Below are 56220 nucleotides of genomic sequence, written 5' to 3'. Positions count from 1 at the left end.
ACCAGTCCAGTGCCATGGTCACGACTGCACTGCTGGGCCTGTTCGCCTTTTTCGCGCTGATCGATGACCTCGACAAGGTCAGCGATACCTTCGGCCTGGGCGCGCTGCTGTACCTTGAGGTACTGGCTATTCCCACCCGACTCTACGATCTGCTGCCCATCGGCCTGCTGATCGGCTCCATCCTGGCATTGGCCAGCCTGGCCCAGCGCAATGAACTGACCATCCTGCGCGTCTCGGGCGTCAGCGGCATGCGGTTGCTGGCTACGCTGTGGCTGATCGTGGTGCCCATCATGGCGGGTGCCCTGGTGCTGTCCGAATGGCTGACGCCACTCTCCGAGATCAAGTCGGGCGAGGCCAACCTGACCCTGCGCGGCAAGAGCGGCGGTGCCCGCATGAGCAGCGGCTACTGGTTCAAGGAACCCACGCCCAACGGGGGCACCCGCATTCTCAACATCAACAGCCTGCAGAGCGGCGGCAGCGTGAGCGACGTGACGCTGTACGAATTCGACGACGGTCAGGAACTGATCGCCATGTCCACGGCACCGGAAGGGCACTTCCGGGACGAAACACTGGTGCTCGACAATGTCACGACCAACCGGCTCAAGCCGCAGGCGCTGGGCATGCTGGCCGATCCCGAGGCGCGCCATCCGGCCGAACCACTCATGCAGGTCGAGCGTCAGCCCGAACGTACACTCGACACGACGCTCACGCCGGCCCGTCTGCTGGCTCGCGTGCTGACCCCCGAACGCATGTCACTGACCACACTGCTGGACTATATCGACTATCTCAATGACAACCAGATTCAGGCGGATCGCCAGATCGTGGCCATGTGGCGCAAGCTGGCCTATCCCTTTACGCTTCTTGTCATGATGACCATTGCCGCGCCGATCGGCTTCATGCAAACTCGTCGTGGCGGGGTGGCCGCCAAGGTGTTCATCGGCATTCTGCTGGGTGTGGGCTTTTTCATGCTCAACCAGCTTGCCCTGAACGTCGGCATGCTGGGGCGCTGGCCGGCCTGGGTCACGGCCCTGATGCCCAGCCTGGGTGCTCTGGTACTGGCACTCGGCACCCTGCTCTACATGGAATACCGCCATGCGGTGTCCCGCATCATGCAACACCGTTGGCCCTGGAGGAAAAGTCCCGCATGATCGACAACCCCATCTGGATGATTGGAGATATCCAGGGATGCGGCACACCGCTGGATGCCCTGCTCAAGCACCCCGAGGTCGACCAGCCCGGTAGCCGTTTCTGGTTTGCCGGCGATCTGGTCAATCGCGGCCCCCAGTCACTGGCATCGCTGCGTCGTATCAAGGCCCTGGGTGACCGGGCCATTTCGATTCTGGGCAATCACGATCTGCACCTGCTGGCCGTTTCGGCTGGTATTCGCGCACCCTCGAAAAACGACACAATCCAGGAAATCCTCGACGCCCCCGATGCCCAGGAACTGATCGACTGGCTGCGCAACCGCCCGCTGGCACACTTCGAAGCGGGTCACCTGATGATCCATGCAGGAGTACTCCACAAATGGACGGCACAGAAAACCCTGGCCCTGGCCGCCGAGGTCGAAAGCGTGCTACGCGGCAAGAACTGGCAGAAAGGCCTGCAGAAAATGTATGGCAATGAGCCCGTGCAATGGCGCGACGACCTGACCGGCAGCAAACGCATCCGCATCATCATCAACGCCCTGACCCGGATGCGCATGTGCACCATCAAGGGCGAGATCGACCTGAACTCAAAGGCATCGCCGCGTGGTCAGCGCAACGGCACACTGGTGCCCTGGTTCGACGTACCCGGACGCGCCACGCGCGACGTGACCGTGGTCTTCGGCCACTGGTCCACGCTGGGTTTGATGGTACGACCGGATGCCATCTGCCTGGACACCGGCTGCGTCTGGGGCGGCCAATTGACCGCCATGCGATTGCAGGATCGCCGGATTATCCAGATACCGTGCCTGCAGTGCCAGAATCCGGCTGACTTTCCGGGCTGACAGCAGGCGGTACACACACCGCCTGCTGCAACGCCAGGCGAATATCCTGTCCAAGTTCCTGACGGGTCGCGGAGCGCCCGCTGCGCGTCAGGTGCCCCATCGGCTTGAGATAGTGCACATCCACGGCCAGCCCGGTCGTACCCATGATGCGCCAGAGATTGCCTACCAGAGACTCTTCGCCTACGAAAGCCGCATAGCTGCTGCGCACGCCACGGTGCTTGAAACAGAAGGCCACCGGCTGCACGATCACGCCATACTGGCGGGCCGGTTCGAGCAGGCTGGCATGCAGCGGCAACACATCCCAGCCCAGGGTCGTGGTGCCCTCGGGAAATAGCCCCACGGCCTCGCCACGCGCAAAACGGACCGCAATATCCTGCCCCACCTTCTGCACGGCCTGGCGCTGCTGCCGGTCGATGAACAGCGTACCGGCACCGGCGACCAGCCAGCCAATCACCGGCCAGCGACGAATCTCGCTCTTGGCAACGAAGGCCGCAGGACGCAGTTGGTTGAGCACGAAGATATCGATCCACGACACATGGTTGGCCACCCACATGACGGCCCCGCTGCGACAGGGCGTGCCATGCACATGCACCCGCATACCACAGATGCGAACCAGCCCCGCCGACCAGAAACGGATCATGCGCTGACGCACCGACAGCCTGATGCAGGGCAACACGAAGGTCACGGCCAGCAAGCCCCAGGCCAGCCAGGGTAGCAACATGCAGGTACGGGCCAGGAAACGCAGGGTATGAAGAACAGGGGAAGTGGTGGCCGAAGATTCGGGCGCGGAAGAAACAGGGACGGACATGGAATTTCAGGCAGACAGATTCAGTAAAAAGCCAGACGACGCAGCATCGAAATGACGCTGCAGGATCACGGCAGCCGCCAGCGCATCATCCGGCGCATGGTGCCCTTGCAGCGACTGCGCCTCTAGGCTGCTGTTGCGCTCATCGACCAGCACGACGCGCATGCCGTAGCGGCCATGCAATTGATTGGCGAAACGGCGGCTGTGGACCGACGCCAGTTGTTCTTCGCCATCGAGCGTGAGCGGCAGCCCCACGACGCACAGGTCGGGCTGCCATTCGGTCAGCAAAGCCTCGATCCTGGCAAACCGGCCGGCCCGTGTGGTTTCCTCGATGATGCAGAGCGGGCGGGCGGCCGCCGTCAGGCTGTTGCCAATGGCCACGCCGATCCGCCGCGTGCCGAAATCGAAGGCCAGCACGGTCTCGGGCTGCGATACCGCGCCAGTCAGGGTATCAGGCATGGCCAGCCGCCCCGGTGAGTGCGCCGGGATCAATGCCCAGCAACGCCAGCGCCGCCCCGTAGCGATCTTCGGGTGGCACGTCGAAAATGATGCGGATATCTGCCTCTACATTGAGCCAGGCATTCTGCGCCATTTCCGTTTCGAGCTGGCCTGCCCCCCAGCCGGCATAACCGAGCGTGACGAGCATGCGTTCAGGACCATGTCCCGATGCCGTGGCCTGCAGGATATCGCGGGACGTGGTCAGCATCAGTTCGCCCAGATGCAGGCTGGAGGAAAAATCCCCCGTCGGCATGTGCAGCACGAAACCCCGGTCGGTCTGTACCGGGCCACCGAAAAAAACCGGCGCATCCTGCTGCGGCACATGGATTTCGAGTGCCATGTCGATCCGCTCCAGCAGCGTACCCAGCGTCAGGTCGGTCGGCCGGTTGATCACCAGACCCAGCGCACCGCGCTCGCTGTGTTCGCAGACATAGATGACACTGCCCGCCAGGCTGCCCCCGACCTGCTCGGGCATGGCCAGAAGGAACTGGTTGGCGAAGCCGGCAAATGCAGGGGCGGACGCCTCCGGCACGCTCTCGGCACGGGTATCACGGCTATCGTCGGTCATGGCACGCTCCTATGAAATGGCTGGCACATGGCCTGCCTGGGGCAGGCACGGCCGACAGAAACGGTCAGATCTCCATCAATTCGAAATCTTCCTTGCGGGCGCCACATTCGGGACAGACCCAGTTCGGCGGGACATCTTCCCAACGCGTACCGGGTGCGATGCCCTCTTCGGGCAGGCCGGCCTCTTCATCGTAGATCCAGCCGCAGATCAGACACATCCAGGTTTTCATTGATCGGTTCGCCTCTATGCTGTTCGGATTAGAATGGGGTATTTTACCGGCATCGGTGAGCGCTCCGTGACTCTTGCAGCATCTCCTTCCATCGTACTCGCTTTCGGCCCCTTTGATCCCAGCGGGGCTGACGGCCTGCCCGCCGACGCAGTCACCTGCGGCGCACTGGGTTGCCACGGCCTGTCCGTGCTCAGCGGCATCCTGGTACAGGACTCCACCGGCCCCGAATCCGCCCAGGCGCTGTCACCCGAACTGATCGACGACCAGGCACGCAGCCTCCTCGAAGACATGCCCGTGCAGGCCTTCAAAGCCGGGGCCGTGTACACGCCCGAGGCCGCCAGCGTGATCGCCCAGATCGCCGCCGACTACAGTGAAACCCCACTTGTGCTGCACCTGGGGGCCGGCCTGTTGCCCACCGAGGATGCGGCCGAGGCCGATGCCGACGAGGCGCTGCACGAGGCCATCCTCGAACTGTTGCTGCCACAGGCGCACATCACCGTGGTCGAGCATCATCTGCTGACCCGTTGGCTCGACGAAGGCCTGCTGCCTCGCGGCGACAGCGATGCCGATGATCCAGCCCAGATCCTGATCGACAATGGTGCGCAATGGGTACTGACACTCGGCCAGCCCGCCCCCCAGGGTGGCCTGATCAATCTGCTGCTCGGTCCTTCGCGCCAGACGGCCAGTTGGCCCTGCATGCCCGCCCAGCCACGCACGCACGACACAGCCGGCCTGACTGCCACGGCCCTGGCCGCCTATGTGGCACGCGGCAACGACATGCGTGATGCCACCGAGCAGGCGCTGCGCTATGCGCGCCAGGCGCTGGAGCACAGCTTCCAGCCGGGCATGGGCTTGCGCATGCCGCGTCGCTTTGCCGCCGAGGTCTGACTCCGTCGCGGCAGCACCTCTGCCAAGGTGCAGCCCCCACCCCAAATCCTGACTCCTGCGCCATGCCTGACCGACTCGCTTCTTCTCCTTCTGCCTTGCGCTTTCCGCGTGGTCTCTATGGTGTCACGCCCGAATGGGACGATACGGCCCGCCTGTACGAAGCCGTCGCCGCTGCGATCAAAGGCGGCATGACTGCCCTGCAATTGCGCCGGAAGACCGCGTCCGATGCCCTGCGTCACGAACAGGCCCTGGCCCTGGCCCCGCTGTGCCGGGCGCATGGCGTGGCCTTCCTGATCAACGACGACTGGCGACTGGCGCTGGACATCGGTGCCGATGGTGCCCACCTGGGCCGCGACGATGCCGATCCTTTCGAGGTGCGTCGCGCAGCAGGCCGGCTGCTGCTGGGCGTCTCCTGCTACAACGAACCCGAGCGCGCCCGCATGCTGCTGGAGGCCGACGTGGATTACATCGCCTTCGGAGCCATGTACCCGTCCTCTACCAAACCTCAGGCCGTGGCCGCCGGCCCTGAGTGCCTGGACGCGGCACGCACGCTGATCACCGTACTGCCGGCACCGCGTCCGGCCATCGTCGCCATCGGCGGCATCACCCCGGCCAATGCCGCCCCCGTGGTGCAGGCCGGAGCCGACAGCCTGGCCCTGATCAGCGGCCTGTTCGATGCCCCGGATATCGAACAGGCGGCACGTACCTGCAGTCGCCTGTTCTGATGTGATACTTTTAACCCTTTCAGCAGGCGGGTTTTAGCGGCCATATCGGCTCCCTGTCTGCCACACATTTGCAGAGATCTACACCATGCCCAGCAATCAGGAGCTTTTCGAACGCGCCGCCCGCAGCATTCCCGGCGGCGTCAACTCGCCAGTGCGCGCCTTCGGTTCGGTAGGCGGCACGCCCCGCTTCATCGCCCGTGCCCAGGGGCCGTACATCCATGATGCCGAAGGCACGCGCTACATCGACTATATCGGCTCGTGGGGCCCGGCCATCCTGGGTCATGCGCACCCCGAAGTGATTCGCGCCGTCCAGGAAGCGGCCGTCAACGGCCTGTCGTTCGGCGCGCCGACCGAGGCCGAGATCGATATCGCCGAGGCGCTGATCCGCCGCATCCCGTCGATCGAGCAGGTGCGCCTGGTCAGTTCAGGCACCGAGGCCACCATGAGCGCCATTCGCCTGGCGCGTGGCTTTACCGGTCGCTCCAAAATCGTCAAGTTCGAAGGCTGCTACCACGGCCATGCCGACAGCCTGCTGGTCAAGGCCGGCTCCGGGCTGCTGACCTTCGGCAACCCCACCTCGGCCGGCGTGCCACCCGAGTTCGTGGCCCATACTCTGGTCCTTGAATACAACAACCTCGATGCCGTCGCCCAGGCCTTCGAACAGCACGGCAACGAAATCGCCTGCATCATCGTCGAACCTTTTGCCGGCAACATGAACCTGGTCAAGGCTGCGCCGGGCTTCCTGGAGGGGCTGCGCGAGCTGTGCACCCGCCATGGTGCCGTCCTGGTCTTCGACGAAGTGATGACCGGCCTGCGCGTCGGCCCGCAAGGCGTACAGGGCCTGACCGGCGTCACGCCCGACCTGACCACGCTGGCCAAAATCATCGGCGGCGGCATGCCGGTCGGTGCCTTCGGCGGCCGTGCCGACATCATGGCCCGCATCGCCCCTGTAGGCGACGTCTACCAGGCCGGCACGCTGTCAGGCAATCCGGTCGCCGTGGCTGCTGGCCTGACCACGCTGCGCCTGCTGGAAGCCCCCGGTTTCTACGAACAGCTCGCAATCCAGACCCGCAAGCTGACCGACGGCCTGCAGGCGCGTGCCCAGGCCGCCGGCGTGCCCTTCTGCGCCGACGCCGTGGGCGGCATGTTCGGCCTGTACTTCCGAGACAGCATCCCGACTCGCTACGCCGAAGTATCCCAGTGCGATACCCAGGCGTTCAACCGGTTCTTCCACGGCATGCTGGATCACGGCGTGCACTTCGCGCCCTCGGCATTCGAGGCCGGCTTCGTGTCGGCAACACACGACGATGGCGTCATCCAGCACACGCTGGATGCAGCCGAAGACGTGTTCGAGACGGTCCGGGCCGGTTAAGGCCCGCCAGGGCAGCCCATGACGCAGGTCTCGCCCCGCCATGGCCTTCGAGCTGTCCTGCGCAGGCGGCTGCCCGCCCTGTTCTGCACCCTTTTGCTGCTGGTCGCGGCAGGGGGTGCCTATATCGGCATGTCACGACATGCCGAGGCGCAACTGGCCCGTGATGCCCAGTTGCGGCTCTCGCTGGTGGCCGATACCCTCAATGCTGCCATCAAGCGGATCGCCGGCATCCCGCCCCTGGTCGGTGCCACCGGGATGGTTCAGTCCCTGCTGCAGCACCCTGACGACGAAAACATCCGCAACGCCACCAATGATCTCCTGGCCCGGACAGCACGGGCCAACGATCTGGACGATCTCTTCATTCTCGATGCCCAGGGCGTCACCCAGGCATCCAGCAATTTCGGCGAGACCGGCAGCTTTGTCGGCAAGGATTACAGTTTCAGACCTTATTTCCAGATCGCCCGCAAGAACGAACAACCCGTTGTCTCGTATTACGGCGTGGGCGTCACCACCGGCCGGCCCGGCTATTTCCTGGCCTCGCGCATTGCGTTCGGCCCCGGCCCCGAGGATTTCGGTGTGGCCGTGGCCAAGACCGAGTTTTCACGTCTGGAATCGAGCTGGGCCGAAGGCGGCGAGCATGTCCTGGTCAGCGATGCCGACGATGTGGTGTTCCTGAGTGCGGACCCGCAGTTCCGCTACCGCCCCCTCAAACACCTTTCACACGCCACGCTGGACACCCTGAATGTCGAACAGCGCTATGCCAGGCATGCCCCCGGCGTCGTGATCGACCTGCTGCGCGACCTGCCCGAAGGTGCCATCGCCACGCGCGAAGTGCCGGGCACCGCCTGGCAGATCACGGCCGTACTGCCACGTGGCGACCGACAATGGCAACCCCTGGCGGCCGCGCTGGCCGTGCTGCTGGCCGGCCTGCTTGCCACCCTGGTGGCCTTGACGATCAGCCAGCAGCGCGCCCGGCGCACTGCCGACCAGCGTATCAAGCAGGATCTCGAACGTCGTGTCGAAGAACGCGCCGCCGAACTGGTCGAGGCCATGTCGCGCCTGGAGGCCGAGATGGTCGAGCGCCGCCAGTCCGAAGCCGAACTCTCCAAGGCCCGTGACGAGCTGATCCAGGCAGGCAAGCTGGCATCGATGGGACAGGCATTTGCAGGCCTGGCCCACGAGATCAACCAGCCGCTGGCCGCCCTGAAAACCTACCTGTCCAGCACCAAGCTGCTGATCGCACGCGGCGACACCGACAGCGCCGCCGCCAACCTCGGCATCATGGACGAAACCGTCGAGCGCCTGGTCCAGCTTTCGGGCGACCTCAAACACCTGTCACGACGCAGCGACAACCGCCTGGTCGAAGTCGATCTCGCCGCGACGGCACAGCGGGTCATCGGCCTGATGCGGTTTCGTATCCGCGACGCAGGTGCCAGTGTGCGCGAAACCCTCGACGACGACGTACAAGTCGTCGCCGACCAGGCTCACATCGAACAGATCATCCTCAACCTCCTGAAAAACGCAGTAGACGTTGCCGCCGACGCGACATGCAAGGACATCATGGTGCAAGCCAGCCTGCAGAACGGCATGGCATGCCTGAGCGTCGGCGATTGCGGCCCCGGCGTTCCCGAGTCCGCACGCGGGCGGCTGTTCGAACCGTTTTTCACGACCAAGGGCGTCGGCAAGGGACTGGGACTCGGCCTGGCGATCAGCTATGCCATTGCCCGCGATCATGGAGGTGTACTGCGCTACGAACGCACGCCTGCCGGCCAGACCTGGTTTCACCTGGTCCTGCCCGCCAGGCCCGCCACCGGACAGCAGGAGCAGCACGCATGAACGAACCCATCGGCACCGTCCTTATCGTCGACGACGATCAGACCCTGTTGCGCGCCCTGTCGCAATGGTTGGGCCTGTCGGGCTTTCGCACCCTGACGGCATCGAACGCGGAGGCCGTACCGGACCTGCTGCACACACAGGCCATCGATGCTGTGCTGACCGACGTGCGCATGCCCGGCCAGTCAGGTATCGACTTGCTGCGGACGTTGCGCGATACCCTGCCCGACCTGCCGGTCGTCCTGCTGACCGGACATGGCGACGTGCCGCTGGCCGTCGAGGCGCTCAAACTCGGGGCCTTTGACTTTCTGACCAAGCCGCACGACCCCGAGCGCCTGAGCGCCACGCTGCGCAACGCCTGCACGCAACATGCCCTGACACGGCGACTGCACACGGCCGAGGCCCGTCTCGCCGGGCTCGACTGCGTTGCCACCCGCATTCCCGGCCGTTCTCCGCCCATGCTCAAGCTGCACGACGAAATACGTGCCGTGCTGGATGCGCCACTCGATATCCTGATACGCGGCGAGACAGGCACCGGCAAGGAGGTCGTCGCCCGCACCCTGCACGAATGCAGTGCGCGCCGCGACAAGCCTTTCGTGGCGATCAACTGTGCCGCCATCCCCCATGAGATATTCGAAAGCGAACTGTTCGGTCATGAGGCGGGTGCCTTCACCGGCGCACGCATGAAGCGCATCGGCAAGTTCGAGTTCGCCGACGGCGGCACGGTATTCCTGGATGAGGTCGAAAGCATGCCGCTCGACGCGCAGGCCAAGGTACTGCGCGTCCTGCAGGAACGTGCTGTCGAGCGTATCGGCTCCAATCGCGTGGTCGCCGTCGACATGCGCATCATCAGCGCCACCAAGCTCAGCCTGAAAACCGCTGTGGAACAGGGTCGCTTTCGGGAAGATCTCTACTATCGCCTGGCAGGCTATGAGATCTGCATCCCACCGCTGCGCCAGCGCAGCGACGATATCGTGCTGCTGTTCACGCAGTTCGCCTCGGCCTGCGCGGAACGGGTCGGCCGCCGCCCGCCGGAACTCACGCCTGCGCTCGTGGCAGCGTTGCTGGACCATACCTGGCTGGGCAACGTGCGCGAACTCAAGAGCGTGGCCGAACGCTTCGGTCTGGGGCTGGGCCTGCAGATCCAGCCGGAAGATGCCACCGGCCTGCCCGAACGGCGCAGCCTGGACGCCATGCTGGAAGACTACGAGCGCAACCTCATCATGGCCGCCTTGCGCCAGAGCGACGGTTCGGTAGCCCAGGCACTCGACATCCTCGACGTGCCGCGCCGCACCCTGAACGAGAAAATGCGCCGTCTCGGCATCGAGCGCGATCCAGGCTGAAAACCCGTTCCTCCATTGGGCTCTACCCCATTTAACGCGAGGGCATGTACACGCCGTTTGCCGCTTGGTCCTGCCCGACTCAGCCAGGCGGCAACTTCTTGCCGATGAAAAAAACCGCCTAGGCAAGAACCCGCCCACCCCCTGCGATTTGATCCAGATCAAATCCATAACCCATTGAATTTCCTTTTGTTTTTTTCGATCCCAACAATCTTTCTGGCACGCTATTTGCTGGATACAGGGTGGGATCCAAAAGGAGATTCACATGCAATTCTTATCCCCAGCCGAGCCGGCATCCAACAAGAAGTTCGCAATGCTGCTCTTTTCTTTCCTCATCTTCGGCATCATCATGATGCTCCCCACGCCTGCGGGCCTCTCGGGCTCCGGCCAGACGGCGCTGGCCGTACTGGCCCTGGTTGTCGTCATCTGGGTCAGCGAGTGTGTCTCACCCGCTGCCAGCGCCGTCATTCTCACGGGCACGGCGGTGTTCGGGCTGATCGGCACCACCATGCCTGGTGCTGACACACCCCTGTCCTCAGCCAAGGCGCTCAACCTGATGCTGTCGGGCTTCTCGTCATCGGCCGTCATCCTGGTAGCGATGGCGCTGTTCCTGGCCGTGGCGCTCAAGCATACCGGCCTGGACCGACGCATCGCCCTGGTCATCATGAATGCAGTCGGCGTCTCGCCCGCCCGTCTGCTGCTGGGAGCCATCCTGGTCGGGTTCGTGCTGGCCCTGTTCATCCCGTCGGCGACCGCCCGCGTCGGTGCCGTCATTCCGATCATGATCGGCATCGTCACCGCACTCGGCATGCCGATCAACAGCCGGCTGGGGGCTGCGCTGCTGATCGTCACGGCGCAGATCTGCTCAGTCTTCAACATGGGGATCAAGACAGCAGCAGCGCAAAACCTGATCAGCCTGGATTTCATGCAGCAGGCGTTCGGCCATTCGCTGTCATGGGGCGAATGGTTCATCTTTGCACTGCCATTCACGCTGATCATGAGCGCGGTGCTGTTCGTGCTGACGCTGGTCATCCTGCGCCCCGAAGTCCCCGACCCCGAAGCCGCCCGCATCCGCATCCGCGAGCAACTGGCTGAACTGGGACCGCTGTCGGCCGCAGAGACCCGCCTCATCATGACCGCCGTCGGCCTGCTCATCCTGTGGTCGACCGAAGGCTGGCTGCATCCGCTGGACACGGCGACCGCCACGCAGTTCGGTATCGCGCTGTTGCTGATGCCCAAGATCGGGGTCATGAACTGGGCCCAGGCCGAAAAACTCGTCCCCTGGGGCACGGTCGTGCTGTTCGCTGCCGGTATTTCACTGGGCCTGCTGCTCTCGCGCAGCGGTGCTGCCGACTGGCTTGCCAGCGTCAGCCTCGGCCAACTGGGGCTGGCCGATAAGCCGATCTGGAGCATCATCCTGCTGCTGTCGATCTTCAGCGCCGTACTGCATCTGGGCTTTGCCTCGGCCACCGGTCTGGCCAGCACCCTGATCCCGATCGTCATCGCCTTTGCGCAGACCCTGCCCTATGAAACGCCCATCCTGTTCGGGATTGTCTTCATCCAGAGCATGGTAGTCTCCTTCGGGTTCATCCTGCCGCCCAATGCACCGCAGAACATGCTCTGCATCGCCACCGGCGCATTCAGCACGGCACAATTCGCAAAAATCGGCCTGGCCATCACCACCATCGGCCTGCTGCTCGTTACGCTTCTGTCTCTTACCTATTGGCCACTCATCGGGATACTTTGATCATGAACCACTCCATCGGCATTATCGGTTCCGGGCTGGTCGGCTCGGCTGCAGCCTACCTGTTGACACTGCTGCCGGGCGGCGGCGATGTGATCCTGGTCGACATCGACCAGGAGCGTGCCCAGGCCGAAGCCCAGGATATCGCCCATGCTGCCGCCTTCGGCATCGGCTGGCATATCCGGGCCGGCACCTTCGAGGATCTTGCCGGGGCAGATCTCGTCGTCATCACGGCGGGCGTCAGCCTCAAGCCGGGCCAGACACGCCTGGATCTGGCACGGTCCAATACACACATCGTCACATCGATCACTGAACAGATACTGCGCTACGCACCGGACACGCTGCTCCTGCTGGCGACCAACCCTGTGGATGTCATGCCCGCAGTGCTGGTCGAGCGATTCGGCCTGCCCGTCGGGCGCGTCATCGGCACCGGCTGCGCACTCGACAGCGCACGCTTTCGTGAACGGCTGGCGCGCTACCTCAACGTGGCCGCGCCATCTGTCAGCGCCTATGTGCTGGGTGAACATGGCGACTCCGAAGTGCTGCACTGGAGTGCCGTACACGTCGCCGACATCCCGCTACTGCATTTCGCGCGGTCGATCGGTCGCCCGGTCGATGCCGAGATACGCGACACAATCACCCGCGAAGTCCGCACCGCCGCCTATCGCATCAAGGAAGGCAAGGGCGTATCGAACTTCGGCATCGGGGGCTGCATCGCCCGGCTGGCGCGAGCAATCATGGCCGACGAGCAGGTCGTATTCAGTGTGTCAACCTATCTCGATAATGTGCTGGACGTGGAACGGACCTGCATTTCCCTGCCACACGTCCTCGGTCGAAATGGTGCTTCGCGCCCCATCCTGCCCGAACTTGATGCGGACGAGCGTGCAGCCCTGCAGGGCAGTGCCCGCATCATGCAGCAGGCCATTGCCGCCAGCCTGGCTTCCTGAGCCAATGTGCTCGGCCAGGCGAATACCTGGCCGAGGCGCACCATCTCGGAATACTGGCATACTAGGGTATATCGACAGCATGACATCGCCCCCATGAGCCAGGAAAAATACGCCGTCTGGTATGCAACCACGACCCGCCACCAGGACCTCGCCGAACATTTCATTATGCGCGACGGCACCTGCCGGTTCGAAACGGATTTTCACCTGGGAAACAGGTTCGTCGATTACGACCATGCCATCGCCATCTGGTATGGCGACCCGTCTGGCGAACCAGGTGCCCTGCACCGGGATCAAAACAGCCATCTGGAAGCCGGTTTTGATTTTCTGACCACCCGCGTCGCCCGCTTGCTGGAGGACGAAGGCATCGACAGGATCAGCTACCTGTTTGCCCTGCCGGATTTCGACTACTCAGGCAAGGTCGTGAGCAACGGTATGCTTCACTTCGCGGGCCATGTCAGTTGTGATCGTCCCAACAGCGATTGGCTGGATGACATCCTCAACGACATGTAGTTGCCATCTGCCCCCAGGATCGGCCAGCGGCCCTGACGAGGCCAAGCAGAGTGCGTGCAACGGCTCGCCAGTTCACTTCTTTTTGGGTGCCCAGAAAGAATAGTCCTCGACATAAATTTCATTCAGTCGCGTATCCAGAGGGATATCTTTCAGCTCATCCGCGATTTCATCATACGGAAAGGGCAAGGTAAAAGACAGGCCATAATCCTCGTTCACGATCAGCGTGCAATTCAGGATACGCTGACTGCTGGTCAGCTTCACCAGCTCACCCATACTGATGCCGGGGTACAAAACACCCCGATAGCGCCCCCTGTAGCGCTCGTTGCATCCTATCGCACAGATGACGCCATCTTCCTCTGTCGTGACATACAAACTGTCTCCCAGGGAATAATAGTGGAGCACCCTGCCCGTCATTTGCGGATCGGAGACGGAGTGGGAGCGCACCCATTGCGGATCTCTGAAAACAGGATAGTCAGCGATATTCCTGCCCATGTACAGATTCCCCATGGATTGCCCGCTCAGTATTTCTGCACTGGTATCAATCATCTAAAAAAAACCCCACGCTTGTCGCTGCGCTCCGGCACTGCCCCTGAGGGGTCCATCGAATAAATCAGGTTGTACAGCATGATCTTCTCGCGCTCCGGCACGATCAGTCGATCTGCAAGCCCCATACGATCGAAGAAGCCCTTGTCCACCCCGACGCCCCTGTAGGCCAGCGCAGACAGGATGGACGAGAAAAGCGCATCATCTGCCAGATACCGTTCAAGCGCCAAAATGCTTCTGCCATTACGGCTCAAGATGTAGTGAGCATAATTCATCAGAATCATGTTTGAAACCAGCAGGTTGGCCCCCGACTGATGACCGTCGAAACAACCCGCCAGGGCATCGAACACCGAGTTTCGCGATTGTCGGTATGCCCGCACGAAAACAACTGGCGACATCAGGTGGCAATAGGTGTCATCCACCTCGAAGCCATCGAATGCATCGCCATTCTCGAACAGGAAATCCATCACGGCCAACTGGAACAGACACGCATCATGCCGGGCCCGACACTCGCGCCCGGTCTGTGCCGCTTCATGAAACTCCTGGACGAAGTCACGAAAGTCAATGTAGCCCCGCCCTTCGGTCAGGAACATCAACCGATTGCCGGACACTTGGAATTTTTCATATGCCTCGTCATCCATGCCCAGTTCAAAGCACAGCATCCTGAAAAAATGGTTGATATGAAGCTCGCTGCGATCGATCCCCCCGTTTTTGAGGAACATCAACTGGAACACATAGAAAAAGATATGGATATCCTTGTCCAGCCGTTGCCGGTTATCGATCTGGAACAGATGGCCAAAACGGGACAGCATCAATCTGGCCGCATAGCTGTCCGACTCGCTCAGGCCAAGCCTGCGGATCGTCCGATCCGCCATACCTTGCGGGAACAGCTCGAACCATCTCGCCAGGGGCTGAAAACCACCTCGATCCTTCGCCACCGAGAGCTGAAAAAGATCCTTTTCATCTTCCCGGTAGACATAGGGAAAAAAGGACGCTTGCCGGCACCTTGGGTTGGTGAAATGTCTGACCTTGTAGAAAAAAGCATCCGCCACCATCATGTGTTCCCGTATGTCTCGCGCACCAGCTCCAGCCAGGCCTGCGCTGCCCCCGACAGGTAGCCACCACGCCGCCAGGCCATCCCCATGCACCACTCGGTACCGGCATCGGCCAGCAGCGGCTGGCGAATGGCCGCGCTGCGACGACGCAGCGCCATGCCTCGCGGCAGGAATGCCACGCCCAGGCCTGCCCCCACCAATTCGAGCATGAAATCGATCTGGCTGCTGCGCGCCACCACGTCCGGCTCGAAACCGGCCTGCCGGCAGCCATCCAGGATCATGCGGTGCAAGGTAAAACCACTTTCGAACAGGATGAAAGGAGTATCTTGCAGATCGGCCAGCCGTACGCTACGCCGGCCGGCCAGCGGATGCGCCGGGGCCAGCAGGGCCGCCAGCGGCTCACGACGTACCGGCGTCCACTCGAATTCCGAACCGGCAGCCTGCAGCAGACCGGCAAAATCGATTTCTCCGGCGCGCAGGCTGGTCTCCAGTTCATCACTGCCATGCTCGACCAGGCGTACATCGATGCCCGGATAGCGTTGCCGGTACACGCCAAAGAGCGGCGCGAACAGGGTACTGCTGCCTACCGGCGGCAGGCCCAGCCGCAGCACGCCGCGTCGCAGCTGCCGCACTTCGTCCAGTTCCGCCTGCAGGTCATCGCAATCGGCCAGCAACCTGACGCCGCGCCGGTACACCACCTCGCCGGCCGCCGTCAGTGACTGGCGTCGGCTGGTGCGCTCCAGCAGCGGCAGGCCGATCTCGTCCTCCAGCTGCCGTACCGCCTTGCTGACCGTGGACTGGGTGGCAAATACGACCTGGGCCGCCTGCGAAAAGCCGCCCTGCCGGACCACTTCAACAAACGCACGCAAGGTTCTCAATTCCATGAACGATTCAGTCCAATAAAGAATAGCAACTAGTCAATCAATTCACTTTGATCATACTTCAAAGCGACCTATCATGATCGCCTGTTTCCCGCCTGTCGCCACACACCATGCTTCGCCATTCGTTCCGCCTCATCCATCGCAGCGCCCCGCTACAGCTTGGCATCGTGCTGCTGTTCTGGCTGGCGAGCGAAGGCCTGGTGCGACTGGCCGGACTGCCCCTGCCCGGCGGCATCATCGGACTGGCACTGCTGCTCCTGTTGCTGGTCACGCGCCGGCTGAGTGTCATCAGCATGCGGCGTGGTGCCGAATGGCTGCTGGCCGACATGCTGCTGTTTTTCGTCCCTGCCGTTCTGGCGGTCCTCGACCACCGCGAGCTGTTCGGTCTCATCGGCCTCAAGATCCTGTTCGTGATCCTCTGCAGCACGATCATCGTCATGACCGTCACTGCCCTGGCTGTCGATGCCTGCTACCGCTGGAGCCTGCGCCATGTCCGCGCCGAGCACGATCCTGCTTGAACCCGCCCTGCACGCGCTGCTCTGGTCGGTCGTCACCATCGGTTTCTACTGGATCGCCAAGCGCATCTACCAGCGCTGGCCGCGCTGGTGGCTGATGCCGCTGGCGATTACGCCGATCCTGATCGCCTCGGTGGTCCTGCTGGTGCACGCCGACTATCGCGAATACATTCGGGGCACGAAATGGCTGGTTCTGCTGTTGGGCCCTGCCACCGTCGCCTTTGCCATTCCGATCTACGAGCAACGCGCGCTGATCCGACGCCACTGGCCCATCCTGCTGGTCGGGATGGTGGCCGGCAGCATCGCCTCCATCGCTTCCAGCTGGGCGCTGGCGGCCTGGGTCGGACTCGACGACACCCTGCAACTGAGCCTGCTACCGCGCTCAATCAGCACGCCCTTTGCCATGGAAGTATCCGGCGATATCGGCGGCATTCCTGACCTGACAGCCGTGTTCGTGGTCATGACCGGCATCGCTGGCGCAGTACTGGGGGACCTGATCCTGGCACGCGTCCCCATCATTTCTTCGCTGGCGCGCGGCGCGCTGTTTGGTGTTGGCGCGCATGGCGCGGGCACGGCCCGCGCCCACCAGATCGGCTCAACCGAAGGTGCGGTTGCAGGCCTGGTCATGGTGCTAGTGGGTGTGCTGAATGTGCTGGCCGCACCACTGGTGGCGCATCTGTTGCGCTGACGGCGACAGAGAGCGCTGCAGCAACAAGCAGCAGCGCGCGAGCGACAGCCAAGGCAGCGTACCATCACCTGACTCTCTGTCACGCCTCAATGCGCTCGGCGCGTCTCCAGTCGGTCGAGCAAGCTATACCAGGCTACGCCAGCGGCGATGTAAAAGCGTTGTAAACCGTGCAGCGGAATTGATCGCATCTCAGACAATGGATATGGAAACGCAGACGGATTTCCACCACTGAGCAAATCTGCCAAGTGCTTGCCCATACTTGTTGCCAGGGCAATACCTCGACCATTGCAACCCAGTGCCATGGTCAAGCCGGGGGCGGGCTGATGGACATGCGGCAAAAAATCCCGTGTCACCGCAATGCGGCCAGCCCAGCGATAAGGGAACGAGACCGACTCAAGCTGCGGATACAACAGTTTCAACGAACGCTCCAGATGTGCAAAATCAAGCGGACCCGACGGATCCTGAAAATGCCCGCGCCCCCCCATCAACAATCGGCCCGCATGGTCTTTTCGAAAATACAGCAACAACCGTTGGGCAGTGGACACTGTCTCGCCCCCGTCCAAAATGCCCATGCCACGCTCGCCCAAAGGAGGCGTAGCGACAATGAAGCTGTTGGCGGCCAGCACCGTACGCGCCAACCCGGGCCACAACGGGTCTGTATAGCCATTGGTAGCGAGGACAACCTGCGGTGCATCAACCGACGCGCCCGTCGCCGTGCGTACACGCCAGCCCTCTCCATGGCGTTCCAAACCTGCAACCGGGCTATCACCATAGATCTGCACGCCATGCTGGCACGCCGCCCTGGCCAGGCCATACGCATAAGCCAGTGGCTGCAGACCACCAGCACGCCCATCCAGCCAGCCACCCGCAAACTCCGTGGTACCAGTGCGCTGGCACACTGCATCGCGATCCAGACACGCTACCGGCACACCTAGCTTGCGCCACTGCTCAGCACGGCGATGCAGCCCCGCCACGGCCTTATCGCTGTAGCCAACCTGCAACCAGCCCGCGCGCACGGGGTGACAATCCATGCCATACCGCTCGATCAGCCCAAATACCATGTCAGCCGAACCAGACACCGCCTCGATCAGTGCCTCGGCACGCGCACCGAACATGCGATACAAATCCTCAGGATCGAATTTCAACGTGGGGTTCACCTGGCCGCCATTGCGCCCGGATGCCCCCCAACCGGGCGCGTGCGCATCCAGCACGCAGACACGTGCACCCAATTGAGCCAGATGCAGCGCTACAGACAGGCCGGTATAACCTGCCCCCACAATCACCACGTCTGTCTTGCTGGCCCCCTCCAGGTGCGGCACAGGCATTGCTGCAGGCGCAGTATGAGCCCACAGGGAATCGGCAGCAGGATGCAACAGGATAGATCGCACAGTCGTCATACCGGCTCCTGCACCCGTTGCACTGGCTGATGCAGCACCCGGCGTAAAAAATCCTGTGTCCGGGCGTGGCAGGGATGCCCCAATACCTGATCGGCTGCGCCTTCCTCGACGATACTGCCGCCATGCAGAAAGCAGACGCGATCAGCCACCTCCCTAGCAAAGCCCATTTCATGGGTAACCACGATCATGGTCATGCCCTCGTTGGCCAAGTCGCGCATGACATCCAGCACATCGCCAACCAATTCCGGATCCAGCGCCGAGGTTGGTTCGTCGAAGAGCATTGCCTCTGGTTGCATGGCCAGCGCCCGGGCGATGGCGACACGCTGTTGCTGACCTCCGGACAGTTGGGCCGGATAAGCCTGCGCACGTGTGGCCAAGCCTACTTTTTCCAGCAGGCTCATGGCGACCTGCCGTGCCTGCGCCCGCGGTGTACGGTTAACGTATACAGGACCTTCCATCACGTTTTCCAGTACCGTACGATGCCCGAACAGGTTAAAGCGTTGAAAGACCATGCCCATGCGACTGCGCAAATGATGGATGCCATCACTCTCGGCATCCACACGCTCACCAAAGGCCAGAATATCTCCCCCTTGATAATTTTCCAGGCCATTAATGCAACGCAGTACCGTGGATTTTCCCGATCCGGATGGCCCGATCAAGCAGACCACCTGGCCTCGTTCCACAGTCAGCGACACGCCTTGCAACACTTCATGATCACCGAACGATTTTCTGAGATTACGGATTTCAATCATGCTTTTCTACCCGCTCCGAAATGATGCTCCAGCCTGCGCAAACTCCAGACCAGCGGCAGACTCATCAACAGATACAGCAATGCAACCAGTGTATAGACCGTCATATTCTGGAATGTAGACGCGGCAATCAATTGTCCTGCCCGCGTCATCTCGGCCACAGTAATGGTGGACACCAGAGACGAGTCCTTCAGCATCATGACCAGCGTATTGCCGTAGGGCGGTAGTGCAATGCGAAAAGCTTGTGGCAGGATGACGCGACGCATCAGCAAAGGGCTGCGCATGCCCAATGCCATGGCCGCCTCGCGCTGACCTGAATCCACCGCCTCGATCCCCGCGCGGAAGTTCTCGGCCTGATACGCCGAATAGGCAATCCCGAGACCGATGACCCCCGCCTGGAATGCACTGAGATGCACGCCAAACTCAGGTAGGACAAAGTAGATGTAAAACAATTGGACAATAATCGGCAGTCCACGAATCACATCGATGATGCCGGAAGCCATCAGGCGCAGCATCCGCACGCGCGACAGCTTCATCAAGGCCAGTCCGAGCCCGAGCACACTGCTGAGCAAAAACGACAGTACCGTCACCTGAACCGTGACGACTGCCCCTTCCAGCAGGATGGGTAGAAAGTCACGGACGTTTTGCAGAAGATTTTCCATCTCGTGATTCCGATGACTCAGATGCCCCACTTGAGCACAATGGCATCCAGCGTGCCATCCGCCTTGATCTGGGCAATAGCCTGGTTCAGGCGTTCCAGCAATGCGGTATCCTCCTTGCGTACGACGAGGCACACATCGCCGACATTGGCCGGTTCGAAATCAGGTGCCAGTTTCACCCCTGTGAACGTATTTTGCGCAATCTGATACGCAATAATGGGCTGATCCCCGACGCCGGCCTTGATGCGGCCAAGTGCGATATCGCGCGTCATATCGGCCACCGAGTCATAGCTGCGTACTTCCTTGAAAATACCCATCTGCTTGAGACGATCCAGGAATACCGTACCTACCTGCGCGCCCACCACCTCACCGGCCAGCGCATCCAAGGTCGTATAAGCAGCATCATCATTGGCTGCCACGATCAAACCCTCGCCATATGAGTACACGGGTTCGGAAAAAGCCACCACTTCCTCGCGCGCCGGCGTCTTGAGCATGGCTGCCGAGACAAAATCGATCTTGTTCGATGTCAGAGAGGGAATCAACGCTGCGAACCCTGTCTGCTGAATGGTGGTATCAAAACCTGCTGCCTTGCCTACGGCCTGTGCAGTATCAACCATCATGCCCTGGATCGTATTGCTCTTCACATCCAGGAACGTGAACGGGATACCTGTTGCCGTTGCGCCCACGCGCAATGTTTCTGCCTGTGCTGGCGCAGTGATTGCCAGGCATGCTGCAAGCCCCAGGCAGGCCAGTATGCGTTGGAACGGTTGGGAAGCGAGACGCATGATAGTTAACTCCTTCACTGTTTTGGTGATCGGATGATGCCAACACACCCCGCATGAACACCACGGGCCGCGTGAATTCATTATCGATTTCAAACAATTGAAAAAGAATAGGTAAAAACCATTAATCGAATTATAAGAATCGATATTCGATTTGTTAGAATCTACCAAAGTCCCATAACATGACGCATCAAAGCGTATCTATAATTCCGACAACCTATTACCTTGCGGGCACCCCATGCCGATCGACACCAACCCGCTGTTCAATCAATCGCTGGAAAAAGGCCTTGCCGTACTGTGTGCGTTCAGTGCCGAGCGACGCACCATGACCATTGCCGAAATCGCAGCCCACGTCGGCATCAACAAGAGTTCGACGCAGCGCATGGTATTTACCCTGGAACAATTGGGCTACCTGCGCAAACATCCCCGCACACGGCGCTATATGTTGACGGTACGTGCCATGCGTGTAGGCTTTAATTACCTGGGCGCAAACACATTGGTCGATATGGCCAATCCGTTCCTGTCCGAACTGACCAACCTGACAGCAGAGACAACCTGCCTGACCGAGCCCGATGGGCTGGAAATGGTCTATGTAGCACGCTTCGTCAGCTCGCAATTCGTACCGGTCCATATGCCCATAGGCAGTCGGATCCCTCTGTACTGCACAGCTTCGGGACGCGCGTATCTGAGTGGATTACCTGAGCCTCAGGCAATTGAACTGCTGCAGGCTAGCGACCGGACTGCGCACACCATGCATACCCGCACTGCACTGCCTGATCTGCTGGAGCTACTCCAACAGGCACGCCAACATGGCTACGCAATCAATCAGGAAGAACTGTTCCTGGGAGACATGACACTGGGAGCACCGGTGTACGGTAATCGCAGGCAGCCTATCGCAGCCGTACACATTGTGGCTCCGACCAGTCGCTGGACTCTGGAACAAGCAGAATCCAAACTGGCCCCCGCGTTGGTAGCCTGTGCCCGATCCCTGAGCAACTCCATGCGCGCCATCGATCTGTAGCGGCAACGTGCAGGCAACCATCAGCAGAACACCGGGTGCGCTCAGGCATATCCCGCAGCATTACCCACTGCGTCCGGCCCGGCCACCGTTGCCCGCTCACCGACAGTCGATGTCACCTTGTGCACCAGCAGACGCTCCAGCACCTGCCCTTCCAGGCCGGCACAGGCCGGATCGCCGCGACCACGCGGACGCGCCAGGCCGACGGCCAGGTCAAGCGCAAGCGCACCCTGCTCGATGAGCACGATCCGGTCGGCCAGCGCCACGGCCTCAGCAACATCGTGGGTCACAAGCACCGCCGTAAAGCGGTGTTCGTGCCACAGATTCTCGATCAGTTGCTGCATCTCGATACGCGTCAGCGCATCCAGCGCCCCCAGGGGCTCATCCAACAGCAGCAAGCGTGGCCGATGCGCCAGCGCCCGTGCCAGGGCCACGCGCTGACGCTGACCGCCTGACAGCACGCGCGGCCATTCGTCGGCCCGATCTGCCAGCCCCACCTGCGCCAGCGCCTCGCGCGCCTGCTCGCGTCGCTGTGTCCGAGAGCCGGGCAACCCAAGCGCCACATTGTCGATGACTTTCTGCCAGGGCAGCAGGCGCGCATCCTGATACATGATGCGCACATCAGGTGCTGCCAGTGCCGGAGCATGATCATCCAGCGCAATTCGACCGCCGCTGGCCTGATCCAAGCCGGACAGAAGCCGCAGCAGCGTACTCTTGCCGCAACCACTGCGCCCTACGATCGCCACGAACTGCCCCGGCGCAATGTCCAGGTCGATGCCATGCAGCACCAGGCGCTCGCCAAAACGCCGCGACACACCCCGCACACTCACTGCCAGGCCGTCAGAAATCGATGCCGTATCGCCATGCAACGGCACGGCGGCGGTCTGCCGCTGGGCCACGTGCTCATTGGATCGTGCCATGATGTTCATCCCTATCAGGTCAGGCAGGCAGGAATCCGGTATTCCAGCGCAACAGGCGGCGCTCCAGCCAGCGGGCGGCGGTGTCGGCCAACTTGCCCAGCACGGCATAGAGCAGAATCGCCAGCACCACGATGTCGGTCTGCATGAACTCGCGCGCCGTCATCGCCATGTAGCCAATGCCGCTGGTCGCCGAAATGGTCTCTGCCACAATGAGCGTCAACCACATGAAACCCAGTGCATAGCGCACCCCCACCAGGATGCTCGGCATGGCCCCGGGCAGGATCACCTGCCGGAACAATTGCCAGTTCGACAGCCCGTAGGAACGCCCCATCTCGACCAGGCCCGCATCCACCGAGCGAATGCCGTGAAAAGTATTCAGGTAGATCGGGAACAGCGTGCCCAGCGCCACCAGGAACAGCTTGCCGCCCTCGTCGATGCCGAACCAGAGGATCACCAGGGGAATCATCGCCAGGTGTGGCACATTGCGGATCATCTGGATCGAGGTATCGAAAAGCCGTTCAAAAATACCAAAGCCGCCGTTGAGCAGGCCAAAAGCCAGTCCGATAATGCCGCCGATCAGGAACCCGGTCAGCGCACGGACGAAACTGGCCCACAGGTGCTGGAACAGTTCGCCGGTCTGCACCAGCGTCCAGCCGGCTTCCAGCACGGCCGCCGGGGAGGGTGCCACACGGGTGGACAGCCAGCCCGCCGAGGCTGCGATCTGCCACAGCAGCAACAGGATGATGGGCACCAGCCAGGGCAGCAGCGTCCCTGCCGCCCGTCGCAGGACGGCCGCAGCACGCTGCCACGCGGCAGGGCCGCGACCGGCACCGGCGATAACTGAATCACCGTGCCCCGGCACGGCAGTCAGGCTTTGCTCATTGGACATGACGGCTTCCTGACACTCAGGGCCGCCAAACCACGCTGGCGACATCCAGCGGACGGGGGATCAGCTTCTGCCCGGAGAAGGCATCGGCAATGGCCTGCTGGTTCCGGATCACGGCATCATCCAGGTACTGCACGCCGTAGCCATAGTTCTGCAGGGCCGTGCGCGTGATGTCCTTGCTGAGACCAATCTGCGGTGCCAGGATCTCGGCCGCCTCATCGAAATGCGCCAGCGTCCAGTCATCGGATGCCTTGACCTCCTCGATGGCCCACTTGAGCACTTCGGGATGGGCATTGGCATATTTGCCGGTCGACAGATAGAAGTTGTAGTTGTGCACCAGCCCCTCGCCACTTTCCAGCACGCGGGCATCGACCTGTCCGATGGCGGCCTGGGCAAACGGATCCCAGATGATCCAGGCATCGATCGAACCATTCTCGAAGGCTGCCCGCGCATCGGCGGGCGGCAGGTAGACCACATTCACATCGCTGTACTGCAGGCCTTCTCGCTCCAGCAGGCGCAGCAGCAGATAATGCACGTTCGAGCCCCGGTTGAGCGCAATGCGCCTGCCCTTGAGCTCGGAGAAAGCGCGAATGGGAGAATCCTTCTGCACCAGGACTTTCTCCGCCCTGGGTGCGGGTGGCTCGTTGGCCACATACACCAGGTCGGCACCCGCAGCCTGGGCAAACACGGGCGGCGTCTCACCCACGCAGGCAAAATCGATGCTGCCTACATTCAGCCCCTCCAGCATCTGAGGCCCGGCGGTGAACTCGATCCAGCGCACGGTCACACCTTCCCTGGCGAGCCGTTCGTCCAGATTGCCACGTGCCTTGAGGATGGCCAGGTTGGAGCCTTTCTGCCAGCCGACGCGAAACTCCCTGGCCTGAGTCTGCTGCGCCCAGGCCAGGGAGGCGGTGGCCGCCGTACCGCCCCAGGCGGCCAGCGCGCTGATCAGTTTTATGGATTTCCTGCGACCGGGATGAAATGTGCGGGACATGCGGAGGCTCTTTCGTCATGGATGAAGAGAACCATCCTAGCAACCGGCCCCGCACACATGCCAATACCCATTTCTGCATTGCTTATGGATTCTGGCGTTAAGGAGTCCAGTTCATGAGGCCCGCACGCGGCGTCATATAGACGCCGGTACGGACACGAACATGCTGCCGATCAGAACTGGATCGTTGCCGACAACCAGAAACGGCGACCTTCCTGGTTGTTGATATAGCGGTTGCTGTAGCCGGTGCCGCCAGAGGCCGTGCGATAAGGCTGGTAGTCGATGAAATCCTTGTCGAACAGGTTGTAGATGCCGGCATTGAGCGTCACGTCCTTGTTGACACGATAGGCCCCACCCACATGGAACAGGGCATAGCTCTTGTAATTGCCCAGTTGATCACGAACGGTATCGTCGGAGCGATAACGCGAACTGCGGATCTCGGTACGCATCCAGGCGCTCCAGGTGTCGTTCGGCACCCAGTCCAGCTTGGCATTGAACATGTGGCGCGGCGTGTTGGTCAGCGGCGCGCCTTCGTTGGCACCGCTTTTCTGCTTGCTGCTGGTATACGTGTAATTGCCTGACACGGCCCAGGCATCATTCATTTGCCAGCGCGTGCTGAACTCGACACCGCGGGTCACGGCCTTGTCCACATTGATACTCTGTCCGTAGGTGTCCTGCGACGGGAAATAGCCGAAGTCCACGCAGCCAGGACGATTCGGATCCCCGGCGAAAGAGCAATTGGGCACCCCGGGACCGGAAGCGATCTTGTCCTTGAAATCATTGTTGAACAGCGTCAGCGTGGAGGTGAAGCCATCCAGACTGTCATAGAGCACGCCGACCTCGGTACTGAGGCTCTTCTCGGGCTTGAGCGTGGGCGTACCGATCAGCGGGAAACGCCCCTGGCCGCCAAAGCCGATGATGCCGTCGGCCAGTTGATCAAGACGCGGCGTCTTGTAGCCAGCGCTGACCCCGCCCTTGAACGTCCAGTTCGGCGTACTGGTCCAGACGATATAGCCACGCGGGCTGGTATGGCCGCCAAAGGCATCGTGGTGGTCGTAGCGCACCCCGGCAGTCAGGGCCAGGTCATGGATCGGCCGGTATTCGTTTTCCACGAACAGCGCCCACTGCTCGTACTTGAAATCATTGGTCGCCACGGCGTCGGTCATCTTGCCGTCCTGCCACTGTCCACCCACGGTCAGCAGATGCTCGCCCCACGAGGTATCGATCGGCAGGATCAGCTTGCTGTCGAGAATGGTGGTCTTGATCTCCAGTGTGCGGTCGGAACCGGGCTCCTTGCCCGGCACGCCTCGGGGAATGGTCCGTCCCAGCGTTTCCGTTTCGTTGCGGCTCAGGACCGACTCGATCGTGCCGAAACCCAGCCGGCCGGTATGAGACAGGCTGTACTGGTGCCGGTTGAAGCGCTGTGTATCGGCATAGCCGCCATAGGTGCCCAGCGCTGGATTGTCGACGGTGCCGACATAACGCGCGCTGTCGCTGTTATCGTATTTCTGGCGCTGGGAGTCGATATCCAGCACGATGTCGTGATCCGCATTGGGCGTCAGCGAAAACTTGGCCCCCACGCTGGTATTGGTATATTTGACCGGGTTGGCCCCCATGACCGGAACCGCATCGGCACCCGTCGCCACCGGATAGCTGATGTTCGAAGCGCCACGATGAAAAATGCTGCCGCGCAGCGCCACGCCCAGCACGTCCTGTTTGATGGGACCACTGACGTAGACATTGGCATCCTGGTTGTGACCAAAGCGGTTGTCGGTCTGCAGGGTGCTGCCCAGTGTCAGGGAGCCGCCCCACTCGGGCGACACTTTCTTGGTGATAATGTTGACCACGCCACCCATGGCGTCCGAGCCGTACAGCGTAGACATCGGCCCGCGGATCACTTCGATCCGCTCGATGGCAGAAAGCGGCGGGATGAAGCTGGTCGAGGTTTCGCCAAAGCCGTTCGGCGTGACATTGCCCGCTACATTCTGGCGACGCCCATCGATCATGATCAGCGTGTAGTCGGAAGGCATGCCGCGAATACTGATATTGAGACCGCCCGTCTTGCCAGCCGAATCGCCGATATCCACGCCTTCGATATCACCGATGGCCTCGGCAATGCTGGAGAAATCCTTGCTGGCCAGTTCCTCGTGCGTAATCACGGAAATGCTGGCCGGAGCCTGCTTGATGTCCTGTTCGAAGCCTGCGGCCGAAACCACGATGGTGTCGAGGCTGTCTACAGCGGTTCGTGTCTGCGTCTGTGCCTGCGCAGGCAGGCTGCCAATCGCAAAGGCACCGGACAATGCCAGCGCCAGTCGGGTAGGTTGATGCATATGCACTCCAGAATAAGCGCGCCGCATCAGTCCTGCGGCGCTAGGTCCAGAGGCATCCTATCCAGCAAATGAAAATTGTTAGTATTGCTATTGACAAACAATAGGAAAATACAGTTTTATTAAGGTTTCTTAAGATTTGCCGATTGCATCCATGCAACGTCATTCCGCATTCCATTTCGTACCGGCCTGCTGCAAGGCAACCTGAAGCATCATGAAATCGATCGAAGTTCTCGCTGTTGCCCATAAGGATCTGCTGGGCGAAGTCACGCCCGCGATTGCCGCGGCCGGCATCACCACCCTTCACCTGGCCACCGGCATCGACTCCGCACTGAACAAGAGCACGACAATCCAGCCAGGACTGGCCCTTATCGATACATCTTTTTCCGCTGATGCCGTCGGGCAATTGCTGCGCGTGCTGTCACAGGCCTCGCCACGCTGTCCAATCATGTTGCTGGGCACGCCGCATGCCTCGGCCGATGCGGCACGGCACTATGGGCGCTATCTGCGCACTGCACAGTTGCGCGCAGTACCTGCGCCGATCGATGCCCATTATCTCGGGCTGCAGATCATCCAGATTCTCGAACCCGACCTGCATGGCAGACGCCAGATTGCTGGCATGCTGGAATGTGGCGACCTGCGGCTGGACATGGACGCCTCGGTGGCCACCCTGGAAAATCGCACTGCCTACCTGACTGCCGCCGAAATGAATCTGCTGGGCATGCTGATGCGCCAGTCCGGCAATCTGGTCAGTCGTGAGCAATTACGGGCCGGATCACTGGCAGGCGATGCCGCGCCCAAGGATCGCAGCCTGGACACGCACATGAGCAATCTGCGGCGCAAGCTTGGCCTGCCGAACGGACGCCATGCCGGCAAACCACAGATTCGTAGTTTCAGAGGGCGGGGCTATGCCCTGGTCGGATATTGCATGGCCATGCTGGGCATGCTGCCGGCACTGGCGGGTGCTATCGAATAGTACCCGCCACACCGGCTGCGTCGGTCAGCGCATCAGCGCCCACAGCAGCACGGCCAGCCCCAGCGCCAGCACACCCGCCAGGGTGGCGGTCCAGCGGTTGCCCTGCTCCTGGGCCTGCCGCAACCGGCGCAGTTCATCCATCAGCTCGGGACCATAGTCAGGCCGCTTGAGGCGCTCATGCGCCAGACGAGGCAGTTCGGGCAGGAACTGGGCCCATTGCGAAGCCTCCTGCTTGAGCTTGCTGCGCAGGCCCGCCAGTCCCATGCGCTGATGCATCCACTTTTCCAGGAACGGCTTGGCCGTGCGCCACAGGTCCAGATCGGGGTCGAGCTCACGCCCCATGCCTTCGACATTGAGCAGCGTTTTCTGCAGCAACACCAATTGCGGCTGGATCTCGACATTGAAGCGCCGCGAAGTCTGGAACAACCGCAGCAGCACCTGACCCAGCGAAATCTCGGACAGAGGCCGGTCGAAATACGGTTCGCACACTGCACGCACCGCACCTTCGAGCTCTTCTTCGCGGGTATCGGCAGGCACCCAGCCCGACTCGATGTGCAACTGGGCCACCCGCCGGTAATCGCGCTGGAAGAACGCCAAGAAGTTCTGCGCCAGATAGTTCTTGTCGAACTCGGACAGCGAACCGACGATGCCGAAGTCCAGGGCGATATAGCGCCCCAGCGTCGCCGGTTCGTCCGACACATAGATATTGCCCGGATGCATGTCGGCATGGAAAAAGCCGTCGCTGAACACCTGGGTAAAGAAAATCTCGACGCCGGTCTGCGCCAGGCGGGGGATATCCACACCGGCGGCACGCAGCCTGTCGATCTGACTGACCTGGATGCCGCGCATGCGCTGCATCGTGAATACATTGCGCGAGGTGAACTCCCACACGACTTCCGGCACCATGAGCAGTTCGCCGCGCGCCGAGCCCGGCTCGAAATTGCGCCGTAACTGACTGCAGTTGGCAGCCTCTTTCTGCAGATCCAGCTCGTCATGCAGGTATTTGTCGAACTCATCGACCACCTCACGCGGACGCAGGCGCTTGCCATCGGGAATCCGCTCGACCAACCGGGCCATGATCTCCATCAGCCGCAGGTCGTTTTCGATCACGTCCAGCATGCGCGGACGCAATATTTTGACGGCCACCTCGCGGCCATCATGCAGCACGGCAAAGTGCACCTGGGCCACGGAGGCCGATGCCACAGGCTCGCGCTCGAAATGGGCAAACAACACCTCGGGAGGCTGCCCGAAAGAAGCCTCGATGAAAGCCGCCGCCTGTTCGGAAGGAAACGGCGGCACGCGATCCTGCAGCAAGGCCAGTTCATGGGCAATGTCATGCGGCACGATATCCGGCCGGGTCGAGAGCACCTGGCCGAACTTGACGAACACCGGCCCCAGCTCCTCCAGCGCCTTGCGCAGACGCACACCGCGCGACAACTTGGGCTGGCGGCCGAACCGCACCAGCCGCAGCAACCGGGTCGCCAGCGGACTGCGGATACCGGAGAGAACCAACTCATCAAGCTGATAGCGGAATACGACCAGGACAATCTTGAACAGGCGACCCAGGCTGCTGAATATCCTCATGCCTGCCGCTCCAGCCGGGCGACCCGCGCCTGCATGCGGCGCAGATCCTCACCCAGCAGCCGGATATCCTGTTCGAAGCGTGCCTGTATGGCTCGTCCCGTCACCATGGGTTGCTCCTCGCTGACATACTCGACCACGTTACCGGCCAGGCGTCCGAACAAGGTGCGCAGGCCCTGCGCCGCACCGCGCGCAGTGCGATAGATCTGCGCACCCGCAGCATCACCAAAGCGGCGGGCCAGTTCTTCCTCGACATCCCAGCGCAGATGACGCGCCAGTTCGGCCACGACCTGCGCCAGCGCAGCTTCGCCCTCGATGCGCATGGCCTCCATCAGAGCCGCCTCCGGCTCGCCGGCCTTGCGGACATCGATCTTGGCAGGGGTGATCTGCAGCCGGACATCGGCGCTGTCCTGTGTCTCGGCGCGAACCAGCGTTCCGCCCGCCTCGATGGACAGGGCCAGTACGATACGGCCGACCTCGACCTGCACCGTCTTGCCGTGGTGCGGAGCCAGCCGCTGCGCCGCCCAGGCCTCGCGAGCCAGCAGGGCATTGAGCGTCCTGACGATCAGGGCGGAAGGAGGAGGAGGAACAAGGTGGGAAAGCATGACGGCACCAGCCTATGTGTCTGATTGTCTAGTCAATCGGGGGATCAGACCGCAAGTTTACCGGACTACGGGATACCAGGGCGCTCACCATCAAGTAAAAGGGCGAACCATGCGGCCCGCCCTTGCGATACGACAAATTTTTTTCCGGAGCCACCCCAGGGGCGGCATCCGGCAACAGCACGATCAGTTGGACTGTTCGCCGTCCAGTTGCTGGATACCTGCCAGCAGCCAGCCCGTATCGTCACCCTTGTAAAGGTTCCAGACTTCCTCGAATCGGAAAGCCTCGGCACCCGGTGCATCACGCAGCATGCCGGAATAGCGCACGCTGGCCAGGTAGCCGTCGGGCACATTCTCGATACCCAGCAGCTCGGCATTGAGCAGCACCACTTCGGTATGGTTGCCACCTTCGCGCTGTTCAAGCTGGTGGCGCATTTCGGCCAGCAGATCCTCGGTCATGTAATCGCCAAGCTGTTCGATATCGCCACGATCCCACAGTGCCTGGATCTGCACGAAATGCGACTTGGCATGCTGCAGGAACTGCGGCACATCGAAGTCGGCAGGGATATACCAGTCATCCTGCCCCTGACCGACGGCAGGTTCGGCCGCCGTGCTCATGAAAGCTGGAGATGAGGATGTCGAGGCAGCCGGTGCTGACGGCTGCGCTGCCGGCATGGCAGGCTGTGCATCACGCCACATGCCCTGCTGCTGGAACTGCCCCTGGCCGAACGCGCCACCGGATGCACCGGCACCGGCTGCCGCTCCCTGCGCCGCAGGGCGCTGAGCCGACGCGCCACGCAGGCGACGCCAGATGAACAGGCCGGCAAAGGCGATCAATGCGATCAGCAAGGCACTGGACAGAAACTCGGCCAGCGCGCCCCCCAGCCCCAGGCTGGAGAACAGCGCTGCCAACCCCAGGCCAGCGGCAATGCCGGCCAGCGGCCCCAGCCAGCGCGATGCGCCGCTGCGCGCCGCCTGCTGGCTGGCTGCACCTGCAGCGCTATTGGCAGCAGCAGGCTGCTGGCCAGCCTGGCGCTGGGTGTTGGCTGCCGGCGGGGTGGTCGCCTGGCGTTGCTGCATGACGTTGGAAGACTGGCGTCCGGCGCTGCCGCCGCGCCCCATGCGCTGTGCTTCGGCATCGAAGGACACCGACAGCATGGCGGTGCCGCTGAACGCGAGCACGGCCACGGCCAGCATGCGGGAAAAACGGTAGGAAATCTTCAAGGCACACTCCTGCAAGACAATTCTGACATTAAGCTGAACACAAGCTTAACGGAATTATCATGCCTGCGGCAAGCCCGACAGGAATACAACAGTAAAAAAAGCTGCCCCCCTGCAACCGCACAGGATTGCAGGGGGGCAGCTTTTTCGACATCAGTCCAGACGCACGCCTTCGTGCAGGGCCACCAGCCCGGCCGTGAGATTGAAATACTGCACCCGCTCCAGGCCGGCGGTACGCAGCATCTCGGCCAGGGTATCCTGATCGGGATGCATGCGGATGGACTCGGCCAGATAGCGATAGCTTTCCGCATCGCCCGCGACCTTCTGACCCAGCCACGGCAGGATATTGAAGGAATACCAGTCGTAGGCAGGCGCCAATGGCTTGGCGATGCGCGAGAACTCCAGCACCAGCAGCTTGCCGCCCGGCTTGAGCACACGCCGCATCTCGGCCAGTGCCGCATCCTTGTGGGTCATGTTGCGCAGGCCGAAAGCCACGCTCACCCGGTCGAAATACTGATCGGGAAACGGCAGGTGCTCGGCATCGCACACGGCCACCGGCAGCACCTGACCCTTGTCGAGCAGACGGTCACGCCCGACGCCCAGCATGGAGGAGTTGATGTCGGTCAGCCAGACCTCGCCCTGCGGCCCCGCCCGCTTGGCGAAGGCGCTGGCCAGGTCGCCCGTACCCCCGGCGATATCCAGCACCTTCATGCCGGGCCGGATGGCGGCACGCGTGATGGTGAAGGCTTTCCAGATACGGTGCAGCCCCCCCGACATCAGGTCGTTCATGATGTCGTAGCGGGAAGCCACGGAGTGGAACACACCCGCCACCTTGCCGGCCTTCTCCGACTCGGAGACAGTCTGGAAACCGAAGTGGGTGGTCGGGGTTTCTGTGGCAGCCCGATCCTGCCGGGAAAATTGTTCGTTCATAGGGCTATATCGTACCGTATCCACGTCTTCCCGGCGTGGTCTGGCAGGGTCTAATTTGCGCGCTGTCACATACTCGCAATATTCCGGCCATACTATGCATGCCATTGGTCAATTTCCGGATCCTTTGCCATGTCCAGTACCATTCTTGTCGTCGAAGACGAACCCGCCATCCAGGAGCTGATTGCCGTCAATCTGTCCTTTGCGGGCCACAAAGTGCTGCGGGCCTATGATGCCGACCAGGCCGCCACGCTCATCAATGCCGAACTGCCCGACCTGATCCTGCTCGACTGGATGTTGCCGGGAGCCTCGGGCCTGACCCTGGCACGTCGCCTGCGCAGCGACGAACGGACACGCGACGTGCCCGTCATCATGCTGACGGCCAAGGGCGCGGAACAGGACAAAGTCGACGGCCTGGAAGCCGGAGCCGACGACTACATCACCAAGCCGTTCTCGCCCAAGGAACTGATCGCCCGCATCAAGGCCGTGCTGCGCCGGCGCGCACCACAACTGACCGATGACGTGATCGACGTCGGCGGTCTGCGCCTGGACCCGGTGACGCACCGTCTGAATGGTCACGATCAGCCTCTCAGCATCGGGCCGACCGAATTCAAGCTGCTGCATTTCTTCATGACCCACCCCGAGCGTGTCTTCTCGCGGGCACAGTTGCTGGATCAGGTCTGGGGCGATCACGTATTCGTGGAGGAACGCACCGTCGACGTGCACATTCGTCGCCTGCGCAGGGCGCTCGAACCCAGCGGCCATGATGTGCTGATTGAAACCGTGCGCGGCAGCGGGTATCGTTTCACCGCTCGCCCCAGCGCCCGCTGACTCCCGTTTCGCACGCCCCTCATGACCCTCGCCCGTACGCTGTCCTGGATATTGTTCACCGCCATCCTTGCGACGGCTCTGGGCTGGCTGCTGACTCCCTGGGTCGCCGCTGCCACGGCGCTGCTGATCCCCGCCCTGCTGCTGATCCGACAGGCACGCATACTGGCGCAATTGCAGCAATGGACATTCACACCCGAAGCCACACCACCGGCGCTGGGTGACTGGGATGCCCTGACCGCCCCGCTCTACCGCTATCTCAAAGCACGCCGGCTGGAAAACGAAACCGCCCAGGACACCATGCAAAGCATGCTGGCAGCGGCACAGGCCCTGCCCGATGGCGTCGTCACCCTGGATCGGGGTTTTCATATCGACTGGTGCAACCGCACGGCGCAGCGCCACCTGGGTCTGCGCATGCCCATGGATCAAAGCGCAGACCTGCGCAATCTGCTGCGCTCACCCGGTTTCATCGAATACGCAGCCCAGGATCGCTGGCCCGAACCTGTGGTGGTGCGTGTCCATCTACGCGACCGGGAACGTCGACTGCTGATGCAACTGGCGACGTTCGGACGTGACCAGCGCCTGCTGATCACCCGCGACGTAACCCAACTCGAACGGCTCGAAACCACCCGCCGCGACTTCGTTGCCAATGTCTCGCACGAGCTGCGCACCCCGCTCACCGTTCTGGTCGGTTTTCTGGAAACCCTGCGCGACATGCCGGCCGATGCATTGAGTGCGGAACAGCGAACGCACTACATGACGCTCATGTACGACCAGGGGCAGGTCATGCAGGCACTGGTCGCCGACCTGCTGACGCTGTCCACACTCGAATCGGCACCCAGCCAGGAAGGTCAAGCGATCCGCTGCGACAGCCTGCTGGCCACGCCACGCCAACAGGTTGAAAGCCTGTCGGCCGGCAAGCATGTCTTTTCCTGGCATATTGATCCTGATCTGCAGATTCGCGGCAGTGAAACCGAGCTGGCTTCGGCGGTCTCGAACCTGCTCACCAATGCCGTCCGCTACACCCCCGAAGGCGGCACCATCAGTGTCACCTTCGAGGCCACGCCAGACGGTGGCGCACGCTACGTCGTCACTGACACCGGCATCGGCATCGCCGCACACCACATCGATCGCCTGACAGAGCGCTTCTACCGCGTCGACCGCAGCCGTTCACGTGCGGCCGGCGGTACCGGCCTGGGACTGGCCATCACCAAGCACATTGCCATGCGCCATGATGCAGAACTGGAAATCACCAGCGTGCTAGGCCAGGGCAGCACCTTTGCCCTGGTATTTCCGCCAGAACGCGTCGGCGAGAAAAATCCTCACCCCGCCAAGTCGTAGATATCCGCAGCCACCACATCCATTTCCAGGATACCCAGCGCACCGAGATCCTGGCTGTAGATCACGTCACTCCCGCGTTCCGTATGGATGAAATAGCCCAGGTCACCATCCTGGCCTATCATCAGAAAGCCGGGACTCGCGCTCTGGACGTCATAGGTCTGGTTCCTTTCGCCCAGGACATGCGCGCCATAAAAACTGGCGAACTCATCTGCGCCTATCCGGACATCGCAAGCGTCCGCTTCTCCGACGTCCTCGACCAGGAACCTTCTATAATTTTCAGGCAGTTTGGCGTGAATTTCAGTTTCAAGATCAGCCACATGCTGCAGAACACTCAGCGTCATCTCCGCTCCCCAAAAGAATCACCAAAACAATGTCCACCGATCCGAAGCTGATCGCACAAACAGCCACAGAATCCATACACCAACTTTTCAAAGACCATGATTTCAGGCTGAAAGCCCCCTATCACTTCGAATCAAACGATCTTCACGGTCATACTTTTCAATACGAAATCTCAATCTCACGGCAGAAAGGGCATTTTTCCTTCAGTCTGCGTCTGAACCTATTGAGCAAAACGCTCATGACAGCCGTAAACCGCGTACTGGAACTGACGCTACGGGATGAGCGCTACATTTACCCGCCTAACTGGCGCGAAAAGGATATCAAAAGCGCCATCAAGACCCGGCTCAGCAACCACACTATTCAAGGTCTGACCGACTGGCGGATTTTCAAGGAAGAACATGAATCACTGGCAAGCTTCAGGAACAGATTCTCGATCTGGCTGTGTGCATTCGACCATATCGACGACATCAGCAATTGGCGGGAACAACTTGCCCAAAGCGTCACATATGCATTGGGCTGGTTCCCAGGGGCAGCCAGCGAATCATCCATCATTGCAAACACCCAGTATCCCGCACTGGTTGTTTTGAAAAAAAATAGTGCGAGCATGCACCAGCTTCTGGAAAAACAAGCGGAAATCCTGAACGTCACTCGGCACAAAAAAGAAGCTGAAATTTTCTTCGAGTATCTGATCGCACAGGATTAGGCACCGCAGAAAACCCATTCATCCGGAAGCACGAAAAGCACGTCATGGCCTGGCTGCACCATCACCTGTACAGATAGCTTCCGTCTTCTCCTACAGTGATCACATGATCAGGGTAGCCGCTGTCTGCGGGTGCCACAAGAAAATCCCTCAGGTCACCCCCTTCCATAGAGCCTTGCAAAAACTCGACAAGATCCGCGCTGGCGACCTCCACCATTTCGCCCATGAAAACAGCCGTCTTGCCCTTGTGCATCACCATATTGTGGGCAATGTAATAGCGTTCATGGCGCAAGGCCGCAGTCAACTCCTGAAGGGTTGAAATCGGGGTCACGCTTGCGCTATTTTTGATCCGTGCCTGCAGCCCGAAGAAAACATCGCTCTTGCCCGGTTCCGTGAAGAACGTCTTGTTCGCAAGCGCATCAAAGCGGAAGCCATTTTTCATCGCTGCATACGTCCGGATCAAACCCCGTTGGGCCAGACCCACAGCAGAACGGCCGTCATGATCACATAGCGGGCAAATTTGCCAATGGCCATATACATGACGCAGGGCCAGAACGACAACCGCAGCCAGCCGGCCACCGCGCACAGCGGATCGCCCACGCCCGGCAGCCATGACAACAACAGTGCCGGCGGCCCCATGCGCCGCAGCCACTGGCGGGCCCGCTGTTCCCACTTGCCACGCAAGCGCCGCGTGGGACGGGCATCAACCGTGAGATCACCGGCATCGCCGGCCCGTTCGGCCAGCATCTGCTGCTGCCGTCGACGTTTCCAGCGCAGCACGGCCAGGCGTGCCCAGAGTCCCATCGCATAGCTGATGGCACCGCCGATCGTATTTCCCGCCGTGGCAACCACCACGGCCGGCCAGAACATATCCGGTGCCAGTTTCAGGTAGCCGAACACGGCGGGCTCCGATCCCAGCGGCAACAGGGTCGCCGACACCAGGCTGACGGTAAAGATCGCGCTCAGCCCGATTTCCGGCAACGACAGGAACGCCAGTACGTCATTGATGAGATTCGAGAGATAGGCTTCCACGTCGACAGTCCGGCTCAGGTTTGCAATTCAGGATCGAGTGCCGGCATCGGCAACACAGGTGCTGCCGCCAACAGGCTACGGGTATATTCATGCCGGGGCTGGCCGAATACTGCGGCCGTACGTCCCTGCTCGACCACCCGGCCACGCCGCAGCACCAGGACGCGATCGCAAAGCTGGGCCGCCACACGCAGATCATGCGTGATGAACACGATCCCCAGATCGAGCCGCGATTGTAAGTCACGCAGCAGGGCCACGATATGCGCCTGTGTCGTGACATCCAGTGCCGATACGGCCTCGTCGGCAATCAGCACCCTGGGCCGGCAGGCCAGGGCCCGTGCAATCGCGAGGCGTTGCCGCTGCCCGCCCGAAAACTGATGCGGGTAGCGATTCAGGGCATCGGGCGGCAACTGCACCTGCTCCAGCAGCCCCCTTGCCAGACGTTGCGCCTCGGCCGCAGGCATGCCACGGTTGAGCGCGCCCTCGGCCAGGGTATCGCCAATCCGGCGGCGCGGATTGAGGCTGCGGCCGGGATCCTGGGAAATGATCTGTACCAGATGCCGGGCATCCCGCAATTGTTGCTCCGGCAAGCCTTCGACGGGCCAGCCCTGCCATTCGATCTTGCCGGCATTCGGCATCTCCAAACGCACCAGGCAACGAGCCAGGGTGGATTTGCCGGAACCGGACTCGCCGACCACGCCTACGATCTCGCCTGCACGCACGGACAGATCGACGCTGCGCAGCACCTCCTGCTCGGTCTGTCGCCAGAGACTGCCATGCCGATAGCGCTTGCGCACGCCGCGTCCTGCCAGCATCACCGGCGTCTCGGGTTCGGGCCGGCTGTCCGGTGGCACCATGGAGGGTACGGCAGCCAGCAGCCGCCGGGTATAGGGATGCTCGGGTCGCACCAACACATCGGCCACCGCGCCCTGTTCGATAACCTGCCCTTCATGCATGACCAGCAGGTCGCCCCCCATCCTGGCGGCTACGCCCAGGTCATGGGTAATGAGCAGTACGGTCGTCCCCTGCTCCTGCTGCAGCCGGGTAATCAGCGCCAGGATCTCGGCCTGTGTCGTCACGTCCAGTGCCGTCGTCGGCTCGTCACAAATCAACAGGGCCGGCCGCAGGATCATGGCCATGGACAGCACCACGCGCTGGCGCTGCCCGCCCGACAACTGATGGGGATAGCTACGGAAAATCCGCTCGGGCGCATCAAGCTGCACGGCAGCGAACATCTCCAGGATACGGGCCCGACGGACCGCGCGCGACAATCGGCCATGCAGCCGCAGTGCTTCATCGACCTGACGCCCGCAGGTCATCAGGGGATTGAGGGCCGTCATCGGCTCCTGGAATACCATGGTCATGCGTGCGCCACGCCACTGGCGCAATTGTCGCTCGGCGATATAGCGTCCATCGGCCAGCACGGTATGGCCCGCGACGTCGATCGTTCCCTGTTCGGGACGGATACCCGGCGGCAGCAACCCCATGATAGCCAGGGCGAGGGCCGACTTGCCCGATCCGGACTCGCCTGCCACGCACAATGTGCCGCCAACCGGGATCGACAGACTCAGCCCCTCGATGGCATAAGGCCTGTCACCCTGCAGCGGCAGGCGCAGGCTCAGGTGATCGATTTTCAGGGCCAGACTCATGACCGTTCCAGACTGCGGACACCTGCCTGTGGATCCAGCGCATCGCGCAGGCCATCCCCCAGCAGATTGATGCCCAGCACCGCAGGTACCAGGAACAAGGCGGGAAAGAGCACGTTGCCGGGATGCTGCATGAAGACCACCCGGCCATCGGCCATGATGCTGCCCCATGTCGGGATGTCGGCAGGCAGACCCAGCCCCAGGAAGCCCAGGATCGCCTCGGTCATCACAGCAGAAGCCGCAACGAAAGTGCCCTGCACCAGCAGGGTGGCCCACGCATTGGGCAGAATATGCCGGCTCAGGATCAGATGTGCCGGCGTGCCCAGCACCTGCGCCGCCTCGACGTAGGGTTCGCCCCGCAGGCGCAGCGTCAGCGCCCGCGTCAGTCGCGCCACGCGTGGAATCTCGGGCACGGCAATGGCCACGACCACGGTACTCAGGCTGGCTCCCAGGGCAGCCACCAAGGCAATCGCGAACAGCACAGGCGGAATCGCCATCAGGCCATCCATGAGCCGCATCAGCAGGCCATCCAGCCGCCGCACGTAGCCCGCGACCATGCCCAGCACGCCGCCCAGCACCAGGGCCAGCACGGCCACCCCGGCTCCAACCAGCAGCGACACGCGGGTCCCGTACACAGTCCGGCTCCAGATATCCCGTCCCCAGGTATCACTGCCCATCAGGAAGGTATGCATCACCTCGCGGCCATCCGGCAGCTGCACCCGTCCCGTTGTACCGGCAGCCACCGAAATGTAGTTGGCGTCCATGGTTGCAGGATCGATGGTGCCCAGCCACGGCGCAGCCAGCGCAATCAGCAGCAACATCAACAGCAGCACCAGCCCGACGCGGGCAGAGCCCTCACGCCAGATGGTGCGCAGCAGCGGCATGCCAGACATGTATTCTCCAGCCATGGTTTCAATAGCGAATGCGCGGATCCAGCAACATGTAGCCGATATCCACCAACAGGTTGAGCAGGACGTAACCGGCCGCAAAGCACAACACCAGCCCCTGCAAGACCGGAAAATCGCGGTTGAGCACGGCATCGACCGTCAACAGCCCCAGACCGGGAATGGCGAAGATCGTCTCGGTCACCACCACGCCCCCCAGCAACATCGCCGCGCTTACGCCGATGACGGTCAGGATGGGCACGGCGGCATTGCGCAAGGCATGTACACAGAGCACCCGCATGGCCGATGCCCCCTTGGCGCGCGCCGTGCGCACGAAATCCTCGGCCAATGCCTCGCAGACCGCCACCCGCGTCACCCGTGCCAGCAGCGCCACATACGCCACGGATAGTGTCAGGCACGGCAGGACCAGGTGACGTAGCCAGGCACCGCCGCCCCCTTCCAGACGCCGGTAGCCCAGCGCAGGCAGCCAGTGCAGTTGCAAAGCCAGCAGATAAATCAGGACATAGCCCAGCACGAATACGGGTATTGAGAATCCAGTCACCGAAAACGCCATCAGGCCTCGATCCAGCCAGCCCCCACGCCAGGCGGCCAATGCCCCCAGCGGCACTGCCACCAGCACGCTCAGCAGCAGCGTGCCGACCGTCAGCGCCAGGGTCGGTTCCAGCCGCTGCAGGATCAATGCCGACACAGGCCTGTTCATGAAAAACGAATGGCCCAGGTCGCCCCCCAGTACGGCACCGCCCCATTGCAGAAACTGAACCAGGATCGGCAGATCCAGGCCCAGCCTTTCACGGATGCGCGCCAGATCCTCTGCCGTGGCCCCATTGCCGCCGATGACAGCCGCCGGATCGCCCGGTGCCAGACGCACGATCATGAACACGGCCACGGCCACCACCAGCAGCACCGGCAGCATGGCCAGCACACGCTTGGCCAGGAATACGAGCGCACCCGCCCATCCATCCTGCCTCATCGGAACCACTCCACCGGCATGCTCATTCGCCCTGTGGGTCCTTGCGGATATTCCAGTACACCTGGGCTCCCGCAGGCACGATGCCCGTCACCCCCTTGCGCACGGCAGGCGGCACGATGTACTGGCCCAGCGGCACATGGCTGGCTGTCTCGAACGCCCGCAACTGGGCACGCTCGGCCCATTGCTTCTTGTCTGCGTCAGTCGTGGCGCGGGCAAACTCCCGTTTGATACGCTCAAGCTCAGGATCATCCTGCCAGCCGAACCAGCCCTGGTCGCCCCGGGCATTCATCATCGCCATGGTCAGGGGATTGAGAATATCCTCGGCCACCCAGGCCGTCAGGAACAGGTTCCAGCCTCCCTGGGCAGGCGCGTCCTGGCGAGCCCGGCGCGACACCAGGGTCTGCCAGTCCATCGACTGCAGATCGACCTTGAAACCGGCCCGCTCCAGTTGCTGGCGCGCAACCAGCGGCAATTTGTTGATATGCGAAAGATCCGTCGGTTGCAGCAGGACGACCGGTTCCCCCTGATAGCCAGCCTTCTCCAGCAGAGCCCGCGCTGCAGCCGGATCGGCACGTCCCGTGTAGCCACCGGTCTGCTCACTGGCAAATGGCGTACCGCAGGGGAACATGCTGGTGCAGAATCGGTAGTAATCGGCAATCCCGACCTGGGTCTTGAGAAACTGCTCCTGGCCCAACGACAGCATGGCGGCTCGCCGGATCTCCGGATTGTCGAAAGGCGGATGCTTGAAATTGAACCGCATCGAATACTGCAGTCCGGCCGGTTGCGCATTGACGATCTCGATATCGGGATCTGCCGCCAGGACGGGGTACTGCTCGAAAGCCGGCTGTTCGAGGATATCCGCCTCGCCATTGAGCAAGGCATTGAGCTGTGTCTGCGGATCGCGGATGATCAGCCACTTGACCTGATCCACATAGACCTGCTTGCCGCCGGCCGTGCCCGAAGGCGGCTCATCGCGCGGCACATAATCTTCGTTGCGGACGAACAGCACGCTTTCGCCTGGGCGGAACTCGCTTTCGACAAATCGATAGGGGCCGGAGCCGATGGCCTCCCGGATCTGCTGATCCCCCGGCGTGCGCGCCACGCGCTCGGGCATGATGAACGGCACGTTGGAGGAAGGCTTGCCCAGCGCCTCCAGCACCATGCCGAAAGGCTGCGCCAGTACCAGCTGGAAGGTGCGATCATCAAGAAGGTCGTAATGATCCAGCGACTGCTCCAGCAGCCCGCCCAGCGTATCGCGGCTGGCCCAGCGACGCAGCGACATGATCACATCGGCACTGGTGACGGGTTCGCCATCATGAAACTTCAGCCCTTCGCGCAGAGTGAACGTCCAGGTCAGCCCGTCATCGGACACGGTCCAGTCCTGCACCATCTGCGGCTGGATGCGCCCTTCGGCATCGGTGCCGAACAGCGTGTCGTAGACCATGTAGCCGAAATTGCGGGTCAGGTAGGCGGTAGTCCAGATCGGATCCAGCATGGTGATGTTCGAGTGGGCGATCACGCGCAGCTCATTGGGCGCATCGGCGGCCCGGACCGGCTCCGCTGCATCCAGCCCCAGCGCCAGTATGCCGGCAGCCACCAGGCCAGCCAGTCGACGCCCGGACTGCCAGACAGGACGCCGACGACCGTGTGCTGTTGCCACGACCGTCAGCGGTGCTGCAATGCGCCCCTCGAACAGGGTATTCCTCTCCATGCCTGCGCCCTCCTGCTCGGCCCCAGTGCGGGCCGTGTAACTGTCTCGATGGCCGGATTGTAGTGCAAGGGACGCGCCTCCCCGCCGGTCAGGCCTGCATAGCTGATATAGTATTTGGAACATGCGACGTCCAGCCGGGTGGCGGACGCGCAATTTTTTTATTCTGTCGATCATGCCCACCGATTATCTGAAACGCATACTGACCGCCAAGGTCTACGATGTCGCCGTCGAAACGCCCCTGCAACCCGCCCCGCAGCTCTCTCAGCGAATCGGCAACGACATTCTGTTCAAGCGTGAGGATACCCAGCCGGTTTTCAGCTTCAAGCTGCGCGGTGCCTACAACAAGATGGCGCAGCTCACACCTGCCGAGCGCAAGCGCGGCGTGCTGGCAGCCTCGGCCGGCAACCATGCCCAGGGCGTGGCGCTGTCGGCACAGAAGCTGGGCTGTCGCGCCGTCATCGTGATGCCGACCACCACACCCAAGGTCAAGATCGACGCCGTGCGGCGGCTGGGCGGCGAGGTCGAGCTGGCCGGCGAAAGCTACTCCGATGCCTACCAGCATGCACTGGAACTGCAGAAAAAACACAAGCTGACCTTTGTCCATCCATTTGACGATCCAGAGGTGATTGCCGGCCAGGGCACCATCGCCATGGAGATCCTGCGCCAGCATACCGGCCCCATCGACGCCATATTCGTCCCCATTGGCGGTGGCGGCCTGATCTCCGGCATTGCCGCCTACGTCAAGGCACTGCGCCCCGAAATCAAGGTCATCGGCGTTCACACCCAGGATTCCGACGCCATGCTGCGCAGCGTCAAGGCTGGCCGTCGCATTACGCTCAACGATGTCGGACTGTTTTCAGATGGTACGGCCGTCAAGCAGGTCGGCAGTGAAACCTTCCGACTGGTACGCCAGTACGTCGATGATTTCGTGACGGTCGATACCGATGCCCTGTGCGCCGCCATCAAGGATGTGTTTCAGGACACGCGCCACGTGGTCGAGCCGGCCGGTGCCCTGGCCGTCGCCGGGGCCAAGCGCTATGCCGCCGAGCACAAGCTCAAGGGCAAGACGCTGGTAGCGATCACCAGCGGTGCCAACATGAACTTCGACCGCCTGCGCGTGGTGGCCGATCGCGCCGAGGTGGGCGAGGCACGCGAAGCACTGTTTGCCGTCAGTCTGCCCGAGCAGCGCGGCAGCTTCCTGCGCTTCTGCAAGCTGGTCGGCACCCGCAACGTCACCGAATTCAACTATCGTATTTCCGATGCGCAACGTGCCCACGTCTTCGTGGGTGTGCAGATCAGCTCGCACGCCGAAGCCGAAAAGATCGCCAATAATTTCCGCAAGCACGGCTTCGAGACGCTGGACCTGACGCAGGACGAGATGGCCAAGACCCACCTGCGCTACATGGTAGGCGGGCACTCGCCGCTGGCGCAGGACGAACTGCTGTACCGCTTTGAATTTCCGGAGCGCCCGGGTGCGCTGGTGCGCTTTCTGGAAGCGATGCACCCCGACTGGAACATCAGCCTGTTCCACTACCGCAACCAGGGTGCCGATTTCGGTCGCATCCTGGTCGGCATCCAGGTGCCGCCGTCTGACAAGAAGGTCTTCAAGGAATTCCTGTCCACGCTGGGCTATCCATTCTGGAACGAAAGCGACAACCCGGCCTACAAGCTGTTCCTGTAAGCCGGTGTGGGCAGGCGAGCCTACCAGCCAGCATCCCGCGCTCGAACGAAGCGGCCTTTCAAGGCGTCACACGCCTTGAAAGGGTCCAGCGCTCTATGTTTTCAGTACCCTCATTCAGGATGCGATAGCGGTATTTCGCCTTGCCCTCGGACACAACATTGCGCGTCACGACATGGGAACCTTCGCTCATGCTGTCCGATTCCGCAATCCAGGCATGGCCATCCCAAGACTCGATGACGTGCCTGATCACATTCACTCGGGATACCGAGAAATCCCTGAAAATGAAGGTATAGAGCACGCGCGCATCGGACGACGAAAACGGTCCGTAGATCACGGCTTCAGCATGGGGTGCCAGCACCGCATCACTTTCACAGGCATCGACACTTGTGCAGGACGCATACGCATGGCCCGCGCCCAGCAGCCATAGCATCACAAAACAAAGATATTGCTTCTTCAATTGCAGCCCGCTCTTTAATGAGACCTACCGCTGTACGGCTGATTGCCGACTTCCGTCAATCAGCCTGCAGTACATCTGCCGCTCAGCCCCGCTCGGATTCCAGGAACTGGCAGATCGTGAACAGCGGAGTGCCCGTATCGCGAATCAGTTTGGAGCCGCCCAGCTCGGGCAAATCGATGATCGCAGCCGCCTCCAGCACGTTGGCCCCAAGGCGCTGCAACAGCTTGATGGCCGCCGTCATGGTGCCCCCTGTAGCGATCAGATCATCGACCAGCAGCACGCGCTGACCGGGCCGGACCGAATCCGTATGCATCTCGACCGTGGCGCTGCCGTATTCCAGCACGAACTCTTCGGAAACGGTATCGAACGGCAGCTTGCCGCGCTTGCGCACCGGCACGAAACCCAGGTTGAGCTCATAGGCCAGCGCGCTGCCGATGATGAAGCCACGTGCATCCACACAGGCCACCAGATCCAGCCGCTGACGCATATAGCGATAGACGAACACATCGATCAGGCGGCGGAAGGTGTGCGGATCCTGCAGCACCGGCGTGATATCCCGAAAGGTCACGCCGGGCTGGGGCCAGTCCGGGACGCTGCGGATCGTGCGCCGGATCAGGTCGGAGGTATCGGTATCATGCATGGCGTGTGTCCTGGCAGGAGTCGTCGGTCGCCCTGCCCGGCAGGGCAGTCGGCGTCGATTGTAAAGGGTACGGAAAATACAGGGCTATCTTACGGGCACTCACAAGCTGGCATATGACAGGATCATGACCTGCCGATACGCCCGCCTATGTGATCAGACACTGACACTGACCTTGCCGCTGGCGGCCAGGGCCTTGTCGCGTGCCTGCTCGATGGTCTCGGCCGTGGCCAGCGCCACACCCATGCGACGCTTTACGAAAGACTCGGGCTTGCCGAACAGGCGGATATCCACGCCCGGCTCGGCCAGCGCCTCGGCCACCCCCGAGAAGCGTACGCCCCGCGCCTCGACACCACCATAGATGACACTGCTGGCACCCGGCTGGCGCAATGTGGTATCGACCGGCAGCCCCAGCAGGGCACGGGCATGCAGCTCGAACTCGTTCTGCACCTGGGTCGCCATGGTCACCATGCCGGTATCGTGCGGGCGTGGGCTGACCTCGGAGAACCAGACCTGTTCCCCCGCCACGAACAGTTCCACACCAAATATGCCCAGCCCCCCCAGTTCGGTCGTGACAGCCGCCGCGATCCGACGAGCCTCGGCCAGCGCCACCGGCGACATGGGATGCGGCTGCCAGCTCTCGACATAGTCGCCATCGACCTGCCGATGGCCGATCGGCGCGCAGAAATCGGTTTCGATCTCGCCAGCTGCATTGCGCGCACGCACAGTCAGCAAGGTAATCTCGTAGTCAAAGTCGATGAATCCCTCGACAATGGCCCGGCCAGCACCGACACGCCCGCCCTCCTGTGCATAACGCCAGGCTGATTCGATATCGCTTTCGGCGCGCAGCACGGACTGGCCCTTGCCCGAGGACGACATGACCGGCTTGATCACGCAGGGCAGGCCGATCTCGGCCACCGCCTGACGCAATTCATCGAGCGTATCGACAAACCGGTATGGCGACGTGGGCAGGCCCAGGGTTTCGGCAGCCAGGCGACGAATGCCCTCGCGATTCATGGTCAGTTGTGCCGCGCGCGCGGTCGGTGTGACGCGCACCTGGCCGGCCTGCTCCAGTTCGACCAGCAGATCGGTGGCAATGGCCTCGATTTCGGGCACGATCACATCGGGGTGCTCCTGCTCGATCACGCGCCGCAGGGCTTCGCGATCCGTCATGGAGACAACATGCGCACGATGCGCCACCTGATGGCCCGGTGCATCCGCGTAGCGGTCCACCGCAATGACCTCGATCCCCAGCCGCTGCAGGGCAATGATGACTTCCTTGCCCAGTTCACCCGATCCCAGCAGCATGACCCGCGTAGCCGAAGACGACAGGGGCGTACCCAGGACCGGACTGTCCAGTTTGATCAATGTCATAACAAATAGATGGAAAAAAGAAGAAAATGCGGCGACCGCAAGCGTCAATCATGCAGAGCGCAAGCATGCCACAGCCCGTCCGGTTCAGGCAAGCACAGGCAGGATGCGCCACTGACTGCAGCACGCGGCCTTTTAACCCTACTCACAACAAAGTTATAATGGCCGACCACGCCGATGCGGTCCGGCATGTCCCTGACAATCAAGGTTTTCACATGAGCACCACTCCCGATCAGACAGAAGACGGCGGTTTCATCAAAACGCCCAAGCAGCTCTTTACCGTTGTCGCCCTCCTCATCGTCGGCGTAGTGGCCGTATTTCTCGCCATCAACATCATTGTGCCGCCGGCCTCGTCGGGCGACGCGCACAACCCTGAAGCCGTTGAGAGCCGTATCGCGCCGGTGGCCCGCCTTGTGCTGGTGCCGACCGAGTCCGAGCGCGTCCTGAAGACCGGCGAAGAAGTCTACAAGAGCACCTGTTCGTCCTGTCACGCTGCGGGCGTCTCCGGCGCGCCGATCTTCGGCAACGTCGATGCCTGGCAGCCGTTCATTGCCACCGGCTTCGAAGAGATGCTGAATGTGGCACTGCATGGCAAGAATGCCATGCCGGCCAAGGGCGGCAATCCGACGCTGAGCGACTACGAAGTCGCCCGCGCCGTGGTTTATATTGCCAACAATAGCGGGGCCTCCTTCGAGGAACCTGCTGCACCCGAGGCAGCCGCCGACTAATACGCATGCGGTAGCGGCAAGTGCGGGTGCCCATCGGTCCAACCAGGGAACCTGCCATGTCATCCTTGCCCGCACGCATCGCCTCTGCCCGCCAGCCCGTTCCTTTACAGGACGGGCTGTCTCTTTTTCCAGCCCTGTTCGCGCCACGCTCTGCCCTGTCGCACAAGGGCAGCCACGGTTCGCTGGCTGTGCTGGGCGGTGCAGCAGGCATGAGCGGTGCCGTGCTGCTGGCGGCACGCGCCGCACTGCTCATGGGCACCGGCAAGGTCTTTGCCGGATTCTGCCAGACCGTCTCACCTCTGCCCTGCGATCCGCAGCATCCTGAGTTGATGCTTCATGCCGCCGATGCGCTACTGGAGGCAGCCGGCTCCCTGGGTATTTCTGCCTGGACAGCAGGCTGTGGCCTGGGCCGCAGCGATATGGCCGAACGGCTGCTGCACCAGCTTCTGGGTTCACAGCCGATGCAGCCCATCGTGCTGGATGCGGACGGCCTGCGCTGGCTGGCCGAGCCGGCGCATCGGCCATTCTGGCGATCATGCCTGACCCAGGCAGGTGCACCCAGGGTGCTGACACCGCACCCTGGCGAGGCGGCGGCCCTGCTGGATACCGATATCGCCGGAATACAGGCCGACCGCCCCCGTGCCGTCATGCATCTTGCACAGCGATATGACTGCTGGGCCGTCCTCAAGGGGGCCGGCACCCTCGTTTGCGCGCCCGATGGCCGCCTGTGGCAAAACGGCAGCGGCAATCCTGGTCTGGCCAGCGGCGGCACCGGCGACGTACTGGCCGGGATGATCGGCAGTTTCCTGGCGCAAGGCGTGCCGCCCGAACAGGCTATTCCTGGCGCGGTCTGGCTGCATGGGGCAGCAGCCGACTACCTGGTGGCACACGGCACGGGCCCCAAGGGCATGACCGCCAGCGAAGTCATCCTGGCGGCCCGCACGCTGCTCAACCATCCACCCGCCTAGCCGGCCCTCTCCTGGCACGCAAGATCCGGGGGAGATGCCCCTGCCAGCCCCTTTTTTGAGTGCCGTTGTGGCGGAAACACGTCAAAAACCCGCGAGAAATGGTGCTTATGCCACACAGGTATAAGGTTCCTGCGCATTTGTTGATCACGCCCTAGGGTTTACCCTATAATTAGGGAAAACCCTAGTACAGCATAAGCACAGCAAAGCAAGGACCACCACCATGAACGCCGCAACGATCGTCCCCGATATCTCCGCCCTCAACCCGTTCCGCATGAGCGCCATGAACGGTGCCGCCTACGACGCCAGCCTGCGTCTGTCCGACTCGCTGGAGCGCCGCCTGATGAATCAGGTCTATTCCCGTCCGGTCGGCATCAATCTGGTTGATGACCTGAAGAAGGTCGGCAGCGCCATCAAGCGCGGCGTCATTGCATTCTTCGCCTTCCTGGACGAAGTCAATCGCGCCATGGACGAGGCCCATGCCCGCAACGGCAACATTTCGACCCGCGGCTACTGCTGGTAAGCCGCCACATGCGGTCCGATGACCGCATGAATGTGTGATGGATGATAACGGCCCGCAATCAGCGGGCCGTTTTGTTTTTGCCGTCCAGCAATGCCTTGAGCATGCCCAGGCGCTCGCGCGGGCTGAGGGCAGCATGCTCATCCGCCTGTTGGGGCGCTGCGCCCTCAAGTCCCATTTCCTCAATGAAACGGGATGGCTCGCGCACCAGATCCTCACGCGCACGACGCCGACGTCGGCACCAGCTCAGATGCAGCGAGCGTTGCGCACGGGTGATCCCGACATACATCAGCCGGCGCTCTTCCTGAATCCGGGTCGACAGGGACTCCTCGGCCCGCTCCGGATCCCCCTCTTCATCGTCGCGCCCCTGGTGCGGCAGCAACCCTTCCTCCACCCCAACCAGATAGACATGCGGATACTCCAGCCCCTTGGAAGCATGCAACGTGGACAGTTTGACGGCGTTGGGTTCTTCCTCCTCGCCACGCTCCAGCATACTGATGAGCGCGATGTGCTGGACCAGTTCGTATAGGCTCATGCCATCTTCTTCGGCCTTGCGCTTGAGCCAGGACACCAGTTCGAGTACGTTCAGCCAGCGCGTCTCGGCTGGCTTCTCCTCGAACATGTCATAGAGATAGTGCTCATAGTTGATGACACGCAACAGCTCATCGAGCAGCAGTCCGGCCGGCTCTGCCTGGGCCTGCCGCTCGGCATCGCGTGGCTGCCCTGCCCTGCGACCCGCACGCTTTTGCATATTCTGGATGAAGCGACCAAAGGTGAGCAGTGATTGCAGCTGGCGCTCCGGTATATACTCGCCGATGTCAGGCTCGAAAATGGCCATGAACAGCGACAGCTTCTTGCTGACGGCATACTCGCCCAGCGCCAGCAAAGTCTGGCGCCCGATGCCCCGCTTGGGCGTGGTCACGGCACGGATGAAGGCTGGATCGTCGTTGTCGTTGGCGATCAGCCGCAGATAGGAAAGAATGTCGCGGATCTCGGCCTTGTCAAAAAAGCTCTGCCCGCCCGAGATACTGTACGGAATATTGAGACTGCGCAGCGCCTGCTCCAGAATGCGGGCCTGATGGTTGCTGCGATACAGGATGGCAAAATCGCGCCACTCAGCCTGCCGCTCGAAACGACCGGCAGAAATCTGCATGCCAACCGATTCGGCCTCGGCCTCCTCGTTGTCCATGGGCTTGACGGTAATCGGTTCGCCCACGCCCAGGTCCGACCAGAGCTGTTTCTCGAACAGCTTGGGATTGCGGGTGATCACATTGTTGGCCGCCTGTAAGATGCGCTGTACCGACCGGTAATTCTGCTCGAGCTTGATCACCTTGATGCCTGTATAGTCGGTCGTCAGCCTGGCCAAGTTTTCCATGGTGGCACCGCGCCAGGCATAGATGGCCTGATCATCATCGCCCACGGCCGTGAACATGGCCCGCTCACCGGTCAGCAACTGCACCAGCCGGTACTGGCAGGCATTGGTATCCTGGTACTCATCGACCAGCAGATAGCGGATGCGATGCTGCCAGCGCAGCCGCGCCTCTTCGTTCTGCTCCAGCAATTGAGCCGGCAGCTTGACCAGATCATCGAAGTCGACGGCCTGATAGGCCTTGAGCGTCGCCTCGTAGCTTCGATAAACGCGCGCGGCATCCAGCTCGGTGGGCGTCTGTGCCGCACGCTCGGCCTCATCCGGCCCCATCAGCGCATTTTTCCAGAGAGAAATCGTGTGCGCGGCACCGCGCAACCGCCCCTTGTCGGTCGTGGCCAGCATATCCTGAATGATACCCAGCGCATCCTCGGCATCGAGAATCGAAAACTCGCGCTTGAGGCCCAGCAGTTCAGCCTCCTCGCGCAACATGCGCACGCCCAGCGAATGGAAGGTGCTGAGCGTCAGCCCCTTGGTCGGCCCCTTGCCGAGCAGGGACTGGATCCGATGCGCCATCTCGCGAGCCGCCTTGTTGGTAAAGGTCAGCGCCAGCACGCCCCGCGCCGGATAGCCACAGACCTGCAACAGATAGGCAATTTTCTGTGTGATGACCCGCGTCTTGCCGCTGCCCGCACCGGCCAGCACCAGGCAGGGGCCGTTGAGGTACAGCACGGCCTCTTTCTGCATCGGATTGAGTCCGGCAGTGAATATCTCGGCGGTGGTCATCAAATCTCCAACGGATCGATCTCGATCTGCCAGCGCACGCGCAGCGTCTGCGCCAGCATCGGCAAGTCCGGAAGCCAGACCTGGAGCAGCCGCTGCAGAGCCTGCCTGCTGGCACTTTCGAGCAGCAGTTGCGCACGCTCGACATGGGCAATGCGGACAATCCGCAATGGTACCGGATCATACAGGGTGACGGCGGTCGCACCCGGCCGTGCCTGAACCTGATTCTGCGCCAATTCTCGCGCCTGCGACAGGAAAGCCAGCGCCTGCGCCAGCTCCCGCGCCTCGGCACTGAGCAAGGCCTGATACGAATAGGGAGGCAGGCCTGCCGTCTTGCGTTCGGCCAGGGCATGGTCGGCAAAGCCGTCATAATCATGGCGCAGCAGGGCCTGGTAGACCGACTGCTCTGGATAACCCGTCTGCACCAGCACCTCTGCCCCCCCCAGATGCCGGCCGGCACGCCCGGCAACCTGCATGAGCTGGGCAAACAATCGCTCCGGAGCCCGGAAGTCGTGCGAAAACAGCATCGAATCGGCATTGAGCACGCCAACCAACCCAAGCCGGGCAAAGTCATGTCCCTTGGCCACCATCTGGGTACCGATCAGGATATCCACTTCGCCAGCATGCACCTGTCCGAACAGGGCTTCGGCACTGCCCTTGCGGCGAGTACTGTCGGCATCGATACGCAACACGCGAGCCCCCGGGAAAAGCTCGGCCAGATGCTCCTCGAGTCGCTGGGTACCGCGCCCCATGGGCTGCAGGTCCTGGTCCTTGCAATCCGGGCAGGCGCGCGGTACCGGCTGACGCCAGCCACAATGATGGCACTGCATGACGTAGCGCCCGGCACGGGCATCACGATGCATGACCATATACGCAGTACAACGCGGGCAATTGCCCACCCAGCCGCAGGAATGACAGTGCAGCGCAGGTGCATAGCCACGCCGATTGAGAAAGACCAGCACCTGTTCCTGGCGGGCCAACCGCTCGCGCATGGCATTGATCAGGTGCGGGGACAGACCATGCTGCAAAGCCAGCCGCCGAGTATCGACCAGCCGGATGGTCGGCAATTCGCCGATGCGGGCACGCTCGGGCAGGCTCAGATAAAGATAGCGACCGCGCCGCGCATGATCCCAGGTTTCGAGCGCGGGCGTTGCCGACCCCAACACCACTGGAATGCCCAGATCATGACCGCGCCAGACCGCAAGGTCGCGGGCAGAATAACGCAGCCCATCCTGCTGTTTGTAGGATGCGTCGTGCTCTTCATCGACAACGATCAGCCCCAGCTCCTGCAAAGGCGCAAAAATCGCCAGCCGCGTCCCCAGCACCAGCCGCGCCTGTCCGCGCTGGGCTGCCAGCCAGGCCTGCAAGCGTTCACCTTCCGAGAGGCCGCTGTGCATGACAGCGATCCCCGCCGGGCCGACCACGGGTTCGAAGCGCCGTCGCAGCGCCTGCTCGAACTGCGGCGTCAGATTGATCTCGGGTACCAGCATCAATACCTGCCGACCTGCAGCCAGTATCTGGCGTGCAACATGCAGATAGACCTCGGTCTTGCCGCTGCCCGTCACACCATGCAGCAACGCCGTGCGATAGCCCTGGCCCGAGAGGATGGCCTGGACCGCCGTGTTCTGGGCCTCATTGAGCACAGTATCTGGCAACACATCGACAGGGCCGGCAACTGCGCCAGAACGTTCGCCACCTGTCTCACCGGTCGCCTTGCTGCGTTTCGCCCCGGCCCGCGCCTGACGGGCATCCAGCCGGGCAACCGGCCCGGCACCGCTGCGCTTGCCACGATAGGACGCCAGCTTGCGCAAGCTGCCGGGCAGGGCCGGCAAGGCCACCTCTCCCAGGGGACGCTGGTAATACTGTGCCGCAAACGCGACCATGCGCATCCAGGCGGCCGACATGGGCGGCACGTCATCCAGAATGGTCTCGACATCGCGGATCTGGCCGGGATCGAGGTCGGGTCGCTCTGGTTGTGCCACGACCAGCCCGATCAGCGTACGTCGACCGAAAGGCACCGCCACGCGCACACCGACAGACACCGGCACCGCAGAACGGTAATCGAACACGCCCATCAGCGGCACGTCGAGTGCGACACGCACCCAGCAGGGCTCGGGCGAGATACCGTCTTCGGACGTGGCTGTGGCAGGCGCAGCACCGACGTGTTTCGCTTCCGTCATACCCTGGGGACAGTTAAAGTGATTTCTTGAAAGGGTCGGCAAGTCATTGCCGTCCAGCCACTATCATACGATACGCACAGCCTGTGGATAACTTCGTGGATAAGGTTGTGGGTTGTTTATACTGCGCTGTCAATACAACCTTTCGATGACACTGAACCACATCATTGATCAAATAAATAATCTTTTATATCAACAATATAAGAGGAACATCTAATTTTAGACTGTATCATCTCTCGGTAAGTCTCTCATTTTACCGATGTGAACAAGTCGTATGTGCCTGCTCAAAAAAACACAAGGCAGGAAAGCGGATCAAAGCCTTCCTGCCAGAGAGTGGAACCCATCGGCCTCATCATCAGGCCGAGGCACGCATCAGCCGCCGTGCAGCTTTCGACTATGGCTGTGAACCTCATCCACCAGTGCTGCCACCACGTCGGGTTCGGTGAACTGTGAAATGCCATGCCCCAGATTGAAGACATGACCGGCACCGGCATCGACCGTGCCGAAGTCATCGAGAATCCGGCGAGCCTCTGCCCTGACGCTTGCTTCGGTACCGAACAGCATCATCGGGTCCATGTTGCCTTGCAGCGCCACCCGATCCTCGATACGTCGGCGAGCCGAAGCCAGGTTAACGGTCCAGTCCACACCCATGGCATCACAGCCGCTGTCGGCGATATCTTCAAGCCACAGCCCTCCGCCCTTGGTAAACAGGATGACAGGGATTTTCTGACCATCGCGCTCGCGCTGGAGTGCCTGGATGACCTGCCGACTGTAAGCCAGCGAGAATTTCTGGAACCAGCCATCGGCCAGCACGCCGCCCCAACTGTCGAAAATCATGACAGCCTGTGCGCCCGCCTCGATCTGGGCATTCAGGTATTGAGCCGTCGTCTGTGCCACGACATCCAAGATGCGGGTCAGCAGATCCGGCCGCGTGGCCATCATGGTCTTGATCAGGCGATACTCGCGTGTACTGCCCCCCTCCACCATATAGCAGGCCACGGTCCAGGGGCTGCCGGCAAAACCGATCAGCGGCACCTGCCCATCCAGGTCGCGGCGGATCTGGCTGACGGCATCGAACACGTATTGCAGTTCTGACATGTCCGGCACGGCCAGACGCCGGACGGCATCCTCGTCACGCACGGGTCGCGCAAACTGCGGGCCCTCGCCGGCCACGAAATCCAGCCCCAGTCCCATGGCATGGGGCACCGTCAGGATGTCCGAGAACAGGATCGCAGCATCCAGGGGAAAACGCCGCAACGGCTGCAGCGTGACCTCGGTCGCAAAATCCGGATTCTGTGCCAGTTGCATGAACGAGCCAGCCTGGGCCCTGGTTTCACGATACTCAGCCAGATAGCGACCGGCCTGGCGCATCAGCCAGACCGGCGTATAGGGAACAGGCTGGCGCATCAGGGCGCGCAGAAAGACGTCATTCTTGAGGGGCGTGGCGGGCATGTGGCTTCCTATCATTGAGTCGGGCTGATTTTAACCGCTATGCCCTTTTTATTCATGGGGTTATGTCAACACGATAGGGTTCGGCCCTGATCTGGTGTTTACTCATCAGCGCCCACAGGGAACGACGATGTTTGCGAGCGATCCGCGAGGCATGTGTGATGTTGCCCCGCGCCCGATGCAACAGATCATGCAGGTAGGCCTGTTCGAAGCGATCCGTGACGCGGCGCTTGGCCTGCTTGAAGGACTCATCTCCGCTGATGCTGCCTGCCGACACGGACGTTGGCTGCCGTTGCCAGGGCCTGGGACTTCCCACCACGTAGCGACCAGGCGACTCCATAATGCCAGCGGGGCATAGCCCTGAGCCATCGACAACCTGTCTCTCGTCCAAGAGACCATTCAGGACAATCTCCGGCCCTTTCAGGCGTTGGCGACCATGACGTGCCACCAGAGTCAGCATACGCGCCCTGAATGCATCGGGATCATCCTGACGGTAGAGATAGTCATCCAGGCCCAGATGAACAAGATCACGTACGGCGACAGCACATACCTGATGCATCAGTCCCAGCAGAGGCGTCTCGAAACGTATACCCTGGATCTGTGCTGCGCCCGCCAGGGCAGTACGAAACCAGGCCAGTGAATTACGCTCGATAGGCAATACGCAGATATCATATCGACGCAATGTCATGCCCAGGGACGGCAACATCCCTGCCGCATCCTCCATCGAATGCCAATCCAGCAGGTGCAGTCTGCTCCGAACCAGGGCTGGCTGCATGCGCGCCAGCCAGCGTTGTGTGGACACAGTCTGCGTCGGCAGTGACAAAACTGCGCAATCCAAGGTATATGTCATATCCGAAACTCCTGTTTTGCCGAGGAGAAACAAGCGTAGCCCCGAGCATCAGGGTGAACAATCCGCAAATCTGACAGAACACATTCTTTACAACCCGACCGACCGCTTCCAGCGTCATCGCTATCAAAAGGTGACAGCCGTTTCTTTGCTAAAAATCATGCAAACAGGACTGAGCCAGCCCGACACACTCATGCAACAATCCCGCTTTCCGGGCCTTCTGCACAATGGTAAAGTGCTTTTATATATAACCCATTGTGTGCCTCTGGCCCGATGGTTGCCTGCTTTCAGTACAACTGCTTCAATCAGGAAAATCGTATGAATGAATTTCGCATTGTCGTGATCGGTGCCGGGGAAACCGGCACGCCACTGCTCGCCCAACTCCTCGATGCCCCTTTCGTCAAAGTCCTGGGCGTTGCGGATCTGGACCCGGAGCAGCCCGGCATTGCCCTGGCAAAGCAGCATGGCGTGGCCACAACCCAGGACTTCATGACTCTGGTCAGCCAGGGCGGCGAGGTCGATATCATTATTGATGTAACCGGCGTGCCCAAGGTTCGCGAAGAACTGCGCAAATACATGGTTGATACCGGCAACGACCATACCCTGATCATGCATGAGCAGATTGCCTTGCTGATGATGTCGCTTTCGGCTGGCAAGCTGGTGCAAGGCAAGCACGGCAATCAGGAATACAACTGACTCAGCACGAAGCCCCGTCAGCAACATGCCTGAAACAAGCAGGCAAAAAAAACCGCCCCATGGGGCGGTTTTTTTACGCAAGAGCTGCGCAGATCAATGACGGCTCGAGCGACTTTCACGCAAACGACGCGCAGCGGAAGCTTGAGCAGCCAGCATGGCCAGCTCGGCCTCGACCACAGCGATATCCGCCTTGTCGGTCGCCTTGGCCAGGGCTTCTTCGGCACGCTTGCGTGCCGCTTCGGCCTTGGCTTCGTCCAGATCGGCAGCACGGATCGCCGTGTCAGCCAGCACCGTGACAGCGTTGGGCTGCACCTCGAGGATGCCGCCTGCCACGAAGATATGCTCCTCGCTGCCGTCCGGGCGCACCAGCTTGACGGTGCCGCCGGCCTTGATCCGGGAGATCAGCGGCGTATGGCCGGGCAGGATGCCCAGCTCGCCGGCTTCACCCGGCAGGGCCACGAACTTGGCCTCGCCGGAAAACAGGCTTTCTTCCGCGCTGACGATATCAACATGCATGGTTGCCATAATGCAATCCTCTTTGACCGGTATGCCGGATTACTGCAGGGTCTTGGCTTTTTCGAAGGCCTCGTCGATGCTGCCGACCATGTAGAAAGCCTGCTCGGGCAGTGCATCGCACTCGCCTTCGACAATCATCTTGAAACCACGGATGGTTTCGGCCAGCGGCACGTACTTGCCAGGCGCACCGGTAAAGACTTCTGCAACGTGGAACGGTTGCGACAGGAAGCGCTGGATCTTGCGGGCACGGGCCACGGCCTGCTTATCGTCGGGCGACAGTTCGTCCATACCCAGAATCGCGATGATGTCACGCAGTTCCTTGTAGCGCTGCAGCGTTTGCTGCACGCCACGAGCCACACCGTAGTGCTCTTCACCCACGACTTGCGGGTCGAGC

The 56220-nt window shown here is 61.8% G+C and carries 58 protein-coding genes (2 of these 58 cut by a window edge); 23 read left to right on the top strand and 35 right to left on the bottom strand.

Annotated features, from left to right (window positions below; genetic code table 11):
- Together lptG and DD235_RS06355 are read left to right on the top strand one after the other, a co-directional pair.
- Window positions 1-1148, top strand: the 3' portion of a protein-coding gene (lptG, locus tag DD235_RS06360; protein ID WP_109061226.1) for an LPS export ABC transporter permease LptG. It extends 37 nt beyond the left edge of the window; only the last 1148 of its 1185 coding nucleotides appear in the window; its start codon lies beyond the left edge, outside the window; it ends in the stop codon at window positions 1146-1148.
- Entirely contained in the window at window positions 1148-1987 is an 840-nt protein-coding gene (locus DD235_RS06355) for a symmetrical bis(5'-nucleosyl)-tetraphosphatase (RefSeq protein WP_109061503.1), read from the top strand. The genes lptG and DD235_RS06355 overlap by 1 nt, the downstream gene beginning before the upstream one ends.
- On the opposite strand, the gene DD235_RS06350 is transcribed toward DD235_RS06355, so the two are convergent.
- The 4 genes from DD235_RS06350 to DD235_RS06335 form a co-directional block, all read right to left on the bottom strand.
- Window positions 1935-2708 (bottom strand): lysophospholipid acyltransferase family protein, encoded by a 774-nt coding sequence (locus tag DD235_RS06350; protein WP_420810451.1) that lies wholly within the window; start codon window positions 2706-2708, stop codon window positions 1935-1937. The genes DD235_RS06355 and DD235_RS06350 overlap by 53 nt on opposite strands.
- A 93-nt stretch (window positions 2709-2801) precedes the next feature.
- Window positions 2802-3251, bottom strand: a complete 450-nt coding sequence (gene ruvX, locus DD235_RS06345) for a Holliday junction resolvase RuvX (RefSeq protein WP_109061224.1) — start codon at window positions 3249-3251, stop codon at window positions 2802-2804.
- A complete protein-coding gene (locus DD235_RS06340; RefSeq protein ID WP_109061223.1) occupies window positions 3244-3858 on the bottom strand; it encodes a YqgE/AlgH family protein in 615 nt (204 codons plus the stop codon). The genes ruvX and DD235_RS06340 overlap by 8 nt, the downstream gene beginning before the upstream one ends.
- Window positions 3859-3922: 64 nt before the next feature.
- Window positions 3923-4087 carry a rubredoxin gene (locus DD235_RS06335; protein WP_109061222.1) on the bottom strand — a complete coding sequence of 55 codons (165 nt, stop codon included), beginning with the start codon at window positions 4085-4087 and terminating at the stop codon, window positions 3923-3925.
- Between the two features lie 33 nt (window positions 4088-4120).
- Between DD235_RS06335 and thiD the strand changes: the two genes are divergently transcribed.
- The 8 genes from thiD to DD235_RS06295 all read left to right on the top strand — a co-directional run bounded on the left by thiD (window position 4121) and on the right by DD235_RS06295 (window position 13446).
- The gene (gene thiD, locus DD235_RS06330) at window positions 4121-4975 is read left to right on the top strand and encodes a bifunctional hydroxymethylpyrimidine kinase/phosphomethylpyrimidine kinase (protein ID WP_109061221.1); all 855 of its coding nucleotides are present in this window, start codon (window positions 4121-4123) and stop codon (window positions 4973-4975) included.
- A gap of 62 nt (window positions 4976-5037) precedes the next feature.
- Window positions 5038-5700 carry a thiamine phosphate synthase gene (gene thiE, locus DD235_RS06325; RefSeq protein ID WP_109061220.1) on the top strand — a complete coding sequence of 221 codons (663 nt, stop codon included), beginning with the start codon at window positions 5038-5040 and terminating at the stop codon, window positions 5698-5700.
- Window positions 5701-5785: 85 nt separating this feature from the next.
- Complete coding sequence (gene hemL, locus DD235_RS06320) at window positions 5786-7072, top strand: glutamate-1-semialdehyde 2,1-aminomutase (protein ID WP_109061219.1); 1287 nt, start codon at window positions 5786-5788, stop codon at window positions 7070-7072.
- An 18-nt stretch (window positions 7073-7090) separates the two neighbouring features.
- Window positions 7091-8908, top strand: coding sequence for a sensor histidine kinase (locus tag DD235_RS06315; RefSeq protein ID WP_109061218.1), 1818 nt, complete (start codon window positions 7091-7093; stop codon window positions 8906-8908).
- Window positions 8905-10248: a sigma-54-dependent transcriptional regulator gene (locus tag DD235_RS06310; RefSeq protein ID WP_109061217.1), complete on the top strand. Its 1344-nt coding sequence runs from the start codon at window positions 8905-8907 to the stop codon at window positions 10246-10248. The genes DD235_RS06315 and DD235_RS06310 overlap by 4 nt, the downstream gene beginning before the upstream one ends.
- Before the next feature lie 262 nt (window positions 10249-10510).
- Window positions 10511-11992 carry an SLC13 family permease gene (locus tag DD235_RS06305; RefSeq protein WP_109061216.1) on the top strand — a complete coding sequence of 494 codons (1482 nt, stop codon included), beginning with the start codon at window positions 10511-10513 and terminating at the stop codon, window positions 11990-11992.
- A 2-nt stretch (window positions 11993-11994) separates the two neighbouring features.
- The gene (locus DD235_RS06300; RefSeq protein WP_109061215.1) at window positions 11995-12936 is read left to right on the top strand and encodes a lactate/malate family dehydrogenase; all 942 of its coding nucleotides are present in this window, start codon (window positions 11995-11997) and stop codon (window positions 12934-12936) included.
- 93 nt (window positions 12937-13029) lie between these two features.
- Window positions 13030-13446: a hypothetical protein gene (locus DD235_RS06295; RefSeq protein ID WP_109061214.1), complete on the top strand. Its 417-nt coding sequence runs from the start codon at window positions 13030-13032 to the stop codon at window positions 13444-13446.
- A gap of 72 nt (window positions 13447-13518) precedes the next feature.
- Here DD235_RS06295 and DD235_RS17000 read toward each other — a convergent pair whose 3' ends face one another.
- Both DD235_RS17000 and DD235_RS16710 read right to left on the bottom strand, forming a co-directional pair.
- Entirely contained in the window at window positions 13519-13992 is a 474-nt protein-coding gene (locus DD235_RS17000) for a hypothetical protein (protein WP_109061213.1), read from the bottom strand.
- Entirely contained in the window at window positions 13989-14273 is a 285-nt protein-coding gene (locus DD235_RS16710; protein WP_146193445.1) for a hypothetical protein, read from the bottom strand. Before DD235_RS16710 ends, DD235_RS17000 begins: the two co-directional genes overlap by 4 nt.
- 30 nt (window positions 14274-14303) lie before the next feature.
- Here DD235_RS16710 and DD235_RS16705 point away from each other — a divergent pair, with 30 nt between their 5' ends.
- Window positions 14304-15107: a hypothetical protein gene (locus tag DD235_RS16705; protein WP_146193443.1), complete on the top strand. Its 804-nt coding sequence runs from the start codon at window positions 14304-14306 to the stop codon at window positions 15105-15107.
- On the opposite strand, the gene DD235_RS06280 is transcribed toward DD235_RS16705, so the two are convergent.
- Complete coding sequence (locus tag DD235_RS06280; RefSeq protein WP_109061211.1) at window positions 15044-15928, bottom strand: LysR family transcriptional regulator; 885 nt, start codon at window positions 15926-15928, stop codon at window positions 15044-15046. The genes DD235_RS16705 and DD235_RS06280 overlap by 64 nt on opposite strands.
- 107 nt (window positions 15929-16035) lie before the next feature.
- Here DD235_RS06280 and DD235_RS06275 point away from each other — a divergent pair, with 107 nt between their 5' ends.
- Both DD235_RS06275 and DD235_RS06270 read left to right on the top strand, forming a co-directional pair.
- Window positions 16036-16443, top strand: a complete 408-nt coding sequence (locus tag DD235_RS06275) for a CidA/LrgA family protein (protein ID WP_109061210.1) — start codon at window positions 16036-16038, stop codon at window positions 16441-16443.
- Entirely contained in the window at window positions 16415-17128 is a 714-nt protein-coding gene (locus DD235_RS06270) for an LrgB family protein (RefSeq protein ID WP_109061209.1), read from the top strand. Before DD235_RS06275 ends, DD235_RS06270 begins: the two co-directional genes overlap by 29 nt.
- 86 nt (window positions 17129-17214) lie before the next feature.
- On the opposite strand, the gene DD235_RS06265 is transcribed toward DD235_RS06270, so the two are convergent.
- From DD235_RS06265 to DD235_RS06250, 4 genes are read right to left on the bottom strand one after another with little or no spacing between them, the layout of a single operon-like run.
- A complete protein-coding gene (locus DD235_RS06265; protein WP_109061208.1) occupies window positions 17215-18525 on the bottom strand; it encodes an NAD(P)/FAD-dependent oxidoreductase in 1311 nt (436 codons plus the stop codon).
- A complete protein-coding gene (locus DD235_RS06260) occupies window positions 18522-19277 on the bottom strand; it encodes an amino acid ABC transporter ATP-binding protein (protein WP_109061207.1) in 756 nt (251 codons plus the stop codon). Before DD235_RS06260 ends, DD235_RS06265 begins: the two co-directional genes overlap by 4 nt.
- Window positions 19274-19936: an amino acid ABC transporter permease gene (locus DD235_RS06255; RefSeq protein WP_109061206.1), complete on the bottom strand. Its 663-nt coding sequence runs from the start codon at window positions 19934-19936 to the stop codon at window positions 19274-19276. Before DD235_RS06255 ends, DD235_RS06260 begins: the two co-directional genes overlap by 4 nt.
- Before the next feature lie 17 nt (window positions 19937-19953).
- Window positions 19954-20718, bottom strand: coding sequence for an ABC transporter substrate-binding protein (locus tag DD235_RS06250; protein ID WP_109061205.1), 765 nt, complete (start codon window positions 20716-20718; stop codon window positions 19954-19956).
- 235 nt (window positions 20719-20953) lie between these two features.
- On the opposite strand from DD235_RS06250, the gene DD235_RS06245 reads away from it, so the two are divergent.
- Window positions 20954-21736, top strand: a complete 783-nt coding sequence (locus DD235_RS06245) for an IclR family transcriptional regulator (RefSeq protein WP_109061204.1) — start codon at window positions 20954-20956, stop codon at window positions 21734-21736.
- A gap of 41 nt (window positions 21737-21777) precedes the next feature.
- Here the strand turns inward: DD235_RS06245 and DD235_RS06240 are convergent, their stop codons facing one another.
- The 4 genes from DD235_RS06240 to DD235_RS06225 all read right to left on the bottom strand — a co-directional run bounded on the left by DD235_RS06240 (window position 21778) and on the right by DD235_RS06225 (window position 26860).
- Window positions 21778-22653 (bottom strand): ATP-binding cassette domain-containing protein, encoded by an 876-nt coding sequence (locus DD235_RS06240; RefSeq protein ID WP_109061502.1) that lies wholly within the window; start codon window positions 22651-22653, stop codon window positions 21778-21780.
- Between the two features lie 19 nt (window positions 22654-22672).
- Window positions 22673-23542: an aliphatic sulfonate ABC transporter permease SsuC gene (gene ssuC, locus DD235_RS06235; RefSeq protein ID WP_109061203.1), complete on the bottom strand. Its 870-nt coding sequence runs from the start codon at window positions 23540-23542 to the stop codon at window positions 22673-22675.
- A gap of 16 nt (window positions 23543-23558) precedes the next feature.
- Window positions 23559-24533: an aliphatic sulfonate ABC transporter substrate-binding protein gene (locus DD235_RS06230; protein WP_109061202.1), complete on the bottom strand. Its 975-nt coding sequence runs from the start codon at window positions 24531-24533 to the stop codon at window positions 23559-23561.
- A 170-nt stretch (window positions 24534-24703) separates the two neighbouring features.
- The gene (locus tag DD235_RS06225) at window positions 24704-26860 is read right to left on the bottom strand and encodes a TonB-dependent receptor domain-containing protein (protein WP_239990061.1); all 2157 of its coding nucleotides are present in this window, start codon (window positions 26858-26860) and stop codon (window positions 24704-24706) included.
- A gap of 211 nt (window positions 26861-27071) precedes the next feature.
- Here DD235_RS06225 and DD235_RS06220 point away from each other — a divergent pair, with 211 nt between their 5' ends.
- Window positions 27072-27833: a winged helix-turn-helix transcriptional regulator gene (locus tag DD235_RS06220; protein WP_109061200.1), complete on the top strand. Its 762-nt coding sequence runs from the start codon at window positions 27072-27074 to the stop codon at window positions 27831-27833.
- Between the two features lie 24 nt (window positions 27834-27857).
- Here DD235_RS06220 and ubiB read toward each other — a convergent pair whose 3' ends face one another.
- The 4 genes from ubiB to ubiE form a co-directional block, all read right to left on the bottom strand.
- Window positions 27858-29417 (bottom strand): ubiquinone biosynthesis regulatory protein kinase UbiB, encoded by a 1560-nt coding sequence (gene ubiB / locus DD235_RS06215; RefSeq protein ID WP_109061199.1) that lies wholly within the window; start codon window positions 29415-29417, stop codon window positions 27858-27860.
- The gene (locus DD235_RS06210; protein WP_109061198.1) at window positions 29414-30019 is read right to left on the bottom strand and encodes a ubiquinone biosynthesis accessory factor UbiJ; all 606 of its coding nucleotides are present in this window, start codon (window positions 30017-30019) and stop codon (window positions 29414-29416) included. Before DD235_RS06210 ends, ubiB begins: the two co-directional genes overlap by 4 nt.
- 183 nt (window positions 30020-30202) lie before the next feature.
- Window positions 30203-31213: a Tim44 domain-containing protein gene (locus DD235_RS06205; protein ID WP_109061501.1), complete on the bottom strand. Its 1011-nt coding sequence runs from the start codon at window positions 31211-31213 to the stop codon at window positions 30203-30205.
- Between the two features lie 177 nt (window positions 31214-31390).
- Window positions 31391-32167 (bottom strand): bifunctional demethylmenaquinone methyltransferase/2-methoxy-6-polyprenyl-1,4-benzoquinol methylase UbiE, encoded by a 777-nt coding sequence (ubiE, locus tag DD235_RS06200; protein ID WP_109061197.1) that lies wholly within the window; start codon window positions 32165-32167, stop codon window positions 31391-31393.
- Window positions 32168-32296: 129 nt separating this feature from the next.
- Between ubiE and phoB the strand changes: the two genes are divergently transcribed.
- Together phoB and phoR are read left to right on the top strand one after the other, a co-directional pair.
- A complete protein-coding gene (gene phoB, locus DD235_RS06195) occupies window positions 32297-32995 on the top strand; it encodes a phosphate regulon transcriptional regulator PhoB (protein WP_109061196.1) in 699 nt (232 codons plus the stop codon).
- Window positions 32996-33016: 21 nt separating this feature from the next.
- On the top strand, window positions 33017-34333 hold the full coding sequence (phoR, locus tag DD235_RS06190; protein WP_109061195.1) for a phosphate regulon sensor histidine kinase PhoR: 1317 nt from the start codon (window positions 33017-33019) through the stop codon (window positions 34331-34333).
- On the opposite strand, the gene DD235_RS06185 is transcribed toward phoR, so the two are convergent.
- On the bottom strand, window positions 34315-34674 hold the full coding sequence (locus DD235_RS06185; protein WP_109061194.1) for an SMI1/KNR4 family protein: 360 nt from the start codon (window positions 34672-34674) through the stop codon (window positions 34315-34317). The genes phoR and DD235_RS06185 overlap by 19 nt on opposite strands.
- Before the next feature lie 29 nt (window positions 34675-34703).
- On the opposite strand from DD235_RS06185, the gene DD235_RS06180 reads away from it, so the two are divergent.
- Complete coding sequence (locus DD235_RS06180; protein WP_109061193.1) at window positions 34704-35375, top strand: hypothetical protein; 672 nt, start codon at window positions 34704-34706, stop codon at window positions 35373-35375.
- 61 nt (window positions 35376-35436) lie between these two features.
- Here DD235_RS06180 and DD235_RS06175 read toward each other — a convergent pair whose 3' ends face one another.
- The 6 genes from DD235_RS06175 to DD235_RS06150 are packed head-to-tail and all read right to left on the bottom strand — an operon-like array spanning window position 35437 to window position 41633.
- Window positions 35437-35814: a hypothetical protein gene (locus DD235_RS06175; protein WP_146193441.1), complete on the bottom strand. Its 378-nt coding sequence runs from the start codon at window positions 35812-35814 to the stop codon at window positions 35437-35439.
- Between the two features lie 17 nt (window positions 35815-35831).
- Window positions 35832-36404 carry a YqaA family protein gene (locus DD235_RS06170; protein ID WP_109061191.1) on the bottom strand — a complete coding sequence of 191 codons (573 nt, stop codon included), beginning with the start codon at window positions 36402-36404 and terminating at the stop codon, window positions 35832-35834.
- A 14-nt stretch (window positions 36405-36418) separates the two neighbouring features.
- On the bottom strand, window positions 36419-38050 hold the full coding sequence (locus DD235_RS06165) for a dipeptide ABC transporter ATP-binding protein (RefSeq protein WP_109061190.1): 1632 nt from the start codon (window positions 38048-38050) through the stop codon (window positions 36419-36421).
- Entirely contained in the window at window positions 38047-38940 is an 894-nt protein-coding gene (locus DD235_RS06160) for an ABC transporter permease (RefSeq protein ID WP_239990060.1), read from the bottom strand. The genes DD235_RS06165 and DD235_RS06160 overlap by 4 nt, the downstream gene beginning before the upstream one ends.
- A gap of 19 nt (window positions 38941-38959) precedes the next feature.
- The gene (locus DD235_RS06155; protein ID WP_109061189.1) at window positions 38960-39922 is read right to left on the bottom strand and encodes an ABC transporter permease; all 963 of its coding nucleotides are present in this window, start codon (window positions 39920-39922) and stop codon (window positions 38960-38962) included.
- Window positions 39923-39944: 22 nt separating this feature from the next.
- Window positions 39945-41633: an ABC transporter substrate-binding protein gene (locus tag DD235_RS06150; protein WP_109061188.1), complete on the bottom strand. Its 1689-nt coding sequence runs from the start codon at window positions 41631-41633 to the stop codon at window positions 39945-39947.
- A 172-nt stretch (window positions 41634-41805) separates the two neighbouring features.
- Here DD235_RS06150 and ilvA point away from each other — a divergent pair, with 172 nt between their 5' ends.
- Entirely contained in the window at window positions 41806-43314 is a 1509-nt protein-coding gene (gene ilvA, locus DD235_RS06145) for a threonine ammonia-lyase, biosynthetic (RefSeq protein ID WP_109061499.1), read from the top strand.
- A 58-nt stretch (window positions 43315-43372) separates the two neighbouring features.
- Here the strand turns inward: ilvA and DD235_RS06140 are convergent, their stop codons facing one another.
- From DD235_RS06140 to purT, 3 genes are all read right to left on the bottom strand, one after another.
- Window positions 43373-43747: a hypothetical protein gene (locus DD235_RS06140; RefSeq protein ID WP_162300427.1), complete on the bottom strand. Its 375-nt coding sequence runs from the start codon at window positions 43745-43747 to the stop codon at window positions 43373-43375.
- 106 nt (window positions 43748-43853) lie between these two features.
- The gene (locus DD235_RS06135) at window positions 43854-44411 is read right to left on the bottom strand and encodes an adenine phosphoribosyltransferase (protein ID WP_109061186.1); all 558 of its coding nucleotides are present in this window, start codon (window positions 44409-44411) and stop codon (window positions 43854-43856) included.
- A gap of 153 nt (window positions 44412-44564) precedes the next feature.
- Window positions 44565-45782, bottom strand: a complete 1218-nt coding sequence (gene purT, locus DD235_RS06130; protein WP_109061185.1) for a formate-dependent phosphoribosylglycinamide formyltransferase — start codon at window positions 45780-45782, stop codon at window positions 44565-44567.
- 212 nt (window positions 45783-45994) lie between these two features.
- Here purT and DD235_RS06125 point away from each other — a divergent pair, with 212 nt between their 5' ends.
- The 3 genes from DD235_RS06125 (at window position 45995) to DD235_RS06115 (ending at window position 47995) form a co-directional block, all read left to right on the top strand.
- Window positions 45995-46507 carry a c-type cytochrome gene (locus DD235_RS06125; RefSeq protein WP_162300426.1) on the top strand — a complete coding sequence of 171 codons (513 nt, stop codon included), beginning with the start codon at window positions 45995-45997 and terminating at the stop codon, window positions 46505-46507.
- A 56-nt stretch (window positions 46508-46563) separates the two neighbouring features.
- Window positions 46564-47475, top strand: coding sequence for an NAD(P)H-hydrate dehydratase (locus DD235_RS06120; RefSeq protein ID WP_109061183.1), 912 nt, complete (start codon window positions 46564-46566; stop codon window positions 47473-47475).
- A gap of 220 nt (window positions 47476-47695) precedes the next feature.
- A complete protein-coding gene (locus DD235_RS06115; protein WP_109061182.1) occupies window positions 47696-47995 on the top strand; it encodes a hypothetical protein in 300 nt (99 codons plus the stop codon).
- A 58-nt stretch (window positions 47996-48053) separates the two neighbouring features.
- Here DD235_RS06115 and DD235_RS06110 read toward each other — a convergent pair whose 3' ends face one another.
- The 4 genes from DD235_RS06110 to DD235_RS06095 all read right to left on the bottom strand — a co-directional run bounded on the left by DD235_RS06110 (window position 48054) and on the right by DD235_RS06095 (window position 54617).
- Window positions 48054-50144 (bottom strand): UvrD-helicase domain-containing protein, encoded by a 2091-nt coding sequence (locus DD235_RS06110; protein ID WP_109061181.1) that lies wholly within the window; start codon window positions 50142-50144, stop codon window positions 48054-48056.
- Window positions 50144-52216 carry a primosomal protein N' gene (locus DD235_RS06105; protein WP_239990082.1) on the bottom strand — a complete coding sequence of 691 codons (2073 nt, stop codon included), beginning with the start codon at window positions 52214-52216 and terminating at the stop codon, window positions 50144-50146. The genes DD235_RS06110 and DD235_RS06105 overlap by 1 nt, the downstream gene beginning before the upstream one ends.
- Window positions 52217-52690: 474 nt before the next feature.
- The gene (gene hemE, locus DD235_RS06100; RefSeq protein ID WP_109061179.1) at window positions 52691-53770 is read right to left on the bottom strand and encodes a uroporphyrinogen decarboxylase; all 1080 of its coding nucleotides are present in this window, start codon (window positions 53768-53770) and stop codon (window positions 52691-52693) included.
- A gap of 52 nt (window positions 53771-53822) precedes the next feature.
- Window positions 53823-54617 carry a hypothetical protein gene (locus tag DD235_RS06095; RefSeq protein ID WP_109061178.1) on the bottom strand — a complete coding sequence of 265 codons (795 nt, stop codon included), beginning with the start codon at window positions 54615-54617 and terminating at the stop codon, window positions 53823-53825.
- A gap of 315 nt (window positions 54618-54932) precedes the next feature.
- On the opposite strand from DD235_RS06095, the gene DD235_RS06090 reads away from it, so the two are divergent.
- A complete protein-coding gene (locus DD235_RS06090) occupies window positions 54933-55310 on the top strand; it encodes an oxidoreductase (RefSeq protein WP_109061177.1) in 378 nt (125 codons plus the stop codon).
- 93 nt (window positions 55311-55403) lie between these two features.
- On the opposite strand, the gene DD235_RS06085 is transcribed toward DD235_RS06090, so the two are convergent.
- A complete protein-coding gene (locus tag DD235_RS06085) occupies window positions 55404-55835 on the bottom strand; it encodes a F0F1 ATP synthase subunit epsilon (protein ID WP_109061176.1) in 432 nt (143 codons plus the stop codon).
- 30 nt (window positions 55836-55865) lie between these two features.
- A protein-coding gene (gene atpD, locus DD235_RS06080) for a F0F1 ATP synthase subunit beta (protein ID WP_109061175.1) crosses the window boundary here: on the bottom strand, window positions 55866-56220 show its end. 1067 nt of this gene lie beyond the right edge of the window; only the last 355 of its 1422 coding nucleotides appear in the window; the start codon falls outside the window, past its right edge; it ends in the stop codon at window positions 55866-55868.

The sequence above is a fragment of the Corticimicrobacter populi genome, from assembly GCF_003123725.1.
Lineage (GTDB): Bacteria > Pseudomonadota > Gammaproteobacteria > Burkholderiales > Burkholderiaceae_B > Corticimicrobacter > Corticimicrobacter populi.
This window is presented reverse-complemented; position numbering and strand designations above follow the sequence as displayed.

Coding starts and splice junctions, on each gene's coding strand:
- DD235_RS06175 (WP_146193441.1), bottom strand. CDS start 35,814: ATGAAAAATGGCTTCCGCTTTGATGCGCTTGCGAACAAGACGTTCTTC.
- ubiE (WP_109061197.1), bottom strand. CDS start 32,167: ATGAACGAACAATTTTCCCGGCAGGATCGGGCTGCCACAGAAACCCCG.
- DD235_RS06340 (WP_109061223.1), bottom strand. CDS start 3,858: ATGACCGACGATAGCCGTGATACCCGTGCCGAGAGCGTGCCGGAGGCG.
- phoB (WP_109061196.1), top strand. CDS start 32,297: ATGTCCAGTACCATTCTTGTCGTCGAAGACGAACCCGCCATCCAGGAG.
- DD235_RS06160 (WP_239990060.1), bottom strand. CDS start 38,940: ATGTCTGGCATGCCGCTGCTGCGCACCATCTGGCGTGAGGGCTCTGCC.
- DD235_RS06150 (WP_109061188.1), bottom strand. CDS start 41,633: ATGGAGAGGAATACCCTGTTCGAGGGGCGCATTGCAGCACCGCTGACG.
- DD235_RS06270 (WP_109061209.1), top strand. CDS start 16,415: ATGTCCGCGCCGAGCACGATCCTGCTTGAACCCGCCCTGCACGCGCTG.
- DD235_RS06255 (WP_109061206.1), bottom strand. CDS start 19,936: ATGGAAAATCTTCTGCAAAACGTCCGTGACTTTCTACCCATCCTGCTG.
- DD235_RS06105 (WP_239990082.1), bottom strand. CDS start 52,216: ATGGGCGTGTTCGATTACCGTTCTGCGGTGCCGGTGTCTGTCGGTGTG.
- thiD (WP_109061221.1), top strand. CDS start 4,121: ATGGGGTATTTTACCGGCATCGGTGAGCGCTCCGTGACTCTTGCAGCA.
- hemE (WP_109061179.1), bottom strand. CDS start 53,770: ATGCCCGCCACGCCCCTCAAGAATGACGTCTTTCTGCGCGCCCTGATG.
- ilvA (WP_109061499.1), top strand. CDS start 41,806: ATGCCCACCGATTATCTGAAACGCATACTGACCGCCAAGGTCTACGAT.
- DD235_RS06350 (WP_420810451.1), bottom strand. CDS start 2,708: ATGTTGCTACCCTGGCTGGCCTGGGGCTTGCTGGCCGTGACCTTCGTG.
- DD235_RS06135 (WP_109061186.1), bottom strand. CDS start 44,411: ATGCATGATACCGATACCTCCGACCTGATCCGGCGCACGATCCGCAGC.
- DD235_RS06225 (WP_239990061.1), bottom strand. CDS start 26,860: ATGCATCAACCTACCCGACTGGCGCTGGCATTGTCCGGTGCCTTTGCG.
- DD235_RS06260 (WP_109061207.1), bottom strand. CDS start 19,277: ATGATTGAAATCCGTAATCTCAGAAAATCGTTCGGTGATCATGAAGTG.
- DD235_RS06305 (WP_109061216.1), top strand. CDS start 10,511: ATGCAATTCTTATCCCCAGCCGAGCCGGCATCCAACAAGAAGTTCGCA.
- DD235_RS06220 (WP_109061200.1), top strand. CDS start 27,072: ATGAAATCGATCGAAGTTCTCGCTGTTGCCCATAAGGATCTGCTGGGC.
- DD235_RS06300 (WP_109061215.1), top strand. CDS start 11,995: ATGAACCACTCCATCGGCATTATCGGTTCCGGGCTGGTCGGCTCGGCT.
- ssuC (WP_109061203.1), bottom strand. CDS start 23,542: ATGTCCAATGAGCAAAGCCTGACTGCCGTGCCGGGGCACGGTGATTCA.
- DD235_RS06280 (WP_109061211.1), bottom strand. CDS start 15,928: ATGGAATTGAGAACCTTGCGTGCGTTTGTTGAAGTGGTCCGGCAGGGC.
- DD235_RS06120 (WP_109061183.1), top strand. CDS start 46,564: ATGTCATCCTTGCCCGCACGCATCGCCTCTGCCCGCCAGCCCGTTCCT.
- phoR (WP_109061195.1), top strand. CDS start 33,017: ATGACCCTCGCCCGTACGCTGTCCTGGATATTGTTCACCGCCATCCTT.
- DD235_RS16710 (WP_146193445.1), bottom strand. CDS start 14,273: ATGATTCTGATGAATTATGCTCACTACATCTTGAGCCGTAATGGCAGA.
- DD235_RS17000 (WP_109061213.1), bottom strand. CDS start 13,992: ATGATTGATACCAGTGCAGAAATACTGAGCGGGCAATCCATGGGGAAT.
- DD235_RS06310 (WP_109061217.1), top strand. CDS start 8,905: ATGAACGAACCCATCGGCACCGTCCTTATCGTCGACGACGATCAGACC.
- DD235_RS06230 (WP_109061202.1), bottom strand. CDS start 24,533: ATGTCCCGCACATTTCATCCCGGTCGCAGGAAATCCATAAAACTGATC.
- DD235_RS06125 (WP_162300426.1), top strand. CDS start 45,995: ATGAGCACCACTCCCGATCAGACAGAAGACGGCGGTTTCATCAAAACG.
- DD235_RS06205 (WP_109061501.1), bottom strand. CDS start 31,213: ATGCTGGCCGTGGCCGTGCTCGCGTTCAGCGGCACCGCCATGCTGTCG.
- DD235_RS06245 (WP_109061204.1), top strand. CDS start 20,954: ATGCCGATCGACACCAACCCGCTGTTCAATCAATCGCTGGAAAAAGGC.
- DD235_RS06115 (WP_109061182.1), top strand. CDS start 47,696: ATGAACGCCGCAACGATCGTCCCCGATATCTCCGCCCTCAACCCGTTC.
- purT (WP_109061185.1), bottom strand. CDS start 45,782: ATGACATTGATCAAACTGGACAGTCCGGTCCTGGGTACGCCCCTGTCG.
- hemL (WP_109061219.1), top strand. CDS start 5,786: ATGCCCAGCAATCAGGAGCTTTTCGAACGCGCCGCCCGCAGCATTCCC.
- DD235_RS06210 (WP_109061198.1), bottom strand. CDS start 30,019: ATGCTTTCCCACCTTGTTCCTCCTCCTCCTTCCGCCCTGATCGTCAGG.
- DD235_RS16705 (WP_146193443.1), top strand. CDS start 14,304: ATGACCGTCGAAACAACCCGCCAGGGCATCGAACACCGAGTTTCGCGA.
- DD235_RS06185 (WP_109061194.1), bottom strand. CDS start 34,674: ATGACGCTGAGTGTTCTGCAGCATGTGGCTGATCTTGAAACTGAAATT.
- DD235_RS06275 (WP_109061210.1), top strand. CDS start 16,036: ATGCTTCGCCATTCGTTCCGCCTCATCCATCGCAGCGCCCCGCTACAG.
- DD235_RS06085 (WP_109061176.1), bottom strand. CDS start 55,835: ATGGCAACCATGCATGTTGATATCGTCAGCGCGGAAGAAAGCCTGTTT.
- DD235_RS06240 (WP_109061502.1), bottom strand. CDS start 22,653: ATGGCACGATCCAATGAGCACGTGGCCCAGCGGCAGACCGCCGCCGTG.
- DD235_RS06180 (WP_109061193.1), top strand. CDS start 34,704: ATGTCCACCGATCCGAAGCTGATCGCACAAACAGCCACAGAATCCATA.
- DD235_RS06155 (WP_109061189.1), bottom strand. CDS start 39,922: ATGAGGCAGGATGGATGGGCGGGTGCGCTCGTATTCCTGGCCAAGCGT.
- DD235_RS06165 (WP_109061190.1), bottom strand. CDS start 38,050: ATGAGTCTGGCCCTGAAAATCGATCACCTGAGCCTGCGCCTGCCGCTG.
- DD235_RS06250 (WP_109061205.1), bottom strand. CDS start 20,718: ATGCGTCTCGCTTCCCAACCGTTCCAACGCATACTGGCCTGCCTGGGG.
- DD235_RS06090 (WP_109061177.1), top strand. CDS start 54,933: ATGAATGAATTTCGCATTGTCGTGATCGGTGCCGGGGAAACCGGCACG.
- DD235_RS06265 (WP_109061208.1), bottom strand. CDS start 18,525: ATGACGACTGTGCGATCTATCCTGTTGCATCCTGCTGCCGATTCCCTG.
- DD235_RS06315 (WP_109061218.1), top strand. CDS start 7,091: ATGACGCAGGTCTCGCCCCGCCATGGCCTTCGAGCTGTCCTGCGCAGG.
- DD235_RS06095 (WP_109061178.1), bottom strand. CDS start 54,617: ATGACATATACCTTGGATTGCGCAGTTTTGTCACTGCCGACGCAGACT.
- thiE (WP_109061220.1), top strand. CDS start 5,038: ATGCCTGACCGACTCGCTTCTTCTCCTTCTGCCTTGCGCTTTCCGCGT.
- DD235_RS06335 (WP_109061222.1), bottom strand. CDS start 4,087: ATGAAAACCTGGATGTGTCTGATCTGCGGCTGGATCTACGATGAAGAG.
- DD235_RS06110 (WP_109061181.1), bottom strand. CDS start 50,144: ATGACCACCGCCGAGATATTCACTGCCGGACTCAATCCGATGCAGAAA.
- ruvX (WP_109061224.1), bottom strand. CDS start 3,251: ATGCCTGATACCCTGACTGGCGCGGTATCGCAGCCCGAGACCGTGCTG.
- DD235_RS06295 (WP_109061214.1), top strand. CDS start 13,030: ATGAGCCAGGAAAAATACGCCGTCTGGTATGCAACCACGACCCGCCAC.
- ubiB (WP_109061199.1), bottom strand. CDS start 29,417: ATGAGGATATTCAGCAGCCTGGGTCGCCTGTTCAAGATTGTCCTGGTC.